At 66.2% G+C, this 56,740-nt stretch carries 55 protein-coding genes and 1 pseudogene; 27 read left to right on the forward strand and 29 right to left on the reverse strand.

All coding sequences use genetic code 11. The features are described from left to right. The 4 genes and pseudogenes from DQP56_RS03235 to DQP56_RS03250 all read right to left on the reverse strand — a co-directional run. Window positions 1-248, reverse strand: a pseudogene (locus DQP56_RS03235) (phosphoesterase); the annotation flags it as partial. 125 nt (window positions 249-373) lie between these two features. Then, the gene (locus tag DQP56_RS03240; RefSeq protein WP_112683560.1) at window positions 374-1,819 is read right to left on the reverse strand and encodes an alkaline phosphatase family protein; all 1,446 of its coding nucleotides are present in this window, start codon (window positions 1,817-1,819) and stop codon (window positions 374-376) included. 156 nt (window positions 1,820-1,975) lie between these two features. Further along, entirely contained in the window at window positions 1,976-2,878 is a 903-nt protein-coding gene (locus DQP56_RS03245; RefSeq protein ID WP_112683561.1) for an MBL fold metallo-hydrolase, read from the reverse strand. A gap of 279 nt (window positions 2,879-3,157) precedes the next feature. Further along, complete coding sequence (locus tag DQP56_RS03250) at window positions 3,158-3,955, reverse strand: DUF1906 domain-containing protein (RefSeq protein ID WP_112683562.1); 798 nt, start codon at window positions 3,953-3,955, stop codon at window positions 3,158-3,160. 75 nt (window positions 3,956-4,030) lie between these two features. Here DQP56_RS03250 and DQP56_RS03255 point away from each other — a divergent pair, with 75 nt between their 5' ends. Next, a complete protein-coding gene (locus DQP56_RS03255) occupies window positions 4,031-4,915 on the forward strand; it encodes a carotenoid biosynthesis protein (RefSeq protein WP_165824885.1) in 885 nt (294 codons plus the stop codon). On the opposite strand, the gene DQP56_RS03260 is transcribed toward DQP56_RS03255, so the two are convergent. Continuing rightward, the gene (locus tag DQP56_RS03260) at window positions 4,896-5,348 is read right to left on the reverse strand and encodes a hypothetical protein (RefSeq protein WP_112683563.1); all 453 of its coding nucleotides are present in this window, start codon (window positions 5,346-5,348) and stop codon (window positions 4,896-4,898) included. The two genes, DQP56_RS03255 and DQP56_RS03260, sit on opposite strands and share 20 nt — an antisense overlap. Before the next feature lie 40 nt (window positions 5,349-5,388). Then, a complete protein-coding gene (locus DQP56_RS03265) occupies window positions 5,389-6,162 on the reverse strand; it encodes an SDR family NAD(P)-dependent oxidoreductase (protein ID WP_112683634.1) in 774 nt (257 codons plus the stop codon). Window positions 6,163-6,420: 258 nt separating this feature from the next. Here DQP56_RS03265 and DQP56_RS03270 point away from each other — a divergent pair, with 258 nt between their 5' ends. From DQP56_RS03270 to DQP56_RS03305, 8 genes are read left to right on the forward strand one after another with little or no spacing between them, the layout of a single operon-like run. After that, window positions 6,421-7,233 (forward strand): MlaE family ABC transporter permease, encoded by an 813-nt coding sequence (locus DQP56_RS03270; RefSeq protein ID WP_083079822.1) that lies wholly within the window; start codon window positions 6,421-6,423, stop codon window positions 7,231-7,233. 13 nt (window positions 7,234-7,246) lie between these two features. Beyond that, window positions 7,247-8,095: an MlaE family ABC transporter permease gene (locus DQP56_RS03275; RefSeq protein WP_112683564.1), complete on the forward strand. Its 849-nt coding sequence runs from the start codon at window positions 7,247-7,249 to the stop codon at window positions 8,093-8,095. 9 nt (window positions 8,096-8,104) lie between these two features. Next, on the forward strand, window positions 8,105-9,298 hold the full coding sequence (locus DQP56_RS03280; RefSeq protein WP_112683565.1) for an MCE family protein: 1,194 nt from the start codon (window positions 8,105-8,107) through the stop codon (window positions 9,296-9,298). Then, window positions 9,295-10,326 (forward strand): MCE family protein, encoded by a 1,032-nt coding sequence (locus DQP56_RS03285; protein ID WP_083079827.1) that lies wholly within the window; start codon window positions 9,295-9,297, stop codon window positions 10,324-10,326. Before DQP56_RS03280 ends, DQP56_RS03285 begins: the two co-directional genes overlap by 4 nt. Continuing rightward, on the forward strand, window positions 10,326-11,408 hold the full coding sequence (locus DQP56_RS03290; protein WP_112683566.1) for an MCE family protein: 1,083 nt from the start codon (window positions 10,326-10,328) through the stop codon (window positions 11,406-11,408). The genes DQP56_RS03285 and DQP56_RS03290 overlap by 1 nt, the downstream gene beginning before the upstream one ends. Then, window positions 11,405-12,868, forward strand: coding sequence for an MCE family protein (locus DQP56_RS03295; protein ID WP_112683567.1), 1,464 nt, complete (start codon window positions 11,405-11,407; stop codon window positions 12,866-12,868). The genes DQP56_RS03290 and DQP56_RS03295 overlap by 4 nt, the downstream gene beginning before the upstream one ends. Beyond that, window positions 12,865-14,064 (forward strand): MCE family protein, encoded by a 1,200-nt coding sequence (locus tag DQP56_RS03300; RefSeq protein WP_083079833.1) that lies wholly within the window; start codon window positions 12,865-12,867, stop codon window positions 14,062-14,064. Before DQP56_RS03295 ends, DQP56_RS03300 begins: the two co-directional genes overlap by 4 nt. Further along, the gene (locus DQP56_RS03305) at window positions 14,064-15,545 is read left to right on the forward strand and encodes an MCE family protein (protein WP_112683568.1); all 1,482 of its coding nucleotides are present in this window, start codon (window positions 14,064-14,066) and stop codon (window positions 15,543-15,545) included. Before DQP56_RS03300 ends, DQP56_RS03305 begins: the two co-directional genes overlap by 1 nt. Before the next feature lie 7 nt (window positions 15,546-15,552). On the opposite strand, the gene DQP56_RS03310 is transcribed toward DQP56_RS03305, so the two are convergent. Further along, the gene (locus tag DQP56_RS03310; protein WP_112683569.1) at window positions 15,553-16,065 is read right to left on the reverse strand and encodes an Rv2253/PknI dimerization domain-containing protein; all 513 of its coding nucleotides are present in this window, start codon (window positions 16,063-16,065) and stop codon (window positions 15,553-15,555) included. Between the two features lie 177 nt (window positions 16,066-16,242). On the opposite strand from DQP56_RS03310, the gene DQP56_RS25150 reads away from it, so the two are divergent. From DQP56_RS25150 to DQP56_RS03330, 4 genes are all read left to right on the forward strand, one after another. After that, window positions 16,243-16,596, forward strand: coding sequence for a hypothetical protein (locus DQP56_RS25150; RefSeq protein WP_234825493.1), 354 nt, complete (start codon window positions 16,243-16,245; stop codon window positions 16,594-16,596). Further along, entirely contained in the window at window positions 16,586-16,996 is a 411-nt protein-coding gene (locus tag DQP56_RS03320) for an Rv2576c family protein (protein WP_112683635.1), read from the forward strand. The genes DQP56_RS25150 and DQP56_RS03320 overlap by 11 nt, the downstream gene beginning before the upstream one ends. A 125-nt stretch (window positions 16,997-17,121) precedes the next feature. Next, window positions 17,122-17,814, forward strand: a complete 693-nt coding sequence (locus DQP56_RS03325; RefSeq protein ID WP_112683571.1) for an Rv1363c family protein — start codon at window positions 17,122-17,124, stop codon at window positions 17,812-17,814. After that, window positions 17,811-18,410 carry a hypothetical protein gene (locus DQP56_RS03330; protein ID WP_353617092.1) on the forward strand — a complete coding sequence of 200 codons (600 nt, stop codon included), beginning with the start codon at window positions 17,811-17,813 and terminating at the stop codon, window positions 18,408-18,410. Before DQP56_RS03325 ends, DQP56_RS03330 begins: the two co-directional genes overlap by 4 nt. 1 nt (window position 18,411) lies before the next feature. On the opposite strand, the gene DQP56_RS03335 is transcribed toward DQP56_RS03330, so the two are convergent. Genes DQP56_RS03335 through DQP56_RS03345 form a run of 3 tightly spaced genes read right to left on the reverse strand, consistent with a single transcriptional unit; the run spans window position 18,412 to window position 21,087 of the window. Then, window positions 18,412-19,023, reverse strand: coding sequence for a PaaI family thioesterase (locus DQP56_RS03335; protein WP_083079841.1), 612 nt, complete (start codon window positions 19,021-19,023; stop codon window positions 18,412-18,414). After that, the gene (locus DQP56_RS03340) at window positions 19,020-20,567 is read right to left on the reverse strand and encodes an FAD-binding protein (RefSeq protein WP_083079842.1); all 1,548 of its coding nucleotides are present in this window, start codon (window positions 20,565-20,567) and stop codon (window positions 19,020-19,022) included. The genes DQP56_RS03335 and DQP56_RS03340 overlap by 4 nt, the downstream gene beginning before the upstream one ends. Next, entirely contained in the window at window positions 20,560-21,087 is a 528-nt protein-coding gene (locus tag DQP56_RS03345) for a flavin reductase family protein (protein ID WP_112683572.1), read from the reverse strand. The genes DQP56_RS03340 and DQP56_RS03345 overlap by 8 nt, the downstream gene beginning before the upstream one ends. 129 nt (window positions 21,088-21,216) lie before the next feature. Between DQP56_RS03345 and DQP56_RS03350 the strand changes: the two genes are divergently transcribed. Next, window positions 21,217-21,885, forward strand: coding sequence for a PadR family transcriptional regulator (locus DQP56_RS03350; RefSeq protein WP_234825487.1), 669 nt, complete (start codon window positions 21,217-21,219; stop codon window positions 21,883-21,885). A 16-nt stretch (window positions 21,886-21,901) separates the two neighbouring features. On the opposite strand, the gene DQP56_RS03355 is transcribed toward DQP56_RS03350, so the two are convergent. Next, window positions 21,902-23,581, reverse strand: coding sequence for a 3-ketosteroid-delta-1-dehydrogenase (locus DQP56_RS03355; RefSeq protein ID WP_112683574.1), 1,680 nt, complete (start codon window positions 23,579-23,581; stop codon window positions 21,902-21,904). Window positions 23,582-23,716: 135 nt separating this feature from the next. Between DQP56_RS03355 and DQP56_RS03360 the strand changes: the two genes are divergently transcribed. The 3 genes from DQP56_RS03360 (at window position 23,717) to DQP56_RS03370 (ending at window position 26,387) form a co-directional block, all read left to right on the forward strand. Next, on the forward strand, window positions 23,717-24,892 hold the full coding sequence (locus DQP56_RS03360) for a 3-ketosteroid-9-alpha-monooxygenase, oxygenase component (protein WP_112683575.1): 1,176 nt from the start codon (window positions 23,717-23,719) through the stop codon (window positions 24,890-24,892). 19 nt (window positions 24,893-24,911) lie between these two features. Next, on the forward strand, window positions 24,912-25,160 hold the full coding sequence (locus DQP56_RS03365) for a ferredoxin (protein WP_234825488.1): 249 nt from the start codon (window positions 24,912-24,914) through the stop codon (window positions 25,158-25,160). Window positions 25,161-25,295: 135 nt separating this feature from the next. Then, window positions 25,296-26,387, forward strand: coding sequence for an IS110 family RNA-guided transposase (locus DQP56_RS03370; protein WP_112683577.1), 1,092 nt, complete (start codon window positions 25,296-25,298; stop codon window positions 26,385-26,387). Window positions 26,388-26,724: 337 nt separating this feature from the next. Here DQP56_RS03370 and DQP56_RS03375 read toward each other — a convergent pair whose 3' ends face one another. From DQP56_RS03375 to DQP56_RS03420, 10 genes are all read right to left on the reverse strand, one after another. Next, window positions 26,725-27,801 (reverse strand): hypothetical protein, encoded by a 1,077-nt coding sequence (locus DQP56_RS03375; RefSeq protein ID WP_083080023.1) that lies wholly within the window; start codon window positions 27,799-27,801, stop codon window positions 26,725-26,727. A gap of 132 nt (window positions 27,802-27,933) precedes the next feature. Beyond that, window positions 27,934-28,821 (reverse strand): alpha/beta hydrolase, encoded by an 888-nt coding sequence (locus DQP56_RS03380; RefSeq protein ID WP_112683578.1) that lies wholly within the window; start codon window positions 28,819-28,821, stop codon window positions 27,934-27,936. Window positions 28,822-28,900: 79 nt separating this feature from the next. Next, complete coding sequence (locus DQP56_RS03385) at window positions 28,901-29,773, reverse strand: SDR family NAD(P)-dependent oxidoreductase (RefSeq protein ID WP_112683637.1); 873 nt, start codon at window positions 29,771-29,773, stop codon at window positions 28,901-28,903. 18 nt (window positions 29,774-29,791) lie between these two features. Then, window positions 29,792-30,298, reverse strand: a complete 507-nt coding sequence (locus DQP56_RS03390; protein ID WP_112683579.1) for a nuclear transport factor 2 family protein — start codon at window positions 30,296-30,298, stop codon at window positions 29,792-29,794. 116 nt (window positions 30,299-30,414) lie between these two features. Next, window positions 30,415-31,452, reverse strand: coding sequence for an acyl-CoA dehydrogenase family protein (locus DQP56_RS03395; protein WP_112683580.1), 1,038 nt, complete (start codon window positions 31,450-31,452; stop codon window positions 30,415-30,417). After that, complete coding sequence (locus DQP56_RS03400) at window positions 31,449-32,600, reverse strand: acyl-CoA dehydrogenase family protein (protein WP_112683638.1); 1,152 nt, start codon at window positions 32,598-32,600, stop codon at window positions 31,449-31,451. The genes DQP56_RS03395 and DQP56_RS03400 overlap by 4 nt, the downstream gene beginning before the upstream one ends. Continuing rightward, window positions 32,600-33,385, reverse strand: coding sequence for a crotonase/enoyl-CoA hydratase family protein (locus DQP56_RS03405; RefSeq protein WP_112683581.1), 786 nt, complete (start codon window positions 33,383-33,385; stop codon window positions 32,600-32,602). The genes DQP56_RS03400 and DQP56_RS03405 overlap by 1 nt, the downstream gene beginning before the upstream one ends. 65 nt (window positions 33,386-33,450) lie before the next feature. After that, complete coding sequence (locus tag DQP56_RS03410; RefSeq protein ID WP_112683582.1) at window positions 33,451-34,872, reverse strand: aldehyde dehydrogenase family protein; 1,422 nt, start codon at window positions 34,870-34,872, stop codon at window positions 33,451-33,453. A 23-nt stretch (window positions 34,873-34,895) separates the two neighbouring features. Continuing rightward, window positions 34,896-36,014 (reverse strand): zinc-binding dehydrogenase, encoded by a 1,119-nt coding sequence (locus DQP56_RS03415; protein ID WP_112683583.1) that lies wholly within the window; start codon window positions 36,012-36,014, stop codon window positions 34,896-34,898. A 158-nt stretch (window positions 36,015-36,172) separates the two neighbouring features. After that, on the reverse strand, window positions 36,173-37,756 hold the full coding sequence (locus tag DQP56_RS03420; RefSeq protein WP_165824887.1) for an acyl-CoA synthetase: 1,584 nt from the start codon (window positions 37,754-37,756) through the stop codon (window positions 36,173-36,175). Between the two features lie 119 nt (window positions 37,757-37,875). Between DQP56_RS03420 and DQP56_RS03425 the strand changes: the two genes are divergently transcribed. Both DQP56_RS03425 and DQP56_RS03430 read left to right on the forward strand, forming a co-directional pair. Beyond that, window positions 37,876-39,795, forward strand: a complete 1,920-nt coding sequence (locus DQP56_RS03425; RefSeq protein ID WP_083079863.1) for an NAD(P)-binding domain-containing protein — start codon at window positions 37,876-37,878, stop codon at window positions 39,793-39,795. Further along, window positions 39,792-40,679: an SDR family NAD(P)-dependent oxidoreductase gene (locus DQP56_RS03430; protein ID WP_112683584.1), complete on the forward strand. Its 888-nt coding sequence runs from the start codon at window positions 39,792-39,794 to the stop codon at window positions 40,677-40,679. Before DQP56_RS03425 ends, DQP56_RS03430 begins: the two co-directional genes overlap by 4 nt. A 15-nt stretch (window positions 40,680-40,694) precedes the next feature. On the opposite strand, the gene DQP56_RS24985 is transcribed toward DQP56_RS03430, so the two are convergent. Then, window positions 40,695-41,327, reverse strand: coding sequence for a Dabb family protein (locus DQP56_RS24985; protein WP_205868786.1), 633 nt, complete (start codon window positions 41,325-41,327; stop codon window positions 40,695-40,697). Continuing rightward, window positions 41,320-41,676, reverse strand: a complete 357-nt coding sequence (locus DQP56_RS24990; RefSeq protein WP_205868787.1) for a hypothetical protein — start codon at window positions 41,674-41,676, stop codon at window positions 41,320-41,322. Before DQP56_RS24990 ends, DQP56_RS24985 begins: the two co-directional genes overlap by 8 nt. Window positions 41,677-41,778: 102 nt before the next feature. Between DQP56_RS24990 and DQP56_RS03440 the strand changes: the two genes are divergently transcribed. Further along, on the forward strand, window positions 41,779-43,011 hold the full coding sequence (locus DQP56_RS03440; RefSeq protein ID WP_112683585.1) for an NADH:flavin oxidoreductase: 1,233 nt from the start codon (window positions 41,779-41,781) through the stop codon (window positions 43,009-43,011). On the opposite strand, the gene lipP1 is transcribed toward DQP56_RS03440, so the two are convergent. The 6 genes from lipP1 to DQP56_RS03470 all read right to left on the reverse strand — a co-directional run bounded on the left by lipP1 (window position 43,001) and on the right by DQP56_RS03470 (window position 49,645). Then, on the reverse strand, window positions 43,001-43,948 hold the full coding sequence (gene lipP1 / locus DQP56_RS03445) for a LipP1 family hormone-sensitive lipase (RefSeq protein WP_083079868.1): 948 nt from the start codon (window positions 43,946-43,948) through the stop codon (window positions 43,001-43,003). The genes DQP56_RS03440 and lipP1 overlap by 11 nt on opposite strands. Further along, window positions 43,945-44,826, reverse strand: coding sequence for an IclR family transcriptional regulator (locus DQP56_RS03450; RefSeq protein WP_112683586.1), 882 nt, complete (start codon window positions 44,824-44,826; stop codon window positions 43,945-43,947). The genes lipP1 and DQP56_RS03450 overlap by 4 nt, the downstream gene beginning before the upstream one ends. A 125-nt stretch (window positions 44,827-44,951) precedes the next feature. After that, window positions 44,952-46,412, reverse strand: coding sequence for an FAD-dependent oxidoreductase (locus tag DQP56_RS03455; protein ID WP_112683587.1), 1,461 nt, complete (start codon window positions 46,410-46,412; stop codon window positions 44,952-44,954). Further along, complete coding sequence (gene bphC / locus DQP56_RS03460) at window positions 46,409-47,317, reverse strand: biphenyl-2,3-diol 1,2-dioxygenase (protein ID WP_112683588.1); 909 nt, start codon at window positions 47,315-47,317, stop codon at window positions 46,409-46,411. The genes DQP56_RS03455 and bphC overlap by 4 nt, the downstream gene beginning before the upstream one ends. Window positions 47,318-47,330: 13 nt before the next feature. Next, the gene (locus tag DQP56_RS03465; RefSeq protein WP_083079875.1) at window positions 47,331-48,512 is read right to left on the reverse strand and encodes an acyl-CoA dehydrogenase family protein; all 1,182 of its coding nucleotides are present in this window, start codon (window positions 48,510-48,512) and stop codon (window positions 47,331-47,333) included. Between the two features lie 71 nt (window positions 48,513-48,583). Then, the gene (locus tag DQP56_RS03470) at window positions 48,584-49,645 is read right to left on the reverse strand and encodes a ferredoxin--NADP reductase (RefSeq protein WP_112683589.1); all 1,062 of its coding nucleotides are present in this window, start codon (window positions 49,643-49,645) and stop codon (window positions 48,584-48,586) included. A gap of 129 nt (window positions 49,646-49,774) precedes the next feature. Between DQP56_RS03470 and DQP56_RS03475 the strand changes: the two genes are divergently transcribed. Genes DQP56_RS03475 through dmpG form a run of 7 tightly spaced genes read left to right on the forward strand, consistent with a single transcriptional unit; the run spans window position 49,775 to window position 56,719 of the window. Further along, a complete protein-coding gene (locus tag DQP56_RS03475) occupies window positions 49,775-51,394 on the forward strand; it encodes a flavin-containing monooxygenase (RefSeq protein ID WP_234825489.1) in 1,620 nt (539 codons plus the stop codon). Next, window positions 51,394-52,191, forward strand: a complete 798-nt coding sequence (locus DQP56_RS03480) for a mycofactocin-coupled SDR family oxidoreductase (protein ID WP_112683591.1) — start codon at window positions 51,394-51,396, stop codon at window positions 52,189-52,191. The genes DQP56_RS03475 and DQP56_RS03480 overlap by 1 nt, the downstream gene beginning before the upstream one ends. Then, on the forward strand, window positions 52,188-53,030 hold the full coding sequence (locus tag DQP56_RS03485) for a mycofactocin-coupled SDR family oxidoreductase (RefSeq protein ID WP_112683592.1): 843 nt from the start codon (window positions 52,188-52,190) through the stop codon (window positions 53,028-53,030). Before DQP56_RS03480 ends, DQP56_RS03485 begins: the two co-directional genes overlap by 4 nt. 5 nt (window positions 53,031-53,035) lie before the next feature. Continuing rightward, a complete protein-coding gene (locus tag DQP56_RS03490; protein WP_112683593.1) occupies window positions 53,036-53,812 on the forward strand; it encodes a hypothetical protein in 777 nt (258 codons plus the stop codon). Between the two features lie 40 nt (window positions 53,813-53,852). Then, the gene (locus tag DQP56_RS03495; RefSeq protein WP_112683594.1) at window positions 53,853-54,704 is read left to right on the forward strand and encodes an SDR family oxidoreductase; all 852 of its coding nucleotides are present in this window, start codon (window positions 53,853-53,855) and stop codon (window positions 54,702-54,704) included. A gap of 51 nt (window positions 54,705-54,755) precedes the next feature. Continuing rightward, on the forward strand, window positions 54,756-55,688 hold the full coding sequence (locus DQP56_RS03500; RefSeq protein WP_112683595.1) for an acetaldehyde dehydrogenase (acetylating): 933 nt from the start codon (window positions 54,756-54,758) through the stop codon (window positions 55,686-55,688). Next, complete coding sequence (dmpG, locus tag DQP56_RS03505) at window positions 55,685-56,719, forward strand: 4-hydroxy-2-oxovalerate aldolase (RefSeq protein ID WP_112683596.1); 1,035 nt, start codon at window positions 55,685-55,687, stop codon at window positions 56,717-56,719. Before DQP56_RS03500 ends, dmpG begins: the two co-directional genes overlap by 4 nt. The last annotated feature ends 21 nt before the right edge of the window (window positions 56,720-56,740 follow it).

The raw sequence follows: 56,740 nt of genomic DNA on the forward strand, positions 1-56,740 counted from the left end.
GTGACCGCCAGGCTGGCCACCCCGCGCGCGGCGGCGCGCCGGGCAGTCGGCCGGCCGGTGACCGCCATGACCGCGGCCAGCGCCAGCCACAGTTTGGAGTGGTCGGCGGCGCGCGTCAGCCCCGGCATGGTGGTGTCCAGCAGCCGGCTCGGCGAGTGCGCGATCGCCTCGAACACCTCGGCGTCGAGTTCGCCGAGACCTTCGGTGATCCGGCGAAGCCCGGAACGTCGCCGCTGAAACGGCATCATCGGTTGTCGACCACGGCTGTGATTCCTCCGTCCACCGGCGCCGCTGCGGTGCCGTACCGCAGCCCTATACCCGTTTAGCGGTGGAGAAACGCACCACTTGTTCGCCGCGAGAGCGCGGCGAGAAATCAGTCGAACAGTGCGCCGAAGTCGAGCAGCGACCCCAGGTCGAGGCTGCCCTCGTCGGGGCTGAGCCAGTTGTGGTCGCCCAGCAGCGTGTCGAACAGCGAGGCCTCCGAACCCCCCGGTGGCGGCAGCGGGGGGTCGGTCGGCGCGATGACTCCCGCCCCGGTGAGGTACCCGACGCCGAGTGCCACCGCGTTGGTCGCATCCACCAGCAGGCCGCCGAAGAAGTCGTTGATCTGCTGGACGAACTCGGCCAGCCCGCTGATCAGGAAGATGTCCTGGTCCACGATCGACTGCAGGAAGGTGTCGATCTGGCCCACGAACTTGTCGAGGAAGTACGGGATGGAGGTGATCACCGTCCGGAAGCCCAGGGTGAGGTCGTTGCCGATGTTCGGGTAGCCGTACATCGAGATCGCGTCGAGCAGCGACTGCTTGAGATCGGTGGGCGTGACGATGCTGTCGAGGATGGCCGGGTCGACGTTCATCGGGGTGCCGTCGAAGTCCGACCGCATCGGGGCACCGAGCAGCGCCAAGATCGTGGGAGTGATGTCGGCGATGGAGTAGTTCAGGTTCTGGCTGCCGTCGGTCGCGTGATCACCGGCTTGGTCGAAGATGACGAACTGCGATGTCTCGTTGGGTGACTGGAAGCCGTGACCGAAGCCCAGTGACTGCTGGTGGCCGTGGTCGGTGGTGATGATGATCGACCAGTTGTCGTCCGGGTTGGCCAGTTTCGCCTCAGCGACCGCGGCCAGGATCTGCTGGATGTTGGCCCCGACGTTGATGACGGCCTGCGCGTACTCTTGCGACCCGCCGCCGAATGAGTGTCCGGCCTCGTCGACCTGCACCTGGTAGGAGAACAGGAAGCTGTCGATGTCAGCGGGGTTGTTCGCGGTCGCCAGGATCTGGGAGATGGTCGCCGCGGTGACCGCCGCGTCGGTGTCGGCCCAGCTGTCCTGGAACGGGATGAACAGGTTGTTGTCGGCGCCGTAGCCGCCCGCGGCCCCGATGTCGTTGATGTAGTCCCAGTCGGCGATCACCGAGGTCTCGATATCGGGGTTGTGGTACTCGAGCAGGTTGAACACCGTCGGCCACTGGTCATACGGCTCGGGCCGGAACAGGTTGTTGACCACACCGTGCTTGTCGTCCCACACGCCGGTGAGGATCGTCGACCACGACGGACCGGAGATCGTGGTGTGGTTGACTTCGCTGGTGGCGCCGGTGATGCCCTGGTCCATCGCCGTCTTGAAGCCGCTGTCCTCGTCGTAGGCGTACTGCAGAATCTTGTCGAGGTTGGTGCCGTCGACGCCGATGAGCAGCACATGTTCGGCGGCCAGCAGCCAGTCGGCGGTCAGCGCCGACAACCCGGACGGCACCCCGACGGCCGCCCCGGTTCCGGCGACCATGCCGGCGACGGTGGCACCACACAGGAACTTTTTGATTGTGGTCACGGTCGTGTCCCTACTTCGACGTTGCGCCGGCCGGCAGGCCAGTTGCGCGAGACACTAGCAGAAACCCAGGAAATCCTCAGTTTTTCTGGCGATGAATTTAATTAATTCAGCGGGGTGCTGGCAAAAATCTATGCGGTGGGCCCACGCCGGCCCGCCTCAGTAATTCCAGACGGCCGGTACGCACCGGAAGGCGTTGCCTGCCACCCCGACCCGGCACACCGACGGGAACGGCAGGTGGGTGGCCACCAGCGACTCGCCCGTCGACGCCAATTCCCGCAGCAGCCGGATCCGGACGCGGGCGGCCTCCTCGGGATCGTGCTCGAATCCGTTATGCCACTCCGGGTTCGCAAAGCCGACCTGAAACACCGCGTCGCCGGCAAAGGTCAGCCGGTCGCCACCGGATGCCAGCCGCACCACGCTGTGCCCGGGGGTGTGGCCGCCGGTGCGGCAGACCAGCACGCCGGGCGCCACCTCGTACTCGGTCTCGAACGGGACCAGCCGGGAGCGGTACTCGTCGAGGAATCGGGACGCGATCGATTGCAGCGCGGCCGGCACCGGGGCGGGCATCCGGGTGCCCGAGAAATCGGGTGCCTCCCAGAATTCGGCCTCGGCGGCTGCCAGGTGAATCCGCAGGTCCGACCGCAGCCGCGCCTGGATCCCGTCGGCGAGCAGCCCGCCGACGTGGTCCATGTGCAGGTGGGTCAACACCACGTCGGTCACGGCCGCTGGGTCGATGCCGGCGGCCTGCAGCCGCGCCACGGTCTGGCCCGCCCGCGGAAAGTCCGGGAACTCCATCCCGAGCCCGGCGTCGACCAGGATGGTCCGGCCCCCGGTGCGCACCACGACGACGTTCAGGGGCCAGTCGATCACCTCGGGCGGCAGGAACATGTCGCTGAGCCAATGCGCCAAATCCGCCGGGTCGACGTTGGTGGCCATCGTCGAGGCGGTGATCGGTAGCACCCCGTCGCTGATCACCAGGACTTCTATGTCGCCGACCTGCACCGCGTAGCGCGACGGAACCAGCTCAGGCCCGGTCCGCAGGGCGTTGTCCAAGCTCATCCTTGCCTCCTCGATCGTCGGGATCGCACCCGACGAGCATGGCAACCGGAGGGCGCATTGCGAGCCCTTGAAATCGCGTGGTCCGGCCCGCGGCGGGCGGGGCGTCGAGGGGGCTGCGGTAGATTGGCCGTCGACCGACTACAGACAGGAGCCGACTCATGGCGTCAGCGACCCTGGGCGTCTGGACGTCCATTGCGTGCGTGGTGCTGCTCACCGTGGGCCTCTTCGTGACGACCAACCAGTAGCCGAGCCGTCGGCAGCGCCTACCGACCGACTACGTCACGGGTGCAGGTTCCACTGGCCGCAGTCCTGGGCCATCACGTCGTTGACGTCGACCTCGATCCCGCCCACGATCGGGCCCGGGGTTGAGGCGGTGCTCACGATGCGCTGGAAGAGCACGGCGGCGGGGAAGCGTTCGCCACGCGACCAGGATCGGGTCTGCCACGCCCACCGGTGGCCCGGGGTGCGTGAGTTTCCGATGACACCGTCGGCGGCTGCCCACTTGCAGGCGTTGACGCCGCCGTAGATGCCGGTGCGTTGTACCCCCAGTACCGAGTTGATCCCCCGGAACCACTGCAGCGCAACGTTGTTCCAAGTGTCGCGGTTGATGTCGTCGTCGACGCTGAAGAAGATCGGGGCGCTGCGGCCACCGCCGGCCGCGGTGTGGATGTTCCAGGCGGTCTGGGCGTCGGCGACGCCGCCGGCGAACCCGCGGGTGAAGTCCGACGGTGCGGTCCCGCCCGGCTTGCCGTACTGGAAGTTGCTGACGATCACCAGCCCCGCGGCGGTCAGCGACTCGGCGTAGGGCCGGGTGATCGGCTTGGCCCCGAAGTTCGACCCGGGGCGCGAGGTCGAGACGTAGTTGATCACCCCCGCATGGCCGGCGGCCCGGATGTCCTGCGCCGGGATCTGGCGCATGGCGTAGTCGATCAGCGTCGGCGCGGCGGCCGAGGCGGTGGGCGTGCCGGCAGCGGCTGCAGCGCCCACCCCGGCCAGCGCCGCGGCGGATGCGTACCGCAGCACATCACGCCGGGAAACCGGGTGTGACAGGCGACGGGTCACCGGATGGTCCTGCATCGCCCGATGTTAACAATGTGGCTACTGTTAATGGTGTTGCCCACGCCGGGCAGGCTGCGCCGTTACGATGCGGCGATGTCGACACGCACTCGAGGGCGGGCCGTGGCCTGCTGGTGTCTGGTCGCGGTGTGGTTCGCCGCGACGGTGACAGCGGCCCTGAGCGTCGGCTCGCCGATACAGAATGTGGCCGAGGCGGTGTACGGCGCCGCGCTGGCCGCGTTCGTCGTGCTGCACACCCTGACGCTGTACCGGCCGGTCGGCGCTGTCAGCTATTTCGCTGTGGCGGTGACCGTGGCATTCGGCTTCGAGGCGTGCAGTGTCGCAACCGGTTTCCCCTTCGGCTCCTACGTTCATCACTTCGAAGGACCGCGCGCGCTCGGGGTTCCGTTCACGGTCGTGTTCGGCTGGGTGGTGCTGGCCTGGCTGGCATGGGTTCTGGCCCGGGTGATCATGGGCGAGAACCGCGGCCACCGGGCCTTCGTGATCGTCACTCCCGTCATCGCTACGTTCACCCTCGGCGGATATGACCTGGTGATCGACCCGATCGCGGCCTACGCCCGCGGCCTGTATTCCTATGGGTCGCCCAGTGGGGCGCTCGGCGTTCCCTTGAGTAATTACTTCGGGTGGCTGTTCACCGGATGGGTGATGTTCCAGGCCTTCTCGTTGGTGGAACGGCGGTGGCGGCGGAAGTCCGTTGCCTCGCCCCGATCGACACTGCTGATGCCGGTCGTCATCTGGTTCGGACTCGCCCTGCAGGTCAACCTTGAAATGCTTCGCGTCGGTGATGCCACGGCGACACTTCAGGGCGGCAGGGACATTCCGCTGGCTGACATCTACTCGACCTGCTGCGCGATGTCATGGTTCACGATGGGCCTCGTCGTAGCGATCAGCGTGGCGCGACTGTATCCGGGGCAGCCCGACGACGTCGCCGCGGTAGCGATCAGAGGCGAATCAAGCTGAACGGGTAGTTGATAACGCCGCTGGGCCCGCCCTCGCATCCGCCGGCCGGCGACGACGTCAGCGTCCCCTGCAACGTCGCCGCATCCCAGGAGTAGACGTCACGCGTCGGGATGATCGGCCCGTAATAGACATTGCCGCAGCGCAATCCGTCCGGAACGTCCACGGTCAGGGTGTATCGCCCGTTGGCGAGATGGGCGTCGCCGGAGTACTCGAACGCTTTGGCTACCGGCATCGGAATCGCGTGGATGTGCGCGCAGTCATCCGCGGCCGGTACGCAGTGCGATACCGCCCATGTCCAGGTGTGGAAGTCGTAGCGGTCCGGCAGCAGGAGCTGGTAGTTGGCGAAGAACGGCTCGGAATAACTTGGCGGGGAGGCGCATACCCCGGTCGCCGCGAATGCTGAAAGCGTGCACAGCAGGGCCGCAGTCTTCATGCCTCTCCTCCGTCGGTCGTGCCCAACTCCCCGCAGTCCCTTACATATGAGAGCCGCCGTCAATCCGGACCTCGGTACCGGTGATGAAGGAGGCGTCATCGCTTCCCAGCATCGCCACCACGCCTGCGACCGCGTCCGGATCGGCGAAGATGGCGCCGCCGTCCAGTGGGAGCATCGGCGCCACCTTGCCGAACAGCGTGAAATCGGCGTCCGCTGGAAGCCCGGGGCCGACGCTTTGCCGTGATGCCCCCGTTCCGTCGGTCATCCCCGACGAAATCGAACCGGGTTGAACCGAATTGAACCGGATACCGGCCTTCGCGAACTCCATCGCCCAGGCGTGGGTCATCGACAACACCCCGCCTTTGGAGGCCGCATACGCAGCCATGTACGGGTGAGCGAAGTGGGCGGACGTGGAGCTGAAGTTGACCACTGAGGGCGACCTCCCTTCGTGCAGCGCACCGATGGCCTCGCGGGTCACCAGGAACGTGCCCACCAGGTTGATCCGCAGCACCTGCTCGAAGTCGGCCAGCGTGGTCTGCGCCAAATGCGAGGAGCGCAGAATCCCGGCGGCGTTGACCAGGGTGTCCAGTCCGCCCAGCACGTGCACCGCCTCGGCCACCCCGGAGCGAACCGAGGGTTCATCGCCGATGTCCATCACCACGGTCGACAGGCGACTCCCCAGCTCGCCGGCTTTCGCGACGGTGTCGTCCAGGCCCTCGGCACTGATGTCCGCGGCGACCACGCGGCCACCTTCGGCGAGGATCCGCAGGACGCAGGCCTGTCCGATACCCGATCCGCCCCCGGTGATCAACACTCGGCGGCCGGCATAGCGCGAGAGATCGGGTGCCTGTTCGGTGGGCTGGGGCAAGGGAGACTCCTGTCGCTCTTATCGGTGATGCACTTCGACAGCAGGCTACGTTCCCGCCCCAGCCGCTCCGGCGCTGTGACCCTTCCCGGTGGATGGGATACGGCGTGTCGCCCGTCATGTTCGGCTGTCACCGTCTTGGGCAAGCCGCTGACTCGGGCGGCGTCAGCGACGGCATTCGGTCCGGCAGTGGAGGTTTTGCGGCACATGGTGAGTAATGCCCAGGACCGCTGGTACGCCGGGTTGACCGCGGTCGGCGCCGGCACATCCGGGCCCCTGCGGGCCATCGGAGGCCTGCTGGCGATGTCGGTCGACGCGGTGAAGTTCCTGTTCTGCCGGCCCTTTCAGGGCCGGGAGCTGCTGGAGCAGTCCTGGTTCGTCGCGCGGGTGTCGCTGATGCCCACCGTGCTGGTCGCGATCCCCTTCACCGTCTTGGTCAGCTTCACGCTGAACATCCTGTTGCGTGAGCTGGGTGCGGCGGACCTCTCGGGTGCCGGGGCGGCGTTCGGCGCGGTCACGCAGGTCGGGCCGATGGTGACGGTGTTGATCGTGGCCGGCGCCGGGGCGACGGCGATGTGCGCCGATCTGGGATCGCGCACCATCCGCGAAGAGATCGACGCCATGGAGGTGCTCGGCATCAACCCGGTGCAACGGCTGGTGACTCCCCGGATGCTGGCGTCGGGCGTGGTGGCGTTGTTGCTCAACAGCCTGGTGGTCATCATCGGGATCCTGGGTGGGTACACCTTCTCCATCTTCATCCAAGGCGTCAATCCCGGCGCTTTCGCGGCGGGGATCACCCTGTTGACCGGGGTGCCCGAGGTGATCATCTCGTGCGTAAAGGCGGCACTGTTCGGTCTGATCGCCGGAGTCGTGGCCTGCTATCGCGGTCTGACGATCAGCGGCGGCGGCGCCAAGGCCGTGGGAAACGCCGTCAATGAGACGGTGGTGTACGCCTTCATGGCGTTGTTCGTGGTGAATGTGGTGGTCACCGCCATCGGCATCCAGCTGACTTCGGATTAGCCGGGAGACCACGATGGCTGGCCTACGAGTGCTCTACCCGCAGGTGGCGCGGGAGCTGAACAGACCGATCGACACCCTCAGCCGACTCGGCGACCACACCGCCTTCTATGGCCGCGCGCTCGCAGGTGTGCCGCACGCAGCCACCGCCTACCGCCGCGAAGTCGTTCGTCTCATCGCCGAAATCAGTATGGGCGCGGGAACATTGGCGATGATCGGCGGCACCGTGGTCATCGTCGGATTCCTCACCTTGGCAGCGGGCGGCACGCTTGCGGTGCAGGGCTACAGCTCCCTCGGCGACATCGGCATCGAAGCCCTGACCGGATTCTTGGCCGCCTTCATCAACGTCCGGATATCCGCTCCCGTTGTAGCCGGCATCGGCCTCGCCGCCACCTTCGGCGCCGGCGTGACCGCTCAATTGGGCGCCATGCGGATCAACGAAGAGATCGACGCGCTGGAGACCATGGGAATCCACGCCGTCGAATACCTTGTGAGCACCCGCATTGTGGCCGGAATGGTGGCGATCACGCCGCTGTATTCGATCGCTGTGATCCTGTCGTTTGCGGCCAGCAAGCTGACCACCGTGGTGATGTTCGGGCAGTCGGCCGGCCTGTACAACCACTACTTCGGGACGTTTCTCAACCCCAAAGACCTGCTGTGGTCGTTCCTGCAGGCAATCCTGATGGCCATCGCGGTGCTGCTCGTGCACACCTACTTCGGCTACTTCGCCAGCGGCGGACCGTCCGGGGTCGGCGTTGCCGTGGGCAACGCCGTGCGGACGTCACTCATCGTCGTAATCTCCGTGACCCTGCTGGTGTCGCTCTCCGTTTACGGCTCCAACGGCAACTTCCACCTGTCCGGCTAGGGCGACGTGATGGCAACGAGTTCGCGCATCAGACGATCCCTGACGGGATTGGCCACGGTGGCCGTGGTAGCGGCCACCGTCGCGCTGGCAGTAGGACTGTTTCGCGGCAGCTTCACCAGAACCGTTCCCATCACTGTGCTGTCCAGCCGGGCCGGCCTGGTCATGAATCCGGACGCCAAAGTGAAGCTGCATGGGGCGCAGGTCGGTTCGGTGAAGTCGATCGAATCATTGGCGGACGGACGCGCGGCCCTGCATCTGGCCATGGACCCGTCGTACATGGACGTCATACCGGCGAACGTTCGCATCGACATCGCCTCGTCGACGGTGTTCGGCTCCAAGTATGTCGACCTGATCCCGCCGGCCGAACCGTCCGAACACTCTCTGCAGCGTGGGCAGGTGCTGCACGCCGACCATGTCACGGTAGAGATCAACACGGTCTTCGAGCGGCTGTCGTCGGTGCTGGCGAAAATCGAACCCGCCAAACTCAACGAGACGCTCGGAGCCCTGGCAACGGCGTTGGACGGCCGGGGAGACCGGATCGGGCAGATGATGTCCGATCTCGATGAGTTTCTGGCGCGGGTCGACCCGAGCCTGACGGCCCTGGAAGACGACTTCACCGTCGCTCCCCGCGTGCTCGAGGCCTATGCCGATGCGGCACCCGATGTGGTCAGCACCGCCGGCGCGGCCACGCGGATGAGCAGTACGGTGGTCAGCGAGCAACACAGCCTGGATGCGCTGCTGCTCAGCGTGATCGGCCTGGCGGAGACCGGCAACGACGTCGTCGGCACCAACAGCCATGCGATCACCGACACCATGGCACTGCTCGGCCCCACCACCGACCTCACCAACCAGTACCACGAGGCGCTGACCTGCGGTCTGGGCGGAGCCGTCCAATTGGCCAAAGCCCCAGGCACACCCGTGCCGGGTGGCCTGCTGCTGCAGACCGTGGTCCTGGGCCAGGAACGCTACCGGTATCCGCAGAATCTGCCGAAGGTGGCGGCAACCGGCGGACCGCAGTGCACCGATCTGCCCAAGGTCGGATACCAGAAGCATCCACCGTTCGTGATCACCGATGTCGATGCCAACCCCGCGCAGTACGGCAACGAGGGAATCCTGCTGAACTCCGACGGCCTCAAACAGCTGCTGTACGGGCCGATCGACGGACCGCCACGCAACAGCGCACAGATCGGGCATCCCGGATGAGCGGGCTCGGAAAGACCGCCGTCAAGTTGGGCGCGTTCGGAATCACGATGGTGCTCTTCACCGCGGCCCTGCTCGTCATCTTCAGCCAGTACCGGTCCGGTTCCACCAACTCCTATTCGGCGGTGTTCCAGGACGTCTCGAGCCTGAAGACCGGCGACTCGGTTCGAGTCGCCGGCATTCGGGTGGGCACCGTCCGGAAGGTCGCGCTGCAGTCGGACAACACCGCGCTGGTCGCCTTCGACGCCGATGACAACATCCGGCTCACCGAGAGCACCAAGGTTGCGGTGCGCTACCTCAACCTCGTCGGCGACCGCTACCTCGAACTCATCGACGACCCCGGCCCTGCTCGCATCCGGCCACCGGGGTACCGCTTCGGAACCGACCGGACCGAACCGGCCCTCAACCTCGACCTATTGCTCGGCGGCCTGAAACCGGTGATCCAGGGACTCAATCCCGACGACGTCAATACGCTGACCAGCTCCCTGATCCAGATCCTGCAGGGACAGGGCGGTGACCTGGAGTCGTTGTTCGCCAGGACGTCGTCGTTCACCAACGCGGTGGCCGACAACGGGCAGACCGTCGAACGGCTCATCGAGAATCTCAACGACACGCTCACCGTACTGGCCAAGGACGGCAACAAGTTCTCCCATGCGGTCGACGGCCTGGAGCGGCTGGTGAGCGGCCTTGCCCAGGAGCGTGATCCGATCGGTGAGGCCATCACGGCACTGGACAACGGAAGCGCTTCGTTGGCCACGCTGCTCACCGAGGCGCGAGCGCCCCTGTCGGGAACTGTCGACCAACTGACCCGGCTTGCTCCGCTGCTCGCGAACGACACCGATCTCGCCCGCCTCGACCTGTTGATGCACAAGACACCGCAGAACTACCGCAAGTTGGTGCGGCTCGGTTCATACGGCAGCTGGCTGAACCTCTACATCTGCGGCGTCTCGGTCCGGGTGTCGGACCTACAAGGCCGCACCGCCCACTTCCCCTGGGTGATCCAGCAGACCGGACGGTGCGGAGAGCCCTGATGCTTAAATATCGTGACTCTGCGCTGGTCCGAACCGGGCTCGTCGGCTTGGTGGTGATGGTCCTGGTCATCCTGGTCGGACTGCATCCCAAACAGCTGTTGGCCATGGCGACCTCGATCCGGTACCAGGCGGTCTTCGCCGAGGCCGGCGGGCTGGCCGCCGGCAACAACGTGAAAGTGTCCGGCGTCAACGTGGGTGCGGTGTCCGGCGTCGAACTCGACCACGGTAAAGCGCTGGTCACCTTCGCCGTCGACAGCAAGGTCCGGCTCGGCAAGGACACCACCGCTCATATCGGCATCGGAACCCTGCTCGGAGAACGGGTTCTGGTGATCGAACCGCGCGGCAGCGGCAGCATCGGCGCGCGAGGTGTCATCCCGCTCTCCCGCACCGCCTCGCCGTACTCCTTGACCGATGCGCTCGGCGAGTTCACATCCAACACCGCCTCGACCGACACCGCGGCCATCAACCAGTCTCTGGACACGCTGTCGGCGACCGTCGAACGACTCGCACCGCAGCTGGCTCCCACCTTCGACGGAATCAGCCGATTGTCCCGGTCACTGAACAACCGCAATGAGTCGCTGGCCGGTCTACTCACGGCCGCCTCCAATGTCACCGGGGTCCTGTCCGAACGCAGTGACCAAGTGAACCGGCTCATCCTCAACGCCGACGATCTACTCGGGGTGCTTCAGGACCGGCGCCATGCGATCGTCGATCTCCTTGCCAACACCACAGCGGTGGCTCAGCAGCTTTCCGGTCTGGTAGACGACAACGAGCAGGAACTGGCTCCCACCCTCGAGCAGCTCAACAAGGTCTCGGCGATGCTCGAACGCAACCGCGACAACCTCACCAAAACCCTCACAGGCCTCGCCAAATACCAACTGACGCAAGGTGAGGCCGTCAACAACGGCTTTTATTACTACGGTTTCGCGTCCAACCTGCTTCCGGGACCGGCGATTCAACCGTTCCTGGACTACGCGCTCGGCCTCCGCCGTGGGGTCGACGCCGGGCAACCGCCCGACAACGCCGGGCCGCGCGCAGAATTCCCGTTCCCGTACAACGGGATTCCGGGAGGTTCCCGATGATCGGTGACAAGCCGCTGGGGCCGGCCAAAAAGCTCCTGGTAATCGTCGTGGCGGTACTGCTAGCGTCGGCTGCCGGGTACCTCGGCTATCAGAAGATCGCGGGCCCCCGGACGATCATCGCCTACTTCAAATCGGCGACGGCCATCTATCCCGGCGACGAGGTCCGGGTGGTCGGGGTGCGGGTAGGCACCGTCAAATCCATCGAGCCGCTGGGGACGCGGGCAAAGATCACCCTCTCAGTCGATCACGACGTGCCCATACCCGCCGACGCGAAAGCCATCATCGTGGCGCCCAACCTAGTCTCCGCCCGTTACGTGCAGCTGACGCCCGCATACGGGTCGAGTCCAGCGGCCAGCGGTGCCACCATGGTCGACGGCGCTGAGATCAGCGAGGATCGCACCGCCATCCCGGTCGAGTGGGATGAGATCAAAGATCAGCTCACCCGTCTCGCCGCCGAGTTGGGCCCTTCCAGTGGGGTGTCCAACACGTCACTGGGACGCTTCATCGACACCGCCGCCGATGCCATGGCGGGAAACGGCGACAAACTCCGGGAGACCATCAGGCAATTGTCGGACGTCGGCCGAATCCTCGGAAACGGAAGCGGAGACATCGTCAGTGTCATCAAGAACCTTCAGGTCTTCGTCACCGCACTACGCGACAGCAACACCCAGATCGTGGAGTTTCAGGACCGGCTCGCCGACGTGACAAGCGTGATCGATGGCAGCCGCTCCGACCTCGACTCGGCCATCAACGAACTCTCGGGCGCAATCGGAAAGGTGCAACGCTTCATCGCCGGGTCCCGGGATCAGTCCGCCCAACAGGTACAGCGACTGGCGAACGTAACCCAGGTGTTGTCCGACAACAGCATGGTGGTCAAAAACATCCTGCACGCCGCACCGAACGCTCTGGTCAACGGCTACAACATCTACAACCCCGATACCGGTGGCCCCCGTGGCTCTTTCGCGATGAACAACTTCGCAAACCCCGTCGCCACGATCTGCTCGGCGATCGCCGCGGTCGAGAATGCCACCGCGGAAACGTCCGGGAAGGCATGTGCGGAGTACCTGGGCCCGGCACTGCGACTGATGAACTTCAACTATCTCCCGCTGCCGTTCAACGCCTACCTCGGGCCCGCCCCGAAGAACGTCATCTACTCCGACCCGAGACTGGCCCCCGGCGGGGGAGGGCCGGCCCCGGGGCCGGCGGAGATACCGCCCGCGGTCTCTGCCTACACCGGAGCCGGCGACGTGCCGCCCCCGCCCGGATGGACCGATCCGCCGCACCCACCAGGGGCTTACACCCCCGACGGGTTGCCCGCCGACCGGCACCCGGCCCTCTATCCCGGCGCACCCGTTCCGCCAGGAGTCCCGGTGCTGCCACCACCGACGCCGGCCGCATCGAACCTTCCCGAGCTGCTGCTGCCTCAAGCCGGACTGACATCGACGGGAGGAGCGCCGTGACGACGACCTTGAGACGAAGAGGGGCGGCCGTCGCATGCGGTATCGCCCTCCTGTCCTCCGGCTGCTCGTTCGACGGCCTCAATTCGTTACCGCTTCCCGGCACGGTAGGAACCGGCTCCGGAGCCACCACCTACCACGTGCAGATAGCGAATGTCGGCTCATTGGAATCGAATTCGCCGGTCATGGTAGGCGACGTGATCGTCGGCACGGTCCGCCGAATGGCCGTTGACAACTGGCGCGCCGACGTCGAGATCTCGGTCAGATCCGACGTCGACATTCCCGCCAATGCGGTCGCCGCCGTGGGCCAGACCAGCCTGCTCGGATCGATGCATCTGGCGTTGGATCCCCCCATGGGCGAACCGGCGACCGGGCGACTGCGTCCCGGTGCGACCATCCCGATCTCCAAGTCCTCGACGTACCCCTCGACCGAGCAGACGCTCTCGTCGCTGTCGGTGGTGGTCAACGGCGGCGGACTGACCCAGATCGGCGACATCGTCCGCAACTTCACCGCAGCGCTCGACGGACGGCAGGTCCAGATTCGCGATCTGCTGACCCGAATGAACACCGTGGTGACCCTGTTGGACACCCAGCACGACAACATCATCGCCTCGATCTCATCGCTGAATCGGCTGGCCGAGACCTTCGCCGGCCAGCGGGACGTGCTCACCGCCGCCCTGAACCGCATCCCGGCGGCGCTCGACGTGCTCAACAAACAGCGTCCGCAGCTGACCACTGCCCTGAGGAAGTTGGGCGACTTCAGTGCCACCGCAACGCAACTCCTCAACGACTCGCAGGCCGACATCGTCCGCAACCTCAAGAACCTCGAACCGACGGTACGTGCGTTGGCCGATGTCGGACCCGATCTGGCCACCGCCCTGGCATATCTACCGACGTACCCGTATACCCAAGAGTTCATCGACCGTGGCATCCGCGGTGACTACATGAATCAGTTCATCGTCTTCGACTTCACGATCCCCCGGCTCAAGAGCGGCATACTGCTCGGCACCAGGTGGGGCGAACCGGGTGCCTCGCTGGTGCCGGCACCGGGGGACCCCTGGTACTCCACCTACACGCGGGATCCGCTCAAGGCCCCGCTGGCCGAACGCCCCAGCGAGGTGGCCACCGTACCGCCGCTCATCGACTCGCCGATGGACACGTCCGAGGCGCCCTTCGTCCCCGGCCCGGGCGGCAGCTGATGTTGACACGTTTCGTCCGGAATCAGTTGATCATCTTCGCGGTCGCCTCGGCGATCGGTGTCGGCACCATGGTCTTCGGCTACCTGCAGGCTCCGGTGCTGCTCGGCATCGGCCGTATCTCGGTAAAACTCCAACTGCCCTCCACCGGAGGCCTGTACCAGTTCTCCAACGTGACCTACCGGGGCGTCGAGGTCGGTAAGGTCACCGACATCCGGCCCACTCGTGGCGGCGCCGAAGTAACGATGTCCTTGAAGCCGTCGCCGAAGATCCCCGCAGATCTACAGGCCAACGTCCGCAGCGTCTCCGCGGTCGGCGAACAATACGTCGACCTGGTGCCCCGTAGCGATGGCGGACCCTATCTCAAAAACGGCTCCACCATCAGCGCAGACAATGCGTCGCTGCCGAAGCCGGTCGGACCCATGCTTGATCAGATGAGCGCGCTCGTGGACAGTATCCCCACCGGAAAGCTCGGTGTTGTGCTCGACGAATCCTTCAAGGCGCTCAACGGAACCGGGAACGACCTCGGCGCCCTGTTCGAATCATCGAGTCGACTCGCCGCCGACCTCAACGGCATCGCCGAGAGCACTCGCAGCTTGATCGACGACAGCCGATCACTGCTGGAGGGCCAGGCCGACAGCGCAGACGCCGTCCGGACGTGGGCGCGCAGCCTGGCCGGGATCACCCAGCAGGTCGCGGCACGTGACACCGAGGTGCAAACCATCCTGCGCACCGGAGTCGGCGCCGCAGACGAAGCGTCCCGGCTACTCGAACAGGTCCGGCCGACGCTGCCGGTCTTGCTGGCCAATCTGCGCACGGTCGGTCAGATCGGCGTCACCTACCATCGGTCGATCGAACAGTTGCTGGTGCTGTTGCCGCCCTATCTGGCCGCCACCCAGTCCTACGGGTCTTCGTTGAACAACCCGACCGGCATGGCACTGTCCGAGTTCAGCCTCACTCTCGGCGACCCGCCGGCGTGCACGGTCGGATTCTTACCGCCATCGTCGTGGCGTTCGCCGGCGGATCTGAGCGACGTGGACACCCCGGACGGGTTGTACTGCAAACTCCCGCAGGATTCCGCCATCGGGGTGCGCGGCGCCCGGAACTACCCGTGTATGGCCCAGCCTGGAAAACGTGCGCCCACCGTCGAGATCTGCGAGAGCGACCGCCCCTACGAACCCCTGGCGATGCGTCAGCACGCAACAGGGCCGTATCCGATCGACCCCAGCCTCATCGCGCAGGGCATTCCGCCAGACGATCGAATCACGGTGGAAGAACAGATCTTCGGGCCGGTCGAGGGTACGCCGATGCCCCCTGGGGCGGCGCCGAGCGGCTACGTGCCGGGAGCACAACGGCCCCCGTTCGCCGTTGCCACCTATAACCCGCGGACCGGGCAGTACGCGGCACCCGACGGCAAGGTGTACAGCCAGACCGACCTGGTGCGGCCGGAAACCCAGAGCTGGGAAGATCTGCTGCCGAAGTAAGCCGGGGTCAGCCGAGCTTGACGAGCTTGAACGGCATATTGATGTATACCGGCTTGTTCACTCCGCACGCTCCGCTGGGTCCGGTCGTGATGTCCTCGCCGGTCAGTGTGGTCGATGCCGCGTCCGCATAGGCGCCCTCGGGCGTCATCGCCTTGAACCGGAAAGTCTGCAGCCCGGGGGCGGTACTGCCGTCCGGGCAGGGGACCCAGTTATCGACAGGGCGTTTGACGTACCAGACGTTGCTCTGCTGGTAGATCGGTGCCGTCCAGCCTCCGTCACTGCGCACGGTGCCGGTGCATTCCCCCGGATAGCTGCACTGCGTGGTGATCGTCCAGGTGCTGCGCCGGCTCTCCTGCTCGTAGAAGACCTCGTTTTTGCGCGCCCACTCACCGTTGGAGGTTGCGGTGTAGGTGCCATTGAGGCCCCAGTCCGGGTGGTCGGCCGCCGCTACCGCACCGGTGGACACGGCGTTGAGCATCGCGGCGGCGGCGGTCGCCGCGAGTGCGGGCGCACGCAGCATTGCCCCTCCTCGCACAGGCACGGAATCGGCGGTGCTCCGAAGTAAACACCGCCGGCCGCAGCCGACGATTCGACATGTCCGCTGAGTGGACCATCGATGTCTGCGGGGCCGGCTGTCCTGCCAGAGTGCCGGGGTATGCGGCGAACAGCGATAGTGGTTGCGGCAGTCGTGATCGCGATGTCGGCGGTCCCGGTTCGCGCCTACGCAGAACCCGTCTCCTGTGACGACCCGGCGTGCGTACCCGGGATCACCCCCGGTGTCACACTCGGCGCGCCGTGCCAGGAGACGGGCTACTACGTCTTCGGGACCGCGGTCGCGGGTCCCTCCATCCAGCCCGGGAGGCTGGTGTTCTGCGGCTCACCGCGCCGATACGAGCCGCGGTACTTCCGATCGCCGTCCATGGCCGGAGTCAAGCACCTGGATTCGAGCTGTGAAGGCTACGAAAACTGGGTCGCACAGGCTCCCGACGGATTGTTTCTGACTTGCCAATCCAAGAACGGCGCCGCGCGGTGGAGTCGTGGTGATACGTAGGTTTGCGCTGGCGGCGGCACTGAGCGGGGCCGGCTGGTTCGCTTCCGCGCCGGCCGTCCACGCGGACACATCGACTCCGCACCACGTCGTCTATACCGTCACCGCTGCCACCCCGGTGTCAGCCGATATCTACTACCGCGACGTCGATCCGCCGAGCTGGGCTGACTACAGCCACAACCCGTATGAATTCAGCCCCAGGGCTCGCGTCGAAGTGGGCCCCGGACAGCCATGGGTGCTCCACGCCGACTTGATCGACCCGCAGCGCTGGGCGATGGTGACGGCGACGAGCGGCCGACTGTCGGCCAAGCCGATGTTTCACTGCGAGCTGTCGGTGGACGGGGCCGTGGTCGCCACCGCGGACGGCCCCAAGGGCGCGCTGTGCGCCTTGCGGCACTGGTGATCCGCCGCCGCTGACGCCGCCCACTGGATGGGAATCCGGTGGGCGACCGGCAGCACTGCGGATTACGGTGCGTACGCGGGCCCGCGAACGGCCGGCCCGGCAATGAAGGGAAACCGGTGGGCGGTATGTCGAAAACCGGGACGCTGGTGGCACTGGCGGAGGCTGAGGCCGCCGAAGCCGATGCAGTGGCGGCACAGGCGCGCGCCCGGGCGATCCGGTTGCAGGAGAAGGCGCAGAACACCGGCGCTGACAAAGACGGCCAACCCCGCGCCGGTATTGCCGAGCCACTCGCCAACGGCGGTCGGTCTCGATTCGCCCGGGTCCGGGATCATGCGCCCGGCTGGCGACGATTAGCTGCGGTGGCGGTCGTGTTGTGCAGCTGTGCGCTGCTGGCCTTCAGCGCGTGGATGATCCGCCAACATCAGCACGCGCAGGCCGATCAGCGGCATCGCGCTGAGTTCGTCGCCGCCGCGCGCCAGGTCGTCGTTACCTTGATGTCGATCGACTACAACGATGCCGAAGGCAGCGTGCAGCGTATCGTCGACAACTCCACAGGACCCTTCCGTACCGAATTTCAAGGCGCCGCTGATGATTTCATCAAGGTCTCCAAGGACGCGAAGGTGACCACCAAGGCCACGGTGAACGCCGCCGCCGTCGAGTCGATGACGCCCGATGCCGCGGTGGTGCTGGTGGCCGCATCCTCGACCGTGACCAACGCGGCAGGCGCACAGGAGGCTCCGCGACGCTGGCGGCTCACGGTCGACCTGCAGCGTGAAGGAGATCAGATCAAGATGTCGAAGGTGGAGTTCGTGCCGTGACGGTGAACGAGACAGTCGATCCCGCGGTCACCGGAAGCGCCGACCCGCCGGCCGACCCCGCCGGCGATCCGGTCGCGGCCCCCGGGCTGGCGGCCCGAACCAAGACCGCGCTCTCCGCGCGGCGAAAGACGTTGGCTCTCGCGGCACTCTTGTCGGCGACGACGGTGTCGGCGGGCGTGCTCTACGCTGGCGTCCACCGTTTCGATCGGCAGTCGGATGTCGCTGCCGCCCAAAGCGCCGTCGAGGCGGCATCGTCGGGGACGGTGGCGTTGCTGTCCTACGCGCCCGAAACCCTCGATCGCGACCTGGACAGGGCGCGGACCCTGATGACCGGCGGCTTCTCGACCTACTATGGAAAGTTCAGCAACGACGTGGTCGCTCCGGCCGTGCGGACCAAGGGCATCAAGGCATCTGCTCAGGTGCTGAATGCGGCCCTGATGGAAATCCGGTCGAAGGACGCGAAGGTGCTGGTGTTCCTCAATCAGGAGACCGTCAGCCGGGACCGGCCCGAGCCCGCACGCACCGCCAGCAGTGTGGTGGTCAGCCTCACCAGGACCGACAACGAATGGCGGATATCGGCGCTCGACCCGGTGTAGCTCAGGCGCTACTTCTGGGCCTGATGAAGACCCCTTCCGCCTGCACGGTGACTACCCCGTGCGCGTCGAGGATGCGACCGGCCGCGAAGGTCTTTCCACGGTCCTCGCGGTCTATCCAGGCCTCGGCCCGCAACCGGCCCAGTGGTGTGGGCGCTACATAGCGAAGGGTCAGTGTGCCGGTGAAGGCCGGCTGTCCGGGCCGATGGGCGGTCGCACCCAGCACGTGGTCGAGGACCAGCGCGCACATGCCACCGTGTACCTGTCCTGGCGGGCCTTCGTAGGCCGCGCCGAGAACCAGATCCGTGGCAACTCCGCCGGTGTCGTCGTATTGAATGATCAGCGGGGGAGCGATCGCATTGCGCAGCCCCATGGCCACGTTGCCCCACGGCAGGTAGCGTCCATCGCCGGTGCTGGGAACACCGAAAGGCTTCGGGTCCAGCCGGGCCCCGAGCAGTTCGGTGGCTTCCTCGATCAGCGCGTGTGCCCGGCGGGCGTCGGCCTCATCGGCGCCGCTACGGATTGTGACGTCGATGAGTTCACGCAACGACTGCGTCAACGGACCGAAGACGGCCTCGCCGAGCTGCACTTCGGCCGGGCTGAATTCACGGCTCACTCGCTGATCTCCGCCGCGGCCATGTCGAGTGCGGCGAAATGGCTGAACAACATGGATGCTCCGATCGGGTTGCCGCCACCCGGGTAGGTGGTTCCGCTGACGGCCGCCATGGTATTCCCGGCTGCGTAAAGCCCCGGAATCGGGGAACCGTCGGCGGCGAGCACCCGGGCGTGGGGGTCGGTTCGCAGCCCGCCTTTGGTGCCCAGATCCGAAAGACCGAAGGCGGCAGCGTGATACGGCGGCGTGTCAATGGGAACCAGCGGGGAGGCGCCGTCGGTGAACATCCGGTCGTAGGCCTCGTTCCCTCGGCCGAAGTCTTCGTCGGTGCCCAGGGACGCAAACGTGTTGAAACGGTCGATCGTCGCGCTCAGATTGCCTTCCGGTACTCCGATGGCGGCGGCGAGATCGGCGAGGGTGTCTGCGGTGTGCCACAACCCGGCCGTGCGGTACTCGGCGGCGTCGACCATTGATACGTTGGTGGCGCCCACCGGGGGGATATCGCCGCTGCGGTTGTCATAGACCATCCAGAACGGCAGCGTTGCGTCACCGGCGTCGACCTGGCGGAGCACGTCGCGGCCGAGCCGGTCGTAGGGGGCCGACTCGTTGACGAATCGGCGGCCGTTCTGGTCGACGAAGATGCCGCCGGTGAACCACAGGGCGAAAGCCGCCCGCCCGTCCGGGTGAACCATCCCGGGTGACCACCAGGCCTGATCCATCAGATCGACGGCCGCACCGATCGCCATGGCTGCCCGGTGAGCGAGTCCGACGTTGCCGGGAGCGCCCATCGTGTCGGTGGCGCGACCGGGCACACCGTACTGCGCGCGCATCGCCGCGTTCTGCTCGAAGCCACCCGCGGCGAGTAGCACGCCGGACCGAGCCCGTACCCGTGTCGGGGCGCCGTCGCGTTCGACCACCGCGCCGATCACCCGGCCGTTGTCGACGATCAGCTCGGTCAGCGGAGCGTTGCGCCAGCAGAAGGCGTTCGGAAGTTTGTCGAGTGCCGCCAGGAACCGGCCCACCAGGGCACGACCGCCGGTCAGGACATCGGGTGCCGGTGAACCGAGGCGTTCGGTGTCCAGCGGTCCGCGTACCAAGCCGCGGTAGCGTCCGAGCCGTTCGTCAGGCAGCGGCACCGGGACGGTGTGGCGGTAGCCGTCGTTGCGGGCACCGGGGACCGAGCCGTAGTAGTCCGGCCAGGGATAGGGCGCGAACTCGAATCCCGGGTCCTTCTCCAGGTATTCGATGAACCCGGCGCCGCCGCGGACGTAGGCGTCTTGGAGGTCGCGCGGCGTTCGGTCGCCGACGACCGCGTGAAAGTACCGCAGAGCGGCGTCGATCGTGTCGTCGCAGCCGGCACGTTGCAGGGCGGGATTGCACGGGTACCAGACTCCGCCCCCGCCCGAATATGCGGTGGTTCCGCCGAAGTAATCGGTGGCTTCGATCAGTAGCACCGAAAGGCCTTCACGCGCAGCGGTATAAGCCCCGGCGATGCCGCCACCCGAGCCGGCGACGATCACATCGAAGTCGGTGTCGAAGTCAGGCATGGCGGTCCCCGTCGAATCCGCCGTACCCGCCCCGATAGAACAACAGCGGGCGCCGTTCCTCGTGGGCCTGCAGACCGGTTACCCGCGCCACCACGATCGTGTGGTCGCCGGCTGCATGCTCGAATTCCACCTCGGCCTCGATCGACGCCAGCGTGCCCTCCAGTGCCGGCGCCCCGTTGACGCCCGGCAACCATCCCAGCCCGGCGAACTTGTCTGCTCCGCGGGCGGCGAACTGGGCGCACACGTCCTGTTGCCGCTCGGATAGGACGTTGACACACAGTGTGCCGACCTGCCGGATCCGGGGCCAGCTGGTTGAGGTGGTGGCCGGGCAGAACGAGATGTAGGGCGGGTCCAGCGACACCGAGGTCACCGATTGGCAGGTGAAGCCGAGCGGGCGCTGCCCGTCATGGGCGGTGATGACGGCTACCCCGGTGCAGAAGTGACCGAGGACGCGACGCATCTCCGGGGGGAGCGGGGTGCGCAGTTGACCAGACTGGGTTCCGGTAACGGCGTCGGGCATGTCTCTCCTCGCGCTCGCAGGTATCACTGCTTGTCACCTTCGGACCCGGAAGCTGTCGACGCAACGCAGGTTCCCGATCAGCGGTAGTCGTAGTCTTTCTCGGCTGCCGGAGATTGTTAGCCTTGTTCAGTGACCGAAGCCACCGATAATGTTCCCGACGGGTTGAGTGTGTCACCCACTGGATGGGCGTTGCTGGGGATGCTGTCGGGCGGGGACGAGCTGTCCGGTTACGACATCAAGAAGTGGTTCAACTGGACCATCCGGTTTTTTTACTCCAGTCCGGCCTACAGTCAGATCTATTCGGAGTTGAAGCGGCTCGAAAAGCACAGTCTGGTCACGTCGCGCGTCGATGCCGGTGTGCGCAGTCGCCGGATGTATAAGATCACCGAGCTGGGCCTGACCGCGGTGAGGCGGTGGGCCAACGATGAGCCGGTCGAAGCCCCCACGCTCAAACACAACCCGTTGCTACGGGTTATTTTCGGTCATCTGATGAACCCCGGTCGGCTGCGGGAAGTCCTCTCAGCCCACGTCGCTCACGTCGAGCAGATGAATCGTGCCGCGGCGACCGATGCCCGGTTGGCTGGGGAGGAACCGGCCTGGGCTTTTGCGCGATTGGCGCTGAGGTGGTCAGAGGACTACTACGCGGCCGAACGCGAGCTGGCACTGCGGATGATCAAAGATTTGGACGAGGTCGAGGAGACATTCGCCAAAGGCACCGAAGACGGCACCAAGTTCCCGGTGCGCGACTACTGGTATGAGGTCGAACGCCGTGCTGCCGAGGAAGACGACCAGGCATAACCCGCCTGGAGTCGGCTCACTCGAGCTTGCCGGCCGCGTGCAGCGCCGCGATGTAGCCGAATACCAGACCCTGCCCGATGGTGGCGCCGGCGCCGGGATAGCTCGCGCCGAAAGCATTGGCAGCGGTGTTACCGATCGCGTAGAGACCCTTGATCACCGAACCGTCCTCGCGCAGTACCCGACCGCGGACATCGGCGCGAAGGCCACCGCAGGTACCCAAGTCGCTGAGTACAACCTTCACCGCGTAGAACGGCCCGCCCTCGAGAGGCCGCAGGTTGGGATTGGGGCTGATGGTCGGATCCCCGTAGTAGCGGTCGTATGCGCTCACGCCGCGATTGAAGTCGGCGTCCACACCGGCGCGAGACATCGCGTTGAAGCGATCCATGGTGGCGACGAACACGAGCGGGTCGACGCCGATGGCGGTCGCCAGCGACGGCAGATCATCGGCGCGGTGCGCAATACCCGCGTCGTACCACGCCTTGGGTATCGGCATGCGTGGGAACAGTTCTGCGGCAAGAAGGTAGCTGTTGCGGTACTTCTGATCGAAGACCATCCACATGACCTCGACCGGATTTCCGGCCTGCTCGCGTTCGAGCATCTTCTGGCCGAAGGACATGTAGTCGATGGCTTCGTTGACAAAGCGTTGGCCGGTCTGGTCCACCAGCAGGCAGCCGGGCAGCGACCGCTCGGCGAGCATGACCGTCGGCTCAGCCCCGGGCAGGGGCGCAAAGGCGGGAAACCACCACGCCTGGTCCATCAGCGCGATGCCGGCCCCGCACGAGTCCTGGGCCAGACGGATGGCATCGCCGGTGTTGCCCTCGGCGCCGAGGCTGACGTGTTCACCGAGCCGTTCGGACTGAAATTTGTGCCGCCAACTCATCAGGTGGTCGAAGCCACCTGCGGCCAGCACGACACCGCGCCGGGCGGTGACCGAGACCTGCGCGCCGTCATGATCCACGACCGCCCCGGTGACCCGGTCGCCGTCGACGATCAGGGATGAAACCGGTGAGTCGGTCCACACCGGGATGCCGGCGCGCAGGACTCCGGCGTACATTCCCGCTGCCAGCGCCTGACCGCCTGCGGCGTAGCGCCGACGCAACAGCAGTCCGCCGATGCCTTGGAAGGCACGCAACATGATGCGGGGCACCGCTTTCAGCGGCATCCTCGCCATGAGGTTGAGCCATCGATAATCTGCCCCGGTCACCGGCATGGGAAACGAGGACTTCATCACGCCGGGACGCAGCCGCGCCAACTCCGGGCCGAGCATCGCGGTGTTGAACGGACGGCATTCGCAGGTACGGCCGGCTGCGCTGCCTCCGGGGCGTTCCGGATGGTAGTCCGAATAGCCCTTGGCCCATTGGAATTTCATCGGTGTGGTACGCCGCAACATCTCCACTGTCGCCGCACCGTGATCGAGGTAGGCGTGCGCGCGATCGTGTGGGGCGGCGTCACCGACGACTGCGTCCAGATAGGCGCGCGCTGCGGTGGGTGTGTCACTCGAGCCTGCTGAGGCAAGTATCGGGTTGGCCGGCATCCAGAACGCCCCGCCCGAGCGTGCGGTGGAGCCTCCGACGTAGCCGGTCTTCTCCACGATCAGCGTCGACAGGCCCACTTCCTGGGCGGCCAGCGCGGCCGCCATCCCGGTTCCAGAGCCGACGACGAGGAGATCGACGGTGATGTTGTGGGGATCGGTCACCGGCCGATTCTGGGGCCGATGGTCACAACATGGCTCCCCCGTGCCCGGTCAGTGGAACACCGGGCTGATCGACCAGTGTGGCGGTGTTACAACAGCAAGGGTTCCCACCAGCGATGAACAGCGAGGATGTCCGAAATGACAGCGTTAGAGCCCGATTGCCTCGGAGAGGTTCGCCAGATCGAGGCGCAGGCCGCACCGACTCGCTTTGCGCGCGGCTGGCATTGCCTCGGGCTGACCCGCGACCTTGGCGACGGAAAACCGCACGCCGTCACCGCGTTCGGCGGCAAGTTGGTGGTTTTCCGCGGGGCGGACGGAAAGCTCAATGTTCTCGACGCCTACTGCCGACACATGGGCGGCGACCTATCGGACGGCGAGGTCAAGGGCAACGAGATCGCCTGCCCGTTCCACGACTGGCGTTGGGGCGGCGACGGCAGATGCAAGAAGATTCCCTACAGCCGGCGGGTTCCCAAGCTGGCCCGCACCACCGCGTGGCCGACCATGGAGCAAGACGGCATGCTGTTCGTCTGGAACGACCCGGAGAAGAAGGCTCCCCCAGCCGACGTGACGATTCCGCGCATCGAAGGGGTCGGAGGCCAACAGTGGACCGATTGGCATTGGTACACCACGATTGTCAACACCAACTGCCGCGAGATCATCGACAACATCGTCGACATGGCGCACTTCTTCTACATTCACGGCGGGCTCCCCACCAGCTTCAAGAATGTGTTCGAGGGCCACGTCGCCACGCAGTACTACCAGAGCGAGGCGCGACCCGACCTTGGCTCCGGTGAGGGAGCCGCGATTCTGGGAACGACGTCGGTGGCCTCCTACTACGGGCCTTCGTTCATGATCGACGATCTGACTTACCACTACGAACACGGCGATCAACGCACGGTTCTGCTCAACTGTCACTACCCGATCGATGCGAATTCCTTTGTTCTGCAATACGGGATCACGGTAGAGAAATCGGAGACGCTGCCGGAAGACGCCGCGATGCAGATGGCGGTCGCGCTCGGCGACTTCGTGAAGATGGGCTTCGAGCAGGATGTGGCCATCTGGCGCCGTAAGGCGCGGATCGACAACCCGCTGCTGTGCGAAGAGGACGGTCCGGTCTACCAGGTACGCCGATGGTACGAACAGTTCTACGTCGACGTCGATGACGTCACGCCCGATATGGTGGATCGCTTCGAGTTCGAGATCGACACCACCCGTCCCCGCGAGGCGTGGATGGCCGAAGTCGAGGACAACCTCGCCAACAACCGGCTACCGCGATTGGTGGGCCTGACCAAACACGTTGATGCGTCCGGATAATCGGCTCAACGACGCACCGATGACGCCGGTGACCTGCGGGTCGTGCGGCGCCGAGGTGCTGGCTCGCAAGAGCAGCTGGGAACAGACCAGCGTGCAATGGAATGGCGCGGCCATCGGCCGGTGCCAGGAGCGCCCGAGGGCGGACGCACCTCGATCGGTCGACGGTGCGGCCCCGCGGCCAGGTATGTTCCTGACCTGCTCGCAATTGCGCGCTTCGATCGAGGCCGCTGTCGACGCGGGTTCGTTGCCGGTGCTCGACGACCTCTGACCGCGCCCTAGACGGTATGGGTGACCGTCGGCGTTGAGTTGGGGGTTGCGGGCCGGGGCCCCACTCACCCATGTTCGTGGGTTACCGAGTAGGGAGTCGCCTGCTCGGTCTATCCGACAGTGGTGGGAGGCCCCGGTGTTTACAGAGCGTACGAGTGTTGGGCTGGACGTGCACGCACGTTCGGTGGCGGCAGCGGCAATCGATGGAGTGACGGGTGAGGTGTGGCAGACCCGGTTGACCCCGTCTCACGAGCACATCCGGTCGTGGATGGCGGACCTGCCGGGACCGGTGGCGGTGGCCTATGAGGCTGGTCCGACCGGTTTCGGGTTGTACCGAGCGTTGAGCGAAGCCGGGATCCGATGCGAGGTCGTGGCACCGTCGAAACTGCAGAGACCCTCAGGGGACAGAGTCAAGACGGATGCCCGAGATGCGCTGCATCTGTCCCGCTTGTTGCGCCTGAATGAGGTCACCTCGGTGTCGATCCCGAGCGTGAGTCAGGAGGCGGCCCGGGATCTGGTGCGGGCCCGAGAGGACTGCCGCGGCGATCTGATGAGAGCGCGTCATCGACTCTCCAAGCTGCTACTGCGCCACGGCATCGTCTACTACGGCGGCAAAGCGTGGACTGGTGCGCACGATCGGTGGCTGCGAACCGAGGCCGCACCCCGGTTGAGGATGCCGGCGACGCGGATGACGTTCGACGCCGACTATGACCACGTGCTGACGATGCAAGCCCGGCGCGAGCGCCTCGACGCGGCGATCGCCGACATCGCCAAGGACAGCGAGTTCACCCCGATCGTGCGTCGGGTGTCGTGCCTGCGCGGTGTGAGTACCTTGACCGGATTGGCGTTGGCGGTGGAGATCGGTGATTGGAATCGGTTCACCGGCAACACGATTGGATCGTTTGTAGGATTGACTCCCTCGGAGCACTCGTCGGGTTCCTCGCGGGTACAGGGGGCGATCACCAAGACCGGGAACACCCATGTTCGCCGGTTGCTGGTCGAAGCGGCCTGGCATCACCGGCCCCGGTATTGCGTGGGTGCGGTGATGCGGGCGCGATGGGACCAGGCCCCGGCCGCAGCTCGCGCCCGCGGGGATGAGGGCAACCGACGCCTGCACGGTAGGTGGGTCGGCTTCCTGGCACGCCGCAAGCGGTCCACGGTGGCCAACGTCGCGATCGCCCGTGAGCTGGCCGGCTGGTGCTGGTCTTTGGCGGTCATGGAGGACTGACCGCTACCTGATCCGCTTCCAACCCGAGTTGCGGTGGTGGCAGCGCGTGGATCGACCCGCGCCTGGACTATGAGCAGACCTTCGGGTCGACGCTCGACCCTAGACAAGCGGATGCGATCCAGCCGAAACACCGTCCTGCGGTAACCAACCCGCGCATATCAGTCAGACCGCGCGTCGCCAACGACACGCTCACCACACCGACTCATCGAGGAAGCAACGAGGCGCCGTCGGGGTAGCTCCCCGGCGGCGCCTCACCCTGCCCTCTTGACAAACTTCCCTACATATCAGTCCTGGGCCCTGCGGACTGACCGCAGGGCCACATCGGGAATACGTTGGGTCAGCTGAACTGGAACGCGCTCAAGGGTGCCTCGTCCGGGTAGACCGCAGGTCCGCCGAGGTCGTAGCCGGCGTTCAGGGCGGCGATGAAGGCGGGGTCGTGCAGCGGGGCGCCCGGGATGTCGAGTTTGATACCCCGCTTGCCGAGATCGTCGACCATCATGTCGATGGCCTTGTCGACGGTCAGGTCGTCGGTGTGGTCCATGTTCTTCTTGAGCTCGTCGTAGTCCTGGTAGACCTCGGACGACCAGTGCACCAGGAAACGCAGCTCGTCGGTGTGATGACGTGCGATGACCTCGTCGCCGTTCTTGAGCACCCAATGATCGCGCGACTCCGGATCGCCGGCGAAGACGGTGTCGAACGCCAGCCCGGCGGGCACTTGCTGATCGAGCGGACCGTTGGCCTCGCCCCGATGGACCAACATCTCGTTCTGGACCACCACACCGCGGTTGTACACCGGCGGTTCAATCCGTTTGGGCGCCTTGAGCGGACCGTCGGGCCAATAGGTGAACCCACTGCCCTTGTCCAACGAGAACCAGGTGATGACCTGCGCCATCTTGATCAGATAGTCGGTGAACAACCCGGACTTGCCCATGACACTGACCAGCCAGGTCGGGGCGTTCTCGTAGCGGACACCACGGAAGCTTGGCGAATCAAGGTGCCCGGGATCGCGATTGGCGCACGGGCCGTTGATGTTGAACAGCATCATCTGCGGCTTGGCGTACTGGGCATGCCAATACGACTTCGCCATGTCGAGAAATTCGGCGTTGTAGAAGCAGTCGTGCAATTCCGGATAAAGCACAGTGCCGTGATTGGCCAGGAAGCCGCGAAAGGTCGGAGTCAAGAAGAGGTCCAAAGTGGGCGTGTAGCCCTCGGGGAACCGGCCGCTCATGGTCGCGATCAGCTCTTCCGGCGACGCGAAGTGCTGAGCCAGGATCAGCTTCCACGGGCCATCCGTGCGGACTACGTCGAGGAGACGTTCCCGCTGATCGTCGGTGTAGACGTTGTCGATCTCGCGGGGCGGCGAAGCGGGGCGGAGGATGTCGGAAAGCTCCGTTCGCCGCTCGTCGGTGAGCATCACGAGGACTCCTTCTGGTGAACTGGCGGCGTCGTTGAGCGCCATTGCTGTTTCTCGATTGTCTGCGGTGTCACCGGCCTCGCGTACCCATGGTGTCCGGCCACCGGGACGTGACCGCGGCGAGTGAATCTTTTAGAAGGGGAGTGGATGAGCGAATTTGGCGCGCAGCAACGCGCCGATCTCGGCCATCGCCAGACGCCCCCGCGCGGTCGCTTCCGAGCGCATCAAAAAACCGTGGTAGATACCGGGATACCGGGTGACGGTGGTCTGCACCCCGGCGTCGCGTAACCGCCGGGCATAGCGCTCACCCCAGTCCGAGATCGGGTCCAGCTCAGCAGTGATCACGATGGCCTGCGGCAGGCCGCTCACGTCGGAAGCGTATGCGGGGACGCGACGGACATCATGCGGTGCGTCGGCGCCGACGTCGGCGAGCTCATGCAGATAGTCGATGTCATCACGGCTGAGCATCGGGGCATCCGGTCGGCTCACCACGGACGCCGCCCCCATGTCCCGGTCCAGGCCCGGATACATCAACACCTGCGCGAAGATCTCCGGTCCACCACGGTCCCGCGCCGACAAAGCGACCGCTGCTGCCACACCGCCGCCGGCACTGTCACCGGCAATGACCAGCTTGTGCGGATCCAACCCGAGTGCCTCGGCATTGCCCGCAGCCCATTCGGTGGCGGCCCAGGCGTCCTCGAACTGCGCCGGCGGCGGATTCTCCGGTGCCAGCCGATAGTCGACCGCGATCACCACCGCGCCGCTTGCTGCGGCCATCGCCCGTGCCATCGGTTCGAACGAGTGATTCGAACCCATCACCAGGCCACCGCCATGAAGGTGGACGACCACCGGCGCGGGCCCGTCGCTGGACTCCGGGCGGTAGATCCGCACCGGGATGTCCCCGGCGGGACCGGGCACTGCGGTGTCGGTGATGTCGGCCATCTCCGGCATGTCGGCCGGCAGGGGCGCGGATTCCAGCGAAGCACGCACCGCTGCCAGTCCCCGCTCCCGTAGCGGCATGGCTGGGCCGAACGCTGCCACCCGGGCAGCGGCATCGGGATCCAACACAGGGCGACGCGACGCAATCACGGGGGACTCCCTAGGGTTTGGCGGGATCGAAGCGGGACCGACTGCGCGGCTGCGGCGGCACCAGAGTGGTCAGCCCCTGCGCCCGCTCGGCCATCGCCGCGCGGACCTGTTCGGGCTGGGTCAGCAGGTAGAACCCGCCCAGCGCAGACTGCTCGAACACCGCCTCGGCCGCCTCGAGGGGATCTAGTGCGCCGGCTTTGATGTCGAGCATGGCTTCGCGCTGGGACTCTGCCACGGCCACGTCGGCGGCGCCGTCGGTGTCGACACCGCCGGCGGCCTCGAAGATGTTGGATTTGACCGCGCCGGGCAGGACCACCTGAACATGGATGCGATCACCGTGCCCGGCCAGTGCGACCTCCAGCCGCAGGCATTCGGTCAGCGCCAGCACCGCGTGCTTGCTGACGATGTAGGGGGTTTGCAGGGGGACGGCCGCAACCCCCCCGATCGACGACAGGTTCCACACCCAAGCCGGGGTGCCGGCGGCGATCATCTTAGGCAGGAAGGAACGGACGCCGTGGAAAACCCCACTGACATTGATGTCCAACACCCTGTTCCAGTTGGCCACCGGGGTGTCCCACAGGTAGCCGAACTGCTCGACTCCCGCATTGTTGACCAGTAGCCGAACCGGGCCGACGTCGCGGTAGGCCCGTTCGGCGAGCGCGTCCACCGCAGCCGGGTCCCGGACGTCGCACACCACGTCGACGGCTGTTCCGCCATCGGCGGTGATCTCGTCCCGCAGTGCCGCGACGGCGGCGCCGTCGACGTCGGCCAAGACCAGCGACATGCCCAGCCGGTGCGCCTGCCGGGCGAGCCCGGCGCCGATTCCGGCGCCGGCTCCGGTGATGACGGCGACACCGCCGCCGAAGACGTCGCGTGCGTTCAAGGAACCGGTGCCCACCGGTCAGGTGTTCGCTGCGGTGTTCTCAGCGCCGGGAAGCCCGCTGCCGACCAACGGTTCGGAGTTCGTGACATCGAGAATGACCGACATCATGGTGAACTCGAGCCCGCTGGGGCTGCTGCCTCCGCGACGCACACCGACCTCGGTGACTCCGCTGGACACCGCGAACGGAACGAAGTTAGTGATTTGGTTGACGAAGATGTAGAAGCGCGCGTAGGTGACGTCACCCTCGTGGCCGGTGATGTGCAGGTTGGTGGTGTGGTGGCGCAAGGGGTATGGACTTGCGTCGCGATGTTCGATAAGCCACGGCACGATCTCCGCCGCACTGGTCAGGTCAGCGGCGAGGGATTCTTCGAAGGGGCATGCGCCGGAGTCGCTCCGACTGAGATAGGTAGCGTCCGCGGCGAAAGCGGCGGCCATGTTCGGGTAGTCGGCCTGATCGTAGTGGTACCAGAATCCGCCGATGAAGTTGTGCAGCTCGGTCAGCGAGATGGTGTTGTCAGTGCTCACGGAACATGTCTCCCAAGTATCAGTGCGGAAACCAACTGCTCCTTGGAGTCAACCGCCGATCGGCCCACGGCGGCACGTCGGTAACCGGTCAGTGGAACACCGAAGCAGCGCTGTGCTCAGTCGGTGAGCAGGCTCCACAGCCCGGCGGCCCCGGCGGCCAGCGCCGCCCGGGTGACCTCCTCGTCCCAGTGCTGGACCGAACCGTACTCGCTGCGCCACGCCAGTGCGGCACGGCTGTACTCGTGCAGCCGGTGTTCGACCGTGGTGCCGATGGCCCCGAGCGCCTGGTGGCCGTTTCGGACCGCCACCGAGGTCGCGTGGCCGGCGCAGGACCGCGCCACCGCGACGAGGAACCCCAGGTTGGGTGCCGACCAGTCGGTGCCGACGGCTGCGGTGAGGGCGGCTTCGGTTGCCGCCCGGGCCAATGCGGCTTCGGCGGCGATGTCGGCGACCAGATGCTGGATCGCCTGAAACTTCGACAGCGGGCGACCGAACTGGGTGCGGGCGCCGGTGTGCTCGACGCAGAGCTCGAGGATCTTGTCCAAGGCGGCACACACCTGTATCGAGCGCACCAAGGCGGACCGGAGCCGAAGTTTCGTCAGAAGCTCCTCGGCCACCGCGACCCCGGCGAGCGCCGCGACCTCAGCGGAAACGGTGTCGCGCGGTTCGCCGATCAGGTTGCTGCCCGATGTGATTCGCAGATCGGCGCTGTCGGCGTCGGCCACCAGGTGAATGTCATTGTGCCGCCAGATCACCACAACCTTCTCGGCGGTCGAGGCCCAGGGCACCGCGGTGGCGGTGCCGGACGCATCGAGCGTGCAGACGGTACGTGCAGCCGCGTCGATCGGCGCCCCGACCGCCTCGAGGAGCCAACAGGCCAGGACGTCGTGCTCGGCCAGCGGGGCCCGGACGCCGTGCCGGACCGCGGCCGACATCAGTTCGGCAGCCTCATACCAGCCCGCACCGCTGCCCCCGGCCTGAGCGGAGCCGGACAATCGCACCAAACCCAGTTGGTCCAGCCTGGACCACAATTCGGTGTCGCGGCCGACCGGCCCGGTCGGCGGGTGCGTCTCCCGGTAGTCGGCGAACACCGCGTTCATCATGTCGGCCAGGCCCCGGTCGACAGCGTTGGTGTTGCGTTCCGAGGTGGTCATCGCATCCCCAATCCCCGCGCGATCACGCCCCGAAGCACCTCATTGGTTCCGCCGCGTAGCGTGAAGCCGGGCCGTTGGTCCACCGCGGCCGCGATCAGCGCCCGGTAGGACGATTCGATCGGCGAGCCGTCGCCGGTGTGCAGATCGGCGAAGTCGGCGACATCGCCCTCCGTGCTGGTGCCGAGCACCTTGACCACGGCTGCCGCGACGTCGGCGGGCTGGCGGCGTTCCAGCGCGCCCGCCACGGCGGTCGACATTTGATGCAGCCCCGCGATCCTGGCCACCAAGCGACCCAAGTGGGTGTCATGGGGGATCTGCTGACCGGCCATGGCCTCCGCCGAGGCGGCCAGAAGCGGGAAGGTGGACAGCAGTCGCTCGGGGCCGCTCCGCTCAAAGCTCAGTTCCGAGGTGACTTGGCGCCAGCCCTCACCGATCCTGCCGAACACCATGGCGTCGGGAACGAACGCGTCATCGAGAATGACTTCGTTGAAATGGTGGCTGCCGCCCATCGAGACGATGGGCCGCACCTCGACACCGGGACCGTCGAGGCGCACGATGAACTGGCTCAGCCCGCTGTGCCGATGGGCCGGGTCCACCGGCGCGGTCCGGGCCAGGACGATGAACGCATGGGCGCGGTGTGCCCCCGACGTCCAGACCTTGGTGCCGGTGAGCCGCCAGCCGCCCTCGGCCTGCACCGCGCGGGTGCGAACGCTGGCCAGATCCGAACCGGAGTCCGGTTCGCTCATGCCGATACCGAAGAAGCACTCACCGGCCGCGATCTTCGGCAGGAATTCCCGCTTCTGCGACTCGGTGCCGTACTTGAGCAGCGACGGAACGATCTGCCGGTCGGCGATCCAGTGCGCTGCCACCGGGGCCCCGGCGGCCAGCAACTCCTCGGTCACCACGAACCGGTCGATGAACGAACGGCCCTGGCCGCCATATTCCTTCGGCACCGTCATGCCCAGCCAACCGCGGGCGGCCAGCGCTGCGGTGAAGGCCTCGTCCCAACCGCACAACCACGCGTCCACCGACGGGGTGAAACCACCGGTGGTGAGTTGCTCGGCGAGGAAGCCGCGGACCTCGGTGCGCAGTTTCGCGGCACCTTCCGACTCCGCGGTGGCCGCGGGAACCAAGCGGGGAAGCGCCATCAGGAGCTCCGCCATTGGGCGATGCGACGCTCATGCTCGGCGTCGCGGTGGGCCAGCGGCTGCATGGCGGCCGCCATCGCCAGCGTCGACTCCAGCGGGCCGGTTCGCGACTCCTGCAGCAGGCGCTTGGCCATCCGCAGTGCATGCGACGGGTTCTTGGCGATCCGGTCGGCGAGATCCTTGGCCGCGCTGAGGAGTTCGTCGTGCGGCACGACGCGGCTGACCAGTCCCCACGCCAGGGCGGTCGCGGCGTCGATACGGTCGCCGGTTAGTGTCATCTCGGCGGCCCGTTCGTAGCCGACGGCCCGCTGCAGAAACCAGGTGCCGCCGTCGCCGGGAACCAGGCCGATCTGCACGAAACTCTCGGCGAACGAAGCCCGTTCGGAGGCGATCCGGATGTCGCACATGGCGGCCAGGTCGCAACCGGCGCCGATCGCCGCGCCGTTGACCGCGGCGATGACCGGAACCTCGAGTCGGGCCAGGGCACGGGGTAGACGCTGGATTCCGTCGACGTAGGCATAGCGCTGGTCGAGCGGGTCGAGGCCGAACATTCCCTCCCGGTCGGCCATCTCTTTGACGTTGCCGCCGGCGGAGAAGATCTTGCCTGCACCGGTCAAGATCACCGCCCGCACCGATGCGTCGCGATTCGCGGCGTCGACGGCGGTCTCGAAGGCGGTGACGAACTCCTTGTCGGAGATGGCGTTGCCGATGTGGGGCCGATCAATGGTCCACACCGCGACGGCGTCCTCTGTCGTGATGACCAGAGACCCGGCTGACGTGGTCATGACTGAAAAACCTCGAATTCTCGTCGGGTGAACGGTCGGTGCATCAGGCGTGCCTGATACCGGTCCTACCGTAGTTGGAGCGACTTGATCTGCAGATACTCCTCGAACCCGAACCGTCCCAGTTCGCGCCCGATACCGGATTTCTTGTAGCCGCCGAACGGTGCCGCGGGGTTGTACTTGCCGCCGTTGATGTCGAGCTGGCCGGTCTGCACCTGGCGGGCGAAGGCGATCGCGGTGTCGTCGTCGCCGGCCCACACCGCACCGGACAGGCCGTACGGCGTGCCGTTGGCGATGGCCAGCGCCTCGTCGGTGTCCCGGAACGGGATCACGGCCAGCACCGGCCCGAACACCTCCTCCTGGCCCAGCTCGGAAGCCGGGTCGACATCGGCGAACACCGTAGGGGCGATGTAGTAGCCCACATCGCGGAGCTGCTGCCCGCCACCGGCCACCAGCCTGGCCCCCTGGTGCGGCGCCCGCTCGATGAACCCGAGCACACTCTGGTACTGCGCTTGGGAGGCCGACGGGCCGATGCGGGTCTCCGGATCCCACGGGTCGCCCACCGAATACCTGGCCACCGCCGCCTGCACCAGATCCAGTGCCTCGCTGTAGCGGGACAGCGGCACCAGCATCCGCGTCCAGGCCATGCACGTCTGACCGCCGTTGAGGAAGGCGTTTCCGACCCCGACTTTGATCGCGGTGGCCAGGTCCGCGCCGTCGAGAATGACGTTGGCCGACTTGCCGCCAAGCTCGAGGGCGACCTTCTTGACGGACTGCCCGGCCAGTTCGCCGACGCGGCTGCCGACACCGGTGGAGCCGGTGAAAGACACGAAGTCGACATCGGGATGCGCGGCCATGCGCTCACCGATCACCCGGCCGGGCCCGGACACCAGGTTCACCACACCGGGCGGCAGTCCGGCGGACTCGAGGGCATCGACGAATTCGAACACCGACAGCGGTGCGTCGTTGCTGGGTTTGAGCACGACGGTGCACCCGGCCGCGATGGCCGGCAGGACTTTGGCGACAACCTGGTACAGCGGGTAATTCCACGGCGTGATGGCGGCGACCACGCCGTACGGTTCACGCAGCACCAGCGAATTGCCGATCCGCTCCTCGAACTCGAACGTGGCGAGGGCATCGGCGAACCCATGTGCGACGGCAAGAGGGACCTGGGTCTGCACGCTTTGCGCGATGCGGATCGGAGCGCCCATCTCTTGGGTGATGGTCTCGGCGATGTCCGGCAACCGTTTCTCCATCGCGGTGATCACCGCGTCCAGCCGTGCGCGGCGTTCGTCGACGGTGATCAACGGGTCGAACGCGTGGCGTGCCGCGGCGACGGCGGCATCGACATCGGCTTCGGTACCGCTGGGCACCGAACCGCACACCTGCTCCGTCGCGGGATCGATCACCTCGATGGTGGCGGTTCCGGCGGGCTCGACCCACCGGCCGTCGATGAACAGCTGGCTGCGGGCGTAGTCGTGGTTGCTCATGGTCGCCTTCCGGTCGAGAGGATTCACGGCACGATGCTGGCCCGGACGTCACGTTTGCCGTCCGCGGCCGCAAAGGCCTCGTTGATGTCATCGAGTGGGTAGCAGGCGGCCGTGAGCAGCTCGAAGGGCAGCTTGTGCTGGTAGTCCGCCAGGAAGTCCAGGGCCCGGGACAGGACGGCCGGATCGTAGAGCGAGACGCCGATCATGGTCTTGTTACCGAACACGAACCGCGACGGGTCGAACTCGAAGGTCTTGCCGATGTTGATATTCCCGATCTCCACGTAGCGGCCGAACTGACCGAGCAGCTTGAGCCCCTCATCGATTGCGGAAGGATGGCCGACCACCTCGACCACCACATCGGCGCCTTGGCCGTCGGTGAGCGTTCGGACGATCTTGGCCCGTTCCTTGTCCGTGGCGGCCTCGGTGATGTCGATGACGGCGTCGGCGCCGAACGCTTCGGCCAACTTGAGACGTTCCGGGATTCCGTCGATGGCGATGACTCTGGCAGCACCGCGCGCCTTGGCCACCGCGACGGCGTACAGGCCGAGAGCGCCCGCGCCCTGGACCACGACGTATTCGCCGAGTTGCTGGTCGACCCGCTCGAGGCCGTACATCACCTGCGACAGAGCGCAATTAGCTCCGGCGGCGATCTCGTCCGGCACCGAGTCCGGCACGGTGTAGACGACCGCACCAGCCGGTAGGAGGAAGTAGTCGCCGTAGCCGCCGACAAAGTACGGCGGCTCATCGGCACGGCCGAGCATCGCCATCTTCAGGTTGAGGCAGGCGTTGCGGCGTCCGGCCAGGCAGTTGCGGCAGGTATGGCAGCAGAAGAAGTAGGGGAACACCACCCGAGAACCCACGGCCAGCGGTTTGCCGTTGGCGTCGGCGGCTACGCCGGCGCCGAGCTCTGCGACCGAGCCCACCATCTCGTGGCCCAGCACGGTGGGGAGCTGCCCGCCGAGGCCACGGGTGGCGAACGTTCCGTGCCAGGCGTGCACATCTGAACCACAGATGTTGGCGCGCGTCACCCGGATCAGGATCTCGCCTGAGCCGACCTCCGGGACCGGGACGGTATCGATCTGGAACGGCCTGCCCGGCTCGTCGAAACGGGCGATACGGCCATGGCGCGGTCGAGTACTCACAATCGGATTCCTCTCGGTCAAAACCGGATTCGATGCGGCGCGGTTGTCGCCGGTACGTCCGACGGCGGGACTTGTGGGGCGCGCAGCGACGTCCTCGCGGCACCGTATTCGGCCACCGAGCCGGGTGGCTGCGGCGTTCCCGCCCAGCGGTCAACCTGCTACGTCACCGCTTGCTGCTCGAGGCTGAACCGGTCCCGCAACTCGCGTTTGAGCAGTTTGCCGCTCGGATTCTTGGGCAACGACTCGACGAAGAACACCCGTTTGGGTGTCTTGAACCCGGCCAGATGCGCCCGGCAGTGGGTGAGGACATCACCTTCGGTGATCTCTATGCCGTCGCGGACCACCACTGCGGCACCGACTGCCTCCACCCATACCGGGTGGGGCAGGCCGAACACCGCGGCTTCCTCGATGCCGGCGTGCCGGTAGAGCACTTCTTCGACCTCGCGGCTGGCGACGTTCTCGCCGCCGGTTTTGATCATGTCCTTTTTGCGATCCACCACGTGCAGCAGGCCGTGGGTGTCGTAGTAGCCCAGATCGCCGGAATGAAACCAGCCGCCCCGGAAGGCTTCCGCCGTCTTGGCCTCATCGTCGAGGTACCCGAGCATCAGATGTGGGCTGCGGTGGGCGATCTCACCCACCACGCCGGCGCCGACCGGGGTGTCGTCCTCGTCGAGAATCACGGTCTCCACGTTGATCACCGGCCGTCCCGCCGCACCGGGGTGAGCGTCCTGTTCGTCCGGTCCGAGGGCCGAGGCGAGCGGCGCCATCTCGGTCTGGCCGTAGAAGTTCCACAACCGCAGACCGGGCAGCCGATCGCGGATTTCGGCCAGGATCTCAACCGGCATGGCCGATGCGCCGTAGTAGCCCTTGCGCAGTGTGGACAGATCCACCTGGTCGAACAACGGTGAGCGCAGCAGCGAAATCCACACCGTGGGCGGCGCGAAATAACTCGTGACACCGTACTTTTCAATGGCGCGCAGCACAGCCTCGGGTTCGGGACGCGGGAGGATGATGCTGGTGGCGCCGAGGTAGATATCGGTGATGAGGAAGTTGTCGAGTTGCGCGCAGTGATAGAGCGGCAAGGAGTGGATCTCGATATCGGTGCTCTCCATCGACCCGGCGATGATCGAGCTGATGTAGTTGCCCATCAGGCTTCGGGTGGAATGCATCGCGCCCTTCGGCCGCGACTCGGTCCCGCTGGTGTACATCAGCCGGATCAGTTGATCGTCGGCGACATACGGCTGCGGAGCCTTTGAGGTGGTCTGCAGCCACTGCGCGAAGTCACTCCAACCCGACGGCAGGGTCTGGCCGGGGGGGACCAAGGCCGCGGTGGTACGCACAGACCGACTGCCTTGCATCGCGGTCTGGGCCGTAGCAGCAAGATCGGCCTCGACGATGAATCCGCTGACCCCGCTGTGCTCGAGGATGAACGCGATCTCCTCGGCGGTCAGCATGAAGTTGATCGGAACGAGCACCACCGCGGCCCGGGCGGTGGCGAAGGCCAGAACCGCGTACTGCCAGCAGTTGCGCGCCAGTACCGCGACACGGTCACCGGGACCGAATCCACGGTCCTGCAACGCAGCTGCGGCGCGGTCGACAAGCTGCTCGAACTCGGCGAAGGTCAGCGACACCTCGCCGTCGATGAGCGCGATCTTGTCCGGGTGCTTGCGGGCCGGGCGCCGCGGGATGTCGCCGAGCGCGTGGCTACGGGCCGCTGCGAGCACGGCATCCAGCTCCTTCATGCCCCGGACTGTAGGCCCAACGGCCAATCCACACTCAAACAGCGTCCCGCTGAGTAGACACGAGCCGGGCACTTGGCCGCCGCCGATCGGATACTTGTCGTCACTACCAAGGAGGTTCGATGACGACCGACGTGCCGGTGACGGCCGACCGCACGGGCCTGGATCCCGAGGAGCTGCGGGCCAATCTGCGTCAGGCCGACGCCGGCGTCCTGGTCGCTGTACTGGCGCAGCTGACCGGCGACCCTGCCGTCGTCGATCGGTTCGCGGACAAGATCTTCTTCGAGCCCGACCCGCCGGAGCAGGTTGGCCTCACCGATCCAGAAACCCGTGAACGGCTGGTGGACGCGGTGGCGGCCGCGCTCGGCGCACCGCGTCCACAGGCAGCGCCGCCGGTCGACGATCCCGGTCTGTTCGCCCGCATCGCCCCGCTTGCGCTCGGCACCCCGGTGGCCGAAGAGTACATCGGCCTGCTGCTCGAGCAGGGCGGGTTTCAGCCGTCACAGCCGGTGTTGCCGCGGACCGCCTCCCTGCCGAGCGGGTTCAAGGTGGTCATCATCGGCGCCGGTATCGCCGGGATGGCAGCGGCGCTGGAATGTTCCGCCGCCGGCATCGACTACGAGATCATCGACCGCAACGATGAGGTGGGTGGCACCTGGTACACCACCGTGTATCCGGGCATCGGTGTCGACACCCCGTCCGCCTATTACTCGCTGTCGCGCGATATCAACGGCGACTGGTCGAGTTATTACCCGCAAGGCGCCGAATATCAGAAGTATCTGGAGTCGGTGGCCGACAAGAACAATCTGCGCGACCATACCCGGTTCTGCACCGAGGTCGAAGCCCTGTGGTGGGATGAAGACCGCCTGCAGTGGCAGATCCACGCCGTGGACGCCAACGGCACCCGCGATCTCAGCTACGCCAACGTCGTCATCCCGGCTGCCGGCTACCTCAATCGCCCCCGGAGGCCGGACTTTCCCGGGCAGGACACCTTCGCCGGGGTGAGCATCCACTCCGCTGAGTGGGATCGCGCCCTCGACCTGCGCGGCAAGAAGGTGGCGATCATCGGGGCCGGCTGTACCGCGGTCCAGATCGTGGACGCGTGTGTGGGCGACGTCGAGCATTTGACGGTGTTCCAGCGCCAGCCGCACTGGGTGGCGCCGCGCAAACGTTTGACCGACGATGTGCCCGAGCACCGCCGCTGGCTCAACACCCACATCCCGTTCTACGCCAATTGGAACCGGCTCAAGTCGTTCTGGGGCACCGCGGACAACAACTATCCGGTCATTGTGCGAGACCCGGAATGGGCTGCCGAGCACCTGTCGATCTCGCCGACCAACGACGTGCTGCTGCAGATGTGCCTGGATTACATCGACCGGGTGTTCGGGGCGGACTCTGAGCTGGCGAAGAAGGTCACCCCCGACTTCGCGCCGTACGGCAAGCGGATCATCCGAGACCCCGGCGGCTATTACGCGGCGCTGACCGAGCCCCACGTCGATGTCGAAGCCAGCGAACCCGCGCGGGTCAACGAGCATGGCATCGTCACGCAGGACGGTCGGCAGATCGACCTGGACGTCATCGTCTACGCCACCGGTTACTACCTGGATTTCTTGTCCACCGTGGATATCCGGGGCCGCGACGGACTCAAGCTCAGCGAGGTCTGGGGGGACAGCCCGAGCGCATACCGGGGCGGCATGGTGCCCGGATTCCCCAACCTGTTCATCTCCTCGGCGCCCAACTACAGCCCGGGCCATGGCGCCGGGCACAACTTCGGCGTCGAGGTGATGGTGCACTACGTGATGGAATGCCTGCAATTGATGGCGCTGCGCGATGCGTCGACCATCGAAGTCACGCCGGAGGCGTTCGAAGGTTACGTCCGCCAGATCGACGACGCGATGGAGCAAACCGTGTGGTGCCACACCCCCACCGCACACACCTACTATCGCTCCGGCGGCCGTATCGTCACCGCGTTTCCGTTTCGGCTGATCGACGTGTGGCGCAGTCACCGGGCCCCGGTCGAAGAGGATCTCAATCTCCGGTGAGCGGATTACTCAGCGGCAGAACCGCATTGGTGACCGGCAGCAGCCGCGGTATCGGCCGGGCGATTGCGCAGCGGTTGGCTGCCGAGGGCGCGACCGTGGCCGTCACGGCGCGTTCGCACCGGCCGTCGCCGTCGGTGCGCGCCGGGCGGACGACGGCGCTGCCCGGCACCATCGCCGAGACCATCGGTTTGATCGAGGCCGCCGGCGGTTCGGCCTTCGGTATTGTCGCCGATCTAGAAGATGCCGGGCAGCGGGCCGAGCTGGTCGACCAGGTGGTCGAGCGCACCGGGCGGCTCGACATCCTGGTGAACAACGCCGGATATGCCGATTACTCGATCGTCGAGAAGATGTCGATGGAAACCTTCGACCGCACCGTAGAACACTATGTACGTACACCTTTTGTGCTTATGCAGCAGGCGATTCCACACATGCGCCGACAAGGCGCGGGATGGATCGTGAACATCGGATCGGTCACCGGGCTGGCACCGGCACGGCCCTACCGTGAGTACAACAAGTCATCCGGGGACGTGGTCTACGCATCGATGAAGGCGGCGCTGCACCGACTCACCCTGGGAGTCGCGGCTGAACTGCTGGATTCCAACATCGCCGTGAACGTCGTGGGTCCCTCCAGCGCGGTACGCACACCCGGCGCGGACAGCCTGATACCCCAGGAGTTTCCGACCGAACCGGTGGAGTACCTCGCCGAGACCGTGCTGGCGATGTGTCACCTTCCGGCCGCCGAGCGCACCGGCCTGGTGGCCTTCAGCCTGCACTACCCGTGGTCACAGCAGCTGGCGGTGCACAGCCTCGACGGCACCGCCACGCTTCCACCCCTCCAGCCGCCGAAGGCCGCCAATCCGAACATTCTGCCCGCCGGACTCTGACGGGCCGGGCGCTCTTCAGCGGGACGGATGCAAGACGGGGCGCTCCAACGTGCAGAAGCTGTGGCAGATCCGGTCACGAACGATCACGTCGGTGCTCTCGGGATCGAACCATCGATCCACCACCGCAAAGTGGATCGGGTGCATCAGGTACGGGCCCATCAGTCCGTCGACGTCGGTGAACTCCTGCTCGAAGACGTGCGTCCACGCCGTGGCACCCACCGGTTCGAGCACCCGGCTGAGCTGCCATGCGCGAATCGTGGTGACGTAGCGCGCCATTGACCTCAGCTCTGCTTCGAAACGTGCCGCGGTGTCCGGCCCCGTGTCGGGGTGCACCCGCAGCAGCAGTGTTCGATACACGGTTCCCGGGCTGCCCCCGCAGGTGGCGTCTCCCTGGTAGGTCGCTCCGTTGATCCGGGTGATCGCCGGATCGGCCAGTGTTCGGCTGAATCGTGGCTCGGCGATCCGCCAGTGTTCCTCTTCGGCGAAGCGCAGGTGCACCAGCACGTCCCCGCCGTTACGCGATCCGGGTTCGGTCGGTTGGACCGTCCAGCGCAGAGCCGCACTGTCGGCTGCCGCCGCGCGCACGGCCGCAAGCACCCGCTCGTGATCCTGTGCCTCGACATCCAGGAGCCGGGTGACGTTAAACATCGGTCCCCTCCATAGCGCACAGTGCGTCGACATCGCCGGCGGCCGCTGCGACCGAGCGGGTCCGCTCCACCACCAACTCCTCGATCGACGACCACCATTGCCCCAAGGTGGGATCCGCCCGACCCCGCCAGGTCATCTGCCACCAGGCCAGCGGACTGCGCAGCGACCAGGTGATCGTGACCGTATTCGGCTGATCAACAAACCAGATCGGCGGACTGACCAGAACGTCGCGCAGCGTCATGCCGCGCTCGGTCGCGCCGGGCGCATATTCGGTGAGATAGCGGTCGACGAATCGGCGGGCCTGGCCCGGTTTGGTCAGTACCCGGTCGATGACGAACACCTCGGCCATGCCGGCCAGGCTAAGGTCCGGCCGGTGTCGTGCGCGGTTGCAGTCCCGGACATCGGGAGACCACCGTTGACGGACACATCTTCAGGGGGCGACTGTTGCCTCATGGCAGATCTCAACCCGAATCCGTTCGCTCCGGCCGAGCTGGGTCCGGTGCGACTGCGTAACCGGGTCATCAAGGCCGCGACGTCCGAGGGCCGTTCACCCGACGGGTTGGTGACAGACGACCTGATCGACTTTCACCTCCGGTTCGCCGAGGGCGGCGTCGGGATGACCACGGTGGCTTACTGCTGCGTGTCCCCACAAGGCGCGAGCGCACCCGGGCAGATCGTCATGGATTCGCGGGCCCTGCCGGGACTGCAGAAGCTGACCGCCGCGGTGCACGGCGCGGGTGCGGCCATTTCGGCGCAACTCGGCCACGCCGGTGTGGTGGCGCAGAAGAAGCTGACCGGCGTGACAGCGGTCGCGCCGAGCCGCTTTGTCAATCCCACCTCGCTCGCGTATTGCCGTGAGATCCGCCGTGATGAGATCCGGGTCGTCATAGATCAATTCGCGGCCGCGGCGCAGGTGGCCGTCGACTCCGGATTCGATGCGGTTGAGCTGCACTTCGGGCATCTGTACTTGCCGAGCTCCTTCTTGAGCCCATTGATCAACCGTCGCAAGGACGAGTACGGCGGAGACATCGACGGGCGATCGCGGTTGGTGCGGGAGATCGCAGAGCGAGTCCGCGATGTCGTGCAAGGGCAGATCGCGGTGATCGCGAAACTCGACATGGATGACGGGCTGCCGGGCAGCATCTGGATCGACGAGGCGCTGCGTACCGCCCAGCTGCTCGACACCGACGCGACCCTGGATGCCATCGAATTAACCCAGGGCTCGTCGGTCTTCAAACCCATGTACCTGTTCCGGGGTGACGTGCCGGTACGCGAGTTCGCCCGGGTGATGCCGCCGGCGATGCGCCCCGGGGTCCGCATCATGGGGAAATGGGCGATGGGTGCCTATCCGTACCAGGACCTCTACATGCTCTCGGCGGCGCGCCAGTTTGTTCCGGTGATGCGTAACACCAAGCTGATCCTGCTCGGCGGTATCACCAACCGGCAGCACCTGGAAACCGGTATGCGGGAAGGATTCGACTTCATGGCCATGGGCCGGGCGCTGCTGCGCGAGCCGGATCTGGTCGCCAGGATGAGCGAAGACGCCGGGGTGCGCAGTCGCTGCACCCACTGCAACAAGTGCATGGTCACGGTCTTCGCGCGAACGCACTGCGTCCTCGACCCCGACCAGCGTTACGGAGCCGCCACGCCCGTTTCCTCGACGGCGCAGACGGTCACTTTTTGACGGGCCGGGGCACGAGACCAGTGAGGTACGCACACGCCTGTTTACGTGCCCGCTCGCAGATGTCGAGGCTGGGCATCGTCATAAATCCGTGGACGGCACCCTCAAAGTAGCGCTGCACCGTGGGCACACCCGCACTCCGTAGCGCCTCGATGTAGGCGAGCCCCTCATCGCGCAACGGGTCATGACCGGCGATCACCGCGACCGTCGGTGGCAGTCCGGAGTGATCCGCGGCATGCAAGGGCGACGCATAAGGGTTGGTGCGGTCGGCAGCCTCGGGCACGTACTGATCCCAATACCACCGCAGCGCCGGCAGCGGGTTGTAGTAGCCACGGCCGAACTGGCGGTAGGACTGCGTATCGAAGTCGGCCGCGATAACCGGATACAACAGCAGCTGCGCGGCCAAACTCGGCCCCATCCGGTCCCGCGCCATCAATGCAGTGACGGCGGCAAGGTTACCGCCGGCGCTGTCGCCGCCGACGAGCAGAAGGTCCGGGTCACCTCCGAGTTCGGCGATGTGGTCCGCCGCCCAGCTGGTGACAGCGTAGGTGTCCTCCGCGGCAGCAGGCCAGCGCCCCTCCTCTGACGCGCGCCGGTAGTGCACTGAGACGACAACGGCGGGAAGACGATTCGCGAAATCGCGGCACAGGCCGTCGTGACTGTCCAGATCACAGAACACCCAGCCGCCGCCGTGCGCGTAGACCAGGGTGGGGACCGGCGTCTCATCGGCCGAGCGGGGACGGTAGATGCGGACCTGCACCGGTCCATCGGGGCCGGCGATTGTGCGGTCGTGCACCTGGGCCACGGGTTCGGGGTTCGCTGCGGGTGTGAAACGGGCGCGGATGGCGGCCCGGGCTTCGTCGCCCGTCATGGTGTGGACCGGTGGGAATCCGGCGTCCAGCACCTCGATGATGGCCGCGATCTGCGGATCCAGAATCATGCGAGCTGCAGGCTCGCGTTGTGAACCGCTGGGCGCGCGGTCGGACCTCCGCGTAGCGGCCGCATCGGCTGCAGCGTCGGCGCAACGCGGATGGGTCCGCAGTCCACGGCCCGCCAGATGCCCATCGCGGCGATCCGCACCGGGGCGACCAGACGTTGGTCGAACATCATCCGGTTCATCGGACCACAGACGGAAATCGCTGCGACCGCTTCGCCCGGCTCGCCTATCGGTGCGGCAACGCAACCGAAGCCGGGCAGCGACTCCTCTCGGTCGAAGGCAATGCCGCGAGAGCGTACTTTCAGCAGTTCGTTACGCAGCTGAGCATGGGTGGAGATCGAGTACTTGGTCGGTCGCGGGAGCAGATCGCCGTCCAGCGCGTCCAACCCGTCCCCGTCGGCGAATGCCAACATCGCCTTGCCCAAGGCCGTACAGTGCGCCAACTGGCGACCGCCGACCCGGGAGGGCAGCGCCGCCGCCATCCGGTTACCGACCTTCTCCATGTACACGACATCGGGCCCGTCCAGGACGGCGAGGTGGACCACCAGGCCGGTCACCGCGTGCAGCTCGTGCAGCTTGGGGATGGCCGCTTTGTGCAAGCGATCCTGGTGCACGGCCAGCGAACCGAGTTCGACCAGCCGCATCCCCAGCTCGTAGTCGCGTCCACTGCGGCGTAGCCAGCGCAGCTGAACAAGGCGCTCGAGCATCCGGTGCGCAGACGAACGCGGCAGGCCGGTCCGTCGCACGATCTGGGCCAATGTCAGGCGCCCGGGCCCGTCGAACGCGTCGAGCACCAGGGAGACCCGGTCGATGACGGCGCTGGGGGTTTCGGTTGCGGCCTTCTTGGGAGCGGTTGCGGGCAACGTGGCGGCGGGGGCCATCGAGTTCTCCTCCGTATTATTAATAGACATATGCCTAATGGGCATATGTCTATCACATGTGTGTGCCTGCTGTCACACCCATCGCCGGATTCGAATTGCGGCACAGCCGCGGCATGCACGCCTGATCAGGCTTGTGCGGCGCTGCGTCCCGCCCGCCGGCCATAGAAGCTGCCGTCGCCCAGCGAGATTCCGCTGGCATAGCCCCACGCGGCGAGCCCGGCGGCCGAACGTCCCGCCGCGAAGAGCCCGGGGATCGGCGCGCCGCTCACGTGCAGCACCTCGGCGTCGAGCGTGGTGGCCAGACCGCCAAGGGTGAACCCGCCGGTGCATTCGCGAAGGTCGATGGCCCCAATCGGCGAGCCGATGGGCTTGAGCCACTGCGCCTTCTTGTGCAGTAACGGATCGATCCCGCGGGCCGCCCCCTCGTTGTAGGCGGCGACCGTGGCCTGCAGCGCGCCGGGGGCCATGCCCAGCTCGGATTCCAGATCGGCAACGGTGTCAGCCACCCAGGTGGGTGGCCGCATCATGAGCTTCGGCGAAACCGAGGCCATCGCTGCTTCCTGGGCGGCGTCGTCGAGGATTAGGTAGGCGATGTTGTCCTGGTGGTAGAGCGTCAGCTGGCCGATCCGGCCTGGATAGGTGTCCTCGGCCACGTAGCGCTGGCCCCGGCCGTTGACGATGATGCCGCGCACGAGTTGCTGCGGGTCGATGAAGATCGCGACCTCGGTGGCATCCATGTGGGCGAGGTCGGCGCCGAGCGCCTGGGCCATCCGGATCGACTGACCATCGTGTTGCTCCACCGAAGCCGCGGGCCGGCCCGCGATGCGGGGAGCGAACTGCGTCACCATGGCCTCGTTGTAGGCGAAGCTTCCCGTCGCCAGCACCACCCCGCGGCGAGCACGAAGTGCGATCTCGGTGCCGTACTGGCGCGCGATGACGCCGACGACCCGGCCGTCGGACTCGACGACGAGTCGCTGCGCGCGAATGTCGTAGAGCGCCCGGGCGCCCGCGGCCAGGGCCGTGTCGACGAGCGGCTTCATCAGCATGTAGCCGGCACTGGCCTCGCCCTGCTTCTTGTCGGCCATCTGCGGGATGTGCCCGCGCGGCGCCGGGGCGGCGATCGTGTTGAAGGGGTGCGAATTCTCTCCGCCGGAGTACATCAACCCTTGATCGCCCAGCGGCTCCCAGCCTGGCTCGTCGAAGAACTCGGCCTTGAACGGGACTCCGCAGCCGACCAGCCAATCGAAGTGAGCGACGCTGCCCGCGCAGTAGTCGGCGATGCGGCTCTCGTCTGCACCCGGTCCCATCGCAGCGTTGAGAAACGCCGCCATGTTCTCGACCGAATCCTCAAAGCCGCACGCCGCCTGCAACGGCGTCCCGCCGCCGAGATAGATGAATCCGCCGGCCATCGCCGCTGCCCCGCCCCATGAGCCGGTGCGCTCAAGCACCAGGACATCGGCGCCGGCGCGGGCGGCCTCTACGGCGGCAGCGGCTCCGGCCACCCCGAACCCGGCGATGACGACATCGGTCTCGTGGTCCCAGCCGCGGATATCTGTTGCGGCAACCGGGGAGACGTCAGCGGTCACGGCCGCATCGCCGCCGGCAGGTCATCAACCCACTGGTGGCCCCAATAGCTGTCGGCGGTGATCTCTTCAGCGGTGTAATGGCTTTCATCGACCCGCATGCCCTGGGTGCCGAACTCGACGTCCCAGTCGCCGGGGGCGCGAACATAGAAGGACACCATCTTGTCGTTGGTGTGCCGGCCCAGTGTCGACGACAGCTGGAAGCCGTCCTTGTTGACCCGGTCGAGAGCCTGGCCGACGGCGTCGAGCGTGTCGACCTCGACCATGAGATGGATCAGCCCGGGGTCGCGCAGTGTGGCTGCCGGGCACAGCGCGAGGCTGTGATGTCGCTGGTTGATGCCGAGGAACCGTACGCGTATCGGCCCGAACTCGGCCGGAGCGGGAATCCGGAATGCGCCGCGTGACTTGAACCCCAGTGTCTCGGTGTAGAACTCGAATAGGACGTTGACGTCTAGCGCCGGTAACACCACGTGGCCGAGGCCCTGGTCGCCTGTCACGAACCTCGCGCCGAACGGGGTGATTACGGGACTGTGATCGAGCACCGGGCCATGGAACACCTCGAGGTGGGTGCCGGCGGGGTCATCGAACGCGATGGCCTCTTCCACGCGGCGAGCATCGGCTTCGAGTAGCGACAGTTCCCGGTAGATGATGCCGGCCGCTTCGAGGGAGCGTCGGACTTCGGTGAGGCCGGCGTGGTCCCGCACCTCCCAGCCGACCGTGTCGATCTTGTCGGTCTCACCCGGCGTGACGATGATACGTGCGGCACGTTCGTCCATCCGCAGGTACAGCGAGTCGGGATCGGGCCCACTGCCCTGGGCGAAACCCAGGACCCCGAACGCGAAGTGCCGCCATCGATCGATGTCACTGGTCTGCACGGACACATATCCAAGGCTCTTGATCGGGCTCATGGAGCAAACCTCGCTAGATCATCGCCCGCAGCGGACCCTGCGGGTCCACACCGAGTGAACTCAACGCCGATGCGTGATACACCGTCCCAGGCACGTGGATGGCGTGCGCCTGCCCGACGTGGACATCGCGCCAATAGCGTTGCAGTGGCTTGTCCATCCTGGCCGCGTTGCCGCCGCAGCGTGCGAAGACCTCATCCACGGCGGAGACCGCGCGCCACACCGCACGCACCTGCGTCCGCCGGCCGGCCGCCCGGTCCTCGAACGAGACCTCTTTGCCGGCGGCGACCATGTCGTAGATCCGGTCGGCGTTGACGAGCAGCTCCTGGCGGGCGGCGTTGATGTCGGCGGCGGCCTCGCCGATCGCATACATGACGTACGGGTCATCCTTGATCGCCACGCCGCTGGAGTTGACGCGCTCGCGCTGGTAATCGAGCGCGGCGGCGAGTGCCCCTTCGGCAATACCGATGGTGGCGGCGGAGATGCCCAGCGGGAACATTGTCGACCAGGGCATCAGATAGAGCGGCTCGGTCATCCCGGCCTCGCGCTGCGCGGTGCCGTCCATGACCTTCATTCCGTCCATCGTTCGGTAGGCCGGCACGAACGCGTCGGCAACGATGACGTCCTTGGACCCGGTTCCGCGCAGGCCCACCACATCCCAGGAGTCCTCGACGATCTCGTAGTCCTTGCGGGGCAGGATCATGTGCAGCATCTGCGGGGGCATCAGCGGTTTGCCGTCGCCGTCGCCGATCATCGCGCCGAGGATGATCCAGTCACAGTGATCGGTGCCGGAGCTGAACTGCCAACGGCCGTTGAAGAGGTAGCCGCCGTCGACCGGTGTGGCGACCCCCTGGGGCGCATACGGCGACGCTACCCAGGTGTCGACATCGTCGGCCCAGATCTCGGCGCCTACTCGGGGGTCGGCGTAGGCCAACTGGTAGGGGTGGACCCCGACCACGCCGTTGATCCAGCCCGCCGAGGGATCCAGCGCGGCGGTCGCCATCACCGTCTCAGCGAATTCACGCGGGTGAACCTCGAGTCCGCCAAAGTGTTTCGGCTGCAAGAGCCGGATGTTGCCGAGTTGCTTCATAGTCTTGACCGTGTCATCGGTCAGCTTGCCGATCTTCTCGGCTTCCGTGGCCTGATCGCGGAGCTGCTCGGAGAGCTCGGCGAGACTGTCGATCACCCGTTTAGTCATGGCAACGATGGTGGCCGCGGGGAGCGGTCAAATGCGCGCGCGATCCCGGTGAGCGGGATCGCGAGCCTCGATCAGAACTCGATCTTCAGCGTGTCAGTCCGGGGGTGTGCTTGGCACGCCAAGAACAGCCCCTCGGCGATGTCCTGCTCCTCGAGGATGGCGGCGTTACCCAGGTCAACTTCGCCGTCGACCATCGTTGCGGCGCAGGATCCGCAGTTGCCCTCCCGACAGGAAAAGGGGACGTCGAGTCCGGCGGCGAGCATGACGTCGACCAGATTGCGTCCTTTGGGCCAGCGCAGGTGGTGAACCTCTCCGTCGAGGACGATCTGGGCCTCGGCGACCTCGCCCCCGTCGTCGATGTCTTGGCTGACTACCTCGGCGAACGGATCGCCGGTCAGTGACGCGAAGACCTCCAGGTGGATGTTCTCCCGGGGAACGCCGACCTCGGTGAGCGCTTCGCTGACCACTGCCATGAACGCCCCCGGGCCGCAGATGAACGAGTGGTAGCCGGTGAACATGGAGGCGAACCCGGCCAGCTGAGCGCGCGTCGGTAGGCCCTGGATCGACTCCAGCCAGTGCAGAACAGTGAATCGCCCGGCGTAACGGGCCGCCAGTTCGCGCAGCTCGGCGGCGAAGATGACGGAACGTTCGTCGCGGTTGGCGTAGCACAGGACCACCCGGCCGTTCCCCGCGGCGAGCACCGATTTGAGGATCGACATCACCGGTGTGACCCCGCTGCCCGCGGCCCACAGTAGAAAGTCGGCGTTCAGATCGTGCGGCGTGAACAGGCCGGCCGGAGGCAACACCGCTATCTTGTCTCCGGCGGAAGCGTTGTCGCACAGCCAGTTCGAACCGTACCCGCCGGTCGTACGTTTGATCGTGACCTTGGGAGCGTCGTCGGTGTGGGGAGAGCTCGCCAGCGAGTAGCAGCGCGCCACCGACCCGGTCACGTCGCTGGGAATGCGCAGCGTCAGGAACTGGCCAGGGCGATACCCGAACCGCGTCCGGTGTTCGTCGGGGACGGAAAACACAAGGGACTTCGTGTCGTGGTTCTCCTCGATGACCTCGGTGATCGTCAGTACCACGGTGCGGGGGGCGGCTTCGGATCGGTTGCCGCATTCTGCGTCGATCATGGGTGACATCTTGAGCAGGACCGTGGATTCGGTCAGCGGTCCTCACCGGTAGCCGGGAGAAAATCTGGATGCCCGTTGACCGGGAAACGACCAGCGGCCTCAGCATGCGTGCGGCCTAACCTAGCCGTCGTGAGTAGCGCGACCGAAAATCATGTCGATGTCGTCGTGGTGGGCGCAGGATTCGGTGGCCTGTACGCCTTGCATAAATTCCGAGGGCAGGGCCTGGCGGTCCGTGTCTTCGAGGCGGCGCCGGAGGTCGGGGGGACCTGGTACTTCAACCGGTATCCCGGTGCACGATGTGATGTCGAGAGCCTGGACTATTGCTACTCGTTCTCCGATGAGCTGCAGCAGGAGTGGACCTGGACCGAGAAGTACGCCACGCAAAGCGAGATCCTCGAATACATCAAGTGGGTCACCGACAAGCTGAATTTAAGGCCGGGGATCACGTTCAACACCAGGGTCGTGTCGGCCGTCTTCGACGAAGACGCCGCGCGGTGGACCGTAGCCACCGACACCGGCGAGTCGGTTGCGGCGCGGTTCGTGGTGATGGCTACCGGACCGCTGTCCTCCCCGTTGACGCCCGACATCCCGGGCCTGGACACCTTCGGGGGCGAGACCTATCACACCGCTCACTGGCCGCACGAAGGGGTGGACTTCACCGGCAAGCGTGTCGGTGTGATCGGTACCGGATCGTCAGGTGTTCAGTCGATTCCGATCATCGCCGAGCAGGCCGCTCATCTTTACGTCTTTCAGCGCACCCCCAATTACAGCGTCCCGGCGGGCAACCGTCCGCTGACCGCCGAAGAGATCAGGTATGCCAAGGCCAATTACGCCCAACGGCGCCAAATGTCCTGGCGCAGTGGCGGGGGATCGCCGCATGTGGCGCATCCAAAGCTGACCATGGAGGTCACGCCCGAGGAACGCCGCGCGGCGTTCGAGGAACGCTGGCAGCTGGGGGGAGTCTTGTTCTCCAAGACCTTCGCCGACCAGATGGTCAGCCTCGAGGCCAACGAGGAAGCCCGCAAGTTCTACGAAGAGAAGATCCGTGCGGAGATCGACGACCCCACGCTCGCCGAGCTGTTGATCCCCGACGACCACCCGATCGGCACCAAGCGAATCTGCACCGACACCAACTATTTCCAGACGTTCAACCGGCCCACCGTGACACTGGTCAGTGTCCGCAAGACGCCCATCGAGTCGATCGACAAGACAGGCATCCAGACCTCGGCGGCCCACTACGATCTCGACGCCCTGGTTTTGGCCACCGGTTTCGATGCCATGACCGGCACGCTGGCCAAGATCGACATCGTCGGTCGCAACGGGCAGAAGCTGGCCGACGACTGGGCCGACGGCCCTCGCACCTATCTCGGGTTAGGTGTCGACGGCTTCCCCAACCTGTTCCTGGTGTCAGGACCGGGCGCACCGGCGGTGCTGGCCAACATGGTGTTGCACGCCGAGGCGCACATCAACTGGATTTCGGATGCCATCGCCTATCTGGACCAGCACGGCTACGCGGCCATCGAGGCGACTGCAGATGCCGTTGACAGTTGGATCGCCGAATGCAACCAGCGTGCCGACGCGACGCTCTTCCCGAAGGCGAACTCGTGGTACATGGGCGCCAACGTCCCCGGAAAGCCGCGGGTGTTCATGCTGTTCATCGGCGGATTCGCCACCTACCTCGACATCTGCGCCGAGGTGGCCAACGCCGGATACAAGGGATTCGAGCTGCGCAAGTCCTTGGCGTCCTGATGCCGAACCTCGCCGGCAGAGTCGCGGTGGTGACCGGTGCAGCCCGCGGGACCGGCCGCGCGCACTGCCTCCGTCTCGCCGACGCGGGCGCCGACGTCATCGCCGTCGATTCGGCAGCCGCGGTCGATGACCTCGCGGGCACGGCGGACGCGCTCGCAGACAACGGCAGGCGCTGCTTCACCGGCATCGCCGATGTACGGGACCTTCATGCCGTGACCGAGGTGATCGACGCGGGGGTCGCAGCACTCGGCGGGTTGGATGTCGTCGTCGCCAACGCCGGCATCCACACCCCCGGCGCCCCGGCCTGGGAGCTGACCAGCGAAGTCTGGCAAGCGGCGCTCGACGTCAACGTCACCGGCGTCTGGCACACCGTCAAGGCGGCCGTACCGCACTTGAGGTCAGGCGGCGCGATCGTGATCATCAGCTCCACCAACGGACTTCGCGGCACTGCCGACACCGCCCACTACACCGCTAGCAAACATGCGGTGGTGGGATTGGCCCGAACCCTGGCCAACGAACTCGGCCCGCTCGGAATTCGGGTGAACACGGTGCACCCCGGTGCCGTCGCGACGTCCACGGTCCGCAACGAGGCCACCTACCGGAGACTGTGCCCCGACATCGACAATCCGACCGAGGCCGACGCGATCAAGGTGCTTGCTGGGCGCAACCTGCTGCCGGTGCCGTGGGTGGAGCCGAGTGATGTCGCCGAAGCGGTCGCCTTCCTGGCTTCCGACAGTGCTCGCTACATCACCGGTGCCCAGCTCGTCGTCGACGCCGGCTTGACCCAGAAGACATGACGATTCCTCGGCTTGCTGGAAAGGTCGCGCTGATCACCGGCGCGGCCCGTGGAATCGGGCGGGCGCAGGCGGTTCGCTTTGCCCAAGAGGGGGCCGAGATCATCGGAATCGACCTGTGCGGTCCGGTCGATACCGTTGTGGTGCCGCCGTCCACGCACGACGACCTCGCCGAGACAGCGGCGCAGGTACGGGCCGTTGGCGGGCGGATGATCACCGCGGTTGCCGATGTGCGCGAACGAGAGCTGTTACGGACTGCCATCGACAGCGGGATCCGCGAATACGGCGGACTCGACATCGTCTGTGCCACCGCGGGAATCACTTCCCGCGGGTTGGCTGCCGAGCTGCCAGAGGAGACCTGGCGCACCATGCTCGACGTTAACCTAACCGGGGTGTTCCACACCTGCCAGGTCACCGCACCGCATCTCATCGCGCGTGGAGGCGGTGCGATGATCCTGGTGAGTTCGATAGCAGGGCTTCAGGGATTGGTCGGAGTGGCGCATTACACCGCGGCCAAACACGGGGTGGTGGGTCTGATGCGTAGCCTCGCCAACGAACTCGCGTCGCACCGGGTTCGGGTGAACACGGTTCACCCGACGAACGTCGACACCCCGCTGATCCAGAACGACGCGGTCCGCAGCGCGTTCCGGCCCGACCTCGACCGGCCACCGACCCGCGAGGAGTTCGCCGAGTCGGCGATGAAGATGAACATGATCGATGTCCCGTGGGTGGAACCGGTGGATGTGGCGAATGCGTGCTTGTTCCTGGCCTCCGACGAGGCCCGCTACGTCACGGCCGTGACCCTGCCTGTGGACGCCGGCAGTACTCAGCGACAAAGGTAGTGAATATGGCCGAATGTCCCTTGGTGTTCTTCTCGTTCATCTCGCTGCATAACGCGGGCCCCGATGACCATCGTCGCTACAACGAGTGGCACCAGCTGGATCATCGCCCGGAGAACCTGGCGCTGCCGGGGGTTGCCGCAGGAGAGCGCTGGCGAAGGCCCCCGGACTGCAAAGAGATATCCACGGCGACCGCGGAGCAGGAGAGCGTCGATTACGTAGCGATGTACTGGTTTCGGGAACCGGTCGAACGGTCCGTCCGGGAGTGGGAGCAACTCGGCGCCGATTCCTTCCAGTGGGGCAGAGGACCGATGATCCCGGGCGTGCGCCGAACGCTGTTGGCCTTCTTCCGGCCGGTCAAGGGATACTCAGCCCCGTCGTCGCTGGTGTCGCCGGCAGCGATTCCCTACCGACCCAACCAGGGCCTGCACCTGACACTCACCCGCTATCACGACCCGCTCGGTACCGATACGCACGAGCAGTACCGGCTAGACGATCAGGTTGTGATTCCCGAATTGCTCCGGCTTCCCGGGGTGGCGGGCGCCTGGACCTTCACGCTCGATCGCCATCAGGACAACGCCATGGGCTTGCGGTCGCAAGAAGCATCCGACACCGCGGGCGCGCTGCGGATGCGACTGCTCTACCTCGATGACGACCCGCTGGTCACGACGGCGCGGGTGCGCGACCGGACCGCGGAAATCCGCGGCTCGCGAACGCTGCCCGGCCTTGGCGAAATAGTGCTCGATACCCCGCTGCGCGCCATTAACCCGTGGTTGGACTGGTGACGATCTCTTCGAAGGCCATCGATGTGACGGAAGGTGCGTTGTGGGAACGTATGTCGTAACCGGATCCGCATCGGGCATGGGCCGGCAAGCCACCGAAAAGCTCCGTGCCGCAGGGCATAGCGTTATCGGAATCGACATCAAAGACGCGGAGATATCGGCCGACTTGTCGACAACGGTGGGACGCCGGGCGGCCGCCGAAGCTGCGCTGGCTGCCTGCGGTGGCGTTCTGGACGGGGCAGTCCTCGCCGCGGGACTGGGCCCCGTCGAGGGACGACAAAGGTTGATTGCACAGGTCAACTATTTCGGCGTGGTCGAATTGCTGATGTCCCTACAACCCGCCTTGGCTCGCGCCGAGCGCGCCAAGGTGGTCGTGATCGCCAGCAACTCCACCACCACCACTCCGCTGGTGCCCCGCCGGGCGACCCGCGCCCTGCTCGCCGGCGACGTGGACAAGGCGCTGCGCGCGGTCCGGGTCTTCGGCAAGAAGTCGGCCGCCATCGTCTACGCGGCATCGAAGATCGCGGTATCGCGCTGGGTCCGCCGCCACGCCGTCACCGGTGACTGGGCCGGCGCGGGCATCCGGTTGAACGCGCTCGCCCCGGGAGCGATTATGACCCCTCTGCTGGCCGAGCAGCTCGCCAATCCCAAAGAAGCCAAGGCGGTCAAGGCGTTCCCGGTCCCGATAGGCGGCTACGGCGACGCCGGCCAGCTCGCCGACTGGATGCTGTTCATGCTCTCCGATGCCGCTGACTTCATGTGCGGCAGCGTCGTTTTCGTCGACGGAGGATCTGATGCCTACTTCCGCACCGATTCCTGGCCGGTCGCCGTGCCCGCCAGGAGTCTGCCTCATTACCTGGTGCGCTTCCTCGGTTATGGGCGGTCCAAACGCTGAGCTCGATGACCGTTGATCCCTGTCCGAACGATTTAAGTAGAGGAGGTTGACGTGGCTGCCAAGGCCAGTGTCGCGATTGTGGGGTCGGGCAATATCAGCACGGATTTGCTGTACAAGCTGCTGCGTTCGGAGTGGTTGGAGCCGCGCTGGATGATCGGTATTGATCCGGAGTCGGAGGGGTTGGCGCGGGCTCGCAAGCTGGGTTTGGAGACCTCTGCCGAGGGCGCGGATTGGTTGCTGGCTCAGGATGAGTTGCCGGATTTCGTGTTCGAGGCGACCAGCGCCTATGTGCACAAGGCGTATGCGCCCAAGTACGAGGCGGCCGGGATCCGGGCGATCGATTTGACTCCGGCGGCGGTGGGGCCGGCGGTGATTCCGCCGGCGAACCTGCACGAACACGTCGATGCCCCCAACGTCAACATGATCACCTGTGGTGGGCAGGCCACCATTCCGATCGTGTACGCGGTGACCCGCGCGGTCAAAGAGCAGGGCGGGGTGGTGCCCTACGCCGAGATCGTGGCCAGTGTGGCCAGTGTTTCGGCGGGGCCGGGGACGCGGGCCAATATCGATGAGTTCACCAAGACCACCTCGCGCGGGGTGGAGACCATCGGTGGTGCGCAAAAGGGCAAGGCGATCATTATCTTGAACCCGGCTGATCCGCCGATGATCATGCGCGACACCATTTTCTGCCAGATCCCCGAGGACGCCGACCGGGATGCGATCACCGCGTCGATCACCGATGTCGTCGCCCAGGTGCAGACTTATGTGCCGGGGTATCGGCTGCTCAATGAGCCGCAGTTCGACGAGCCGTCGCTGAACTCCGGGGGGCGTGCGGTGGTGACCACGTTCGTGGAGGTGGAGGGTGCCGGCGATTATCTGCCCCCGTATGCGGGCAACCTGGACATCATGACGGCGGCGGCCACCAAGGTCGGCGAGGAGATCGCCCGCGAGATGGCGTCGGCCAAGGCTGGAGGAGCGAAATGAGCGATCACATCTTCGATGTGCGGATCACCGACACCAGCCTGCGCGACGGTAGCCATCACAAGCGTCACCAGTTCACGCGCGAGGAGGTCGCCGCGATCGTCGCCGCGATCGATGCCGCCGGGGTGCCGGTGATCGAGGTGACCCACGGCGACGGGCTGGGCGGCTCGAGCTTCAACTACGGGTTCTCCAAGACCCCCGACCAGGAGCTCATCAAGCTCGCGGCGCAGACCGCCAAAGACGCCAGGATCGCGTTTTTGATGCTGCCCGGGGTGGCCACCAAAGACGACATGAAACAGGCGCAGGGCAACGGCGGACAGATCTGCCGGATCGCCACGCACTGCACCGAGGCCGACGTGTCCATCCAGCACTTCGGGCTGGCCCGTGAGCTCGGGTTGGAGACCGTCGGGTTTTTGATGATGGCCCACACCGTGTCCCCGGAGAAGCTGGCCGCCCAGGCCCGGATCATGGCCGATGCGGGCTGCCAATGCGTGTACGTGGTGGATTCGGCCGGTGCGCTGGTGCTCGAAGGGGTGCGTGACCGGGTTCAGGCGCTGGTCGCTGAGCTCGGTGACCAGGGAGATGGGGCTCAGGTGGGTTTCCACGGTCATGAGAATCTCGGGCTCGGGGTGGCCAACTCCTTGGAGGCGGTGCGTGCCGGGGCCAAGCAGATCGACGGCTCGGTGCGCCGCTTCGGTGCCGGGGCGGGCAATGCGCCGGTGGAGGCGTTGATCGGGGTGTTCGACAAGGTCGGGATCAAGACCGGTATCGACTTCTTCGACATCGCTGATGCCGCCGAGGACGTGGTACGCCCGGTGATGCCGGCCGAGTGCGTGCTGGACCGCAACGCGCTGATCATGGGCTACTCCGGGGTGTACTCCAGCTTCCTCAAGCACGCGGTGCGTCAGGGGGAGCGCTACGGCGTGCCCGCCCACGAACTGCTCCACCGCGCCGGCCAACGCAAACTCATCGGCGGCCAAGAAGACCAGCTCATCGACATCGCCCTGGAAATCCAACGGGAGCGTGCCGATTAGCAACCGCGGATGCGGCCGCTG

Source organism: Mycolicibacter senuensis (assembly GCF_003284925.1).
GTDB lineage: Bacteria > Actinomycetota > Actinomycetes > Mycobacteriales > Mycobacteriaceae > Mycobacterium > Mycobacterium algericum_A.

What these genes read in the sequence shown, in the direction of transcription:
- DQP56_RS03260 (WP_112683563.1), bottom strand. Translation starts at nt 5,348, where the DNA reads ATGAAGACTGCGGCCCTGCTGTGCACGCTTTCAGCATTCGCGGCGACC.
- DQP56_RS03345 (WP_112683572.1), bottom strand. Translation starts at nt 21,087, where the DNA reads ATGCCCGACGCCGTTACCGGAACCCAGTCTGGTCAACTGCGCACCCCG.
- DQP56_RS03270 (WP_083079822.1), top strand. Translation starts at nt 6,421, where the DNA reads ATGGTGAGTAATGCCCAGGACCGCTGGTACGCCGGGTTGACCGCGGTC.
- DQP56_RS03285 (WP_083079827.1), top strand. Translation starts at nt 9,295, where the DNA reads ATGAGCGGGCTCGGAAAGACCGCCGTCAAGTTGGGCGCGTTCGGAATC.
- DQP56_RS03395 (WP_112683580.1), bottom strand. Translation starts at nt 31,452, where the DNA reads ATGACCACCTCGGAACGCAACACCAACGCTGTCGACCGGGGCCTGGCC.
- DQP56_RS24985 (WP_205868786.1), bottom strand. Translation starts at nt 41,327, where the DNA reads ATGTTTAACGTCACCCGGCTCCTGGATGTCGAGGCACAGGATCACGAG.
- lipP1 (WP_083079868.1), bottom strand. Translation starts at nt 43,948, where the DNA reads ATGATTCTGGATCCGCAGATCGCGGCCATCATCGAGGTGCTGGACGCC.
- DQP56_RS03410 (WP_112683582.1), bottom strand. Translation starts at nt 34,872, where the DNA reads ATGAGCAACCACGACTACGCCCGCAGCCAGCTGTTCATCGACGGCCGG.
- DQP56_RS03255 (WP_165824885.1), top strand. Translation starts at nt 4,031, where the DNA reads ATGTCGACACGCACTCGAGGGCGGGCCGTGGCCTGCTGGTGTCTGGTC.
- DQP56_RS03305 (WP_112683568.1), top strand. Translation starts at nt 14,064, where the DNA reads ATGTTGACACGTTTCGTCCGGAATCAGTTGATCATCTTCGCGGTCGCC.
- DQP56_RS03380 (WP_112683578.1), bottom strand. Translation starts at nt 28,821, where the DNA reads ATGCCGCTACGGGAGCGGGGACTGGCAGCGGTGCGTGCTTCGCTGGAA.
- DQP56_RS03490 (WP_112683593.1), top strand. Translation starts at nt 53,036, where the DNA reads ATGGCCGAATGTCCCTTGGTGTTCTTCTCGTTCATCTCGCTGCATAAC.
- bphC (WP_112683588.1), bottom strand. Translation starts at nt 47,317, where the DNA reads ATGAGCCCGATCAAGAGCCTTGGATATGTGTCCGTGCAGACCAGTGAC.
- DQP56_RS03375 (WP_083080023.1), bottom strand. Translation starts at nt 27,801, where the DNA reads ATGCTCACCGACGAGCGGCGAACGGAGCTTTCCGACATCCTCCGCCCC.
- DQP56_RS03250 (WP_112683562.1), bottom strand. Translation starts at nt 3,955, where the DNA reads ATGCAGGACCATCCGGTGACCCGTCGCCTGTCACACCCGGTTTCCCGG.
- DQP56_RS03425 (WP_083079863.1), top strand. Translation starts at nt 37,876, where the DNA reads ATGACGACCGACGTGCCGGTGACGGCCGACCGCACGGGCCTGGATCCC.
- DQP56_RS03245 (WP_112683561.1), bottom strand. Translation starts at nt 2,878, where the DNA reads ATGAGCTTGGACAACGCCCTGCGGACCGGGCCTGAGCTGGTTCCGTCG.
- DQP56_RS03290 (WP_112683566.1), top strand. Translation starts at nt 10,326, where the DNA reads ATGCTTAAATATCGTGACTCTGCGCTGGTCCGAACCGGGCTCGTCGGC.
- DQP56_RS03480 (WP_112683591.1), top strand. Translation starts at nt 51,394, where the DNA reads ATGCCGAACCTCGCCGGCAGAGTCGCGGTGGTGACCGGTGCAGCCCGC.
- DQP56_RS03440 (WP_112683585.1), top strand. Translation starts at nt 41,779, where the DNA reads ATGGCAGATCTCAACCCGAATCCGTTCGCTCCGGCCGAGCTGGGTCCG.
- DQP56_RS03275 (WP_112683564.1), top strand. Translation starts at nt 7,247, where the DNA reads ATGGCTGGCCTACGAGTGCTCTACCCGCAGGTGGCGCGGGAGCTGAAC.
- DQP56_RS03465 (WP_083079875.1), bottom strand. Translation starts at nt 48,512, where the DNA reads ATGACTAAACGGGTGATCGACAGTCTCGCCGAGCTCTCCGAGCAGCTC.
- DQP56_RS03470 (WP_112683589.1), bottom strand. Translation starts at nt 49,645, where the DNA reads ATGATCGACGCAGAATGCGGCAACCGATCCGAAGCCGCCCCCCGCACC.
- DQP56_RS03485 (WP_112683592.1), top strand. Translation starts at nt 52,188, where the DNA reads ATGACGATTCCTCGGCTTGCTGGAAAGGTCGCGCTGATCACCGGCGCG.
- DQP56_RS03405 (WP_112683581.1), bottom strand. Translation starts at nt 33,385, where the DNA reads ATGACCACGTCAGCCGGGTCTCTGGTCATCACGACAGAGGACGCCGTC.
- dmpG (WP_112683596.1), top strand. Translation starts at nt 55,685, where the DNA reads ATGAGCGATCACATCTTCGATGTGCGGATCACCGACACCAGCCTGCGC.
- DQP56_RS03310 (WP_112683569.1), bottom strand. Translation starts at nt 16,065, where the DNA reads ATGCTGCGTGCGCCCGCACTCGCGGCGACCGCCGCCGCCGCGATGCTC.
- DQP56_RS03360 (WP_112683575.1), top strand. Translation starts at nt 23,717, where the DNA reads ATGACAGCGTTAGAGCCCGATTGCCTCGGAGAGGTTCGCCAGATCGAG.
- DQP56_RS03420 (WP_165824887.1), bottom strand. Translation starts at nt 37,756, where the DNA reads ATGAAGGAGCTGGATGCCGTGCTCGCAGCGGCCCGTAGCCACGCGCTC.
- DQP56_RS03400 (WP_112683638.1), bottom strand. Translation starts at nt 32,600, where the DNA reads ATGGCGCTTCCCCGCTTGGTTCCCGCGGCCACCGCGGAGTCGGAAGGT.
- DQP56_RS03325 (WP_112683571.1), top strand. Translation starts at nt 17,122, where the DNA reads ATGTCGAAAACCGGGACGCTGGTGGCACTGGCGGAGGCTGAGGCCGCC.
- DQP56_RS24990 (WP_205868787.1), bottom strand. Translation starts at nt 41,676, where the DNA reads ATGGCCGAGGTGTTCGTCATCGACCGGGTACTGACCAAACCGGGCCAG.
- DQP56_RS03340 (WP_083079842.1), bottom strand. Translation starts at nt 20,567, where the DNA reads ATGCCTGACTTCGACACCGACTTCGATGTGATCGTCGCCGGCTCGGGT.
- DQP56_RS03365 (WP_234825488.1), top strand. Translation starts at nt 24,912, where the DNA reads ATGACGCCGGTGACCTGCGGGTCGTGCGGCGCCGAGGTGCTGGCTCGC.
- DQP56_RS25150 (WP_234825493.1), top strand. Translation starts at nt 16,243, where the DNA reads ATGTCGGCGGTCCCGGTTCGCGCCTACGCAGAACCCGTCTCCTGTGAC.
- DQP56_RS03295 (WP_112683567.1), top strand. Translation starts at nt 11,405, where the DNA reads ATGATCGGTGACAAGCCGCTGGGGCCGGCCAAAAAGCTCCTGGTAATC.
- DQP56_RS03450 (WP_112683586.1), bottom strand. Translation starts at nt 44,826, where the DNA reads ATGGCCCCCGCCGCCACGTTGCCCGCAACCGCTCCCAAGAAGGCCGCA.
- DQP56_RS03280 (WP_112683565.1), top strand. Translation starts at nt 8,105, where the DNA reads ATGGCAACGAGTTCGCGCATCAGACGATCCCTGACGGGATTGGCCACG.